We start from the raw sequence: 57,671 nt of genomic DNA, 5'->3' as shown, positions 1-57,671 counted from the left end.
ACCATTATCAATATGATTGCTGGCCAGCTGTCAATCAGTCTTGGTTTGCAGGGGCCGAATATCAGTATTGTTACTGCCTGTACTACCGGGGTGCACAATATTGGTCAGGCTGCGCGGATGATTGCCTATGGTGACGCAGATGCCATGATAGCCGGCGGCGCTGAAAAAGCCTCTACGCCGCTTGGCATGGGTGGTTTTGGTGCAGCCAGAGCACTGTCGACCCGCAATGATGCTCCGGAAAAAGCCAGCCGACCCTGGGATAAAGACCGTGATGGTTTTGTGCTCGGTGATGGTGCCGGCGTAATGGTAGTGGAAGAATACGAGCATGCCAAAGCACGTGGTGCCAAAATATATGCCGAGCTGGTTGGTTTTGGCATGAGTGGTGACGCTTATCATATGACCTCTCCACCAGAGAGTGGCACCGGTGCGGCACTGGCAATGAAAAATGCCTTGCATGATGCCGGGGTTAACCCGGATCAGGTGCAGTATATTAATGCCCACGGCACCTCAACACCGGCTGGCGATATTGCGGAAACCATGGCAATTAAATCAATATTTGGTGTTAAGCCTGCTAATTTAATGGTCAGCTCTTCCAAGTCAATGATGGGCCATTTATTAGGCGCAGCAGGCTCAGTAGAGTCGATTATAACCGTGCTGTCTTTGCAGGATCAGCTGGTTACACCCACTATTAACCTGGATAACCCCAGTGATGGCTGTGATCTGGACTACGTGCCGCACACTGCCCGCCAGGCGAAGCTGGAGTATGCATTATGTAACTCTTTTGGTTTTGGTGGTACTAACGGTTCTATCCTGTTTAAGCGGGTGTAATTCCGATTAAGCTTTAACAAAGGCTGCTGCGGCAGCCTTTGTTTTATCTGCAATTTAAGGCATACTCGGCCTTATTTCCGGGTTGTTAATCAGTCACGTGACCAATACTATCAGTACCAACGATCGCTGCTTTTTATACGGTGATGGCTTTTTCAGCACGGTCCGGGTAACTGACGGTATACCGCAGCTGTGGTCGTTACATCTGGCACGGTTGCAACATACTGCCCGCCAGCTGGCTATTGATATTGCTGACTGGCGCCTGCTGACTGACGCTGTTGCGGATACAATAGCAGCTGAACAACTGACTGATGCAGTTTTAAAAGTTCAGATTTCACGTGGTGATGGTCTTCGTGGTTACAGCCCGGCAGGAATAGCACCTGCCAGCATTTATATTAGCCATAGTAAGCTGCCGGACTACAGCCGGTGGCAGCAGCAAGGTGTTAGTTTGATGCTGGCAGAACTGCGACTTGCGGTGCAACCTGTACTCGCGGGATTAAAGCACTGTAACCGGCTGGAACAGGTGTTGTTGAAGCAGGAAGCCATTGCGAGACAGGCTGACGATCTGCTGGTCTGCGATCAGCAGGGTTTTATTACCGAAGCTATTGCCGCCAATCTGTTTATGCACCGGGCCGGCCGCTGGTATACGCCGCAGTTAAACCGCGCTGGGGTTGCCGGTGTCATGCGTAGCCAGCTGTTAGCGCGTCAACCCGATATTGAACAGGTTAACTGGCAGTTGTCTGAGCTGGCAAAGGTTGATGCAATGGTACTGAGCAATGCCCTAATGGGGCTGGTGCCGGTGCAGTCTTATAATAATCAGCCACTTGATCTGGCGCTGGCGAAATCCTGGTGTAACGAGCTTTTATGATTAAAAAACTATTCGTTTTTCTGGTGCTAACCGCTATTGCTGCTGTGCTTTTACTTAGTTACGGCTTCAAACAACTGGAGCAACGGCCGGTGCAACTGACTGCGCCATATTTCACTGTGCCTGCCGGCAGCAGTGCCCGGGGCCTTTGTCAGCAGTGGCTGGCAGAGGGCCAGCTTAACGCTGTCGACTGTCAGTTACTGCGGTTGTACTTAAAATGGCAGCCTCAGTTAGCTAAAGTCAGACAGGGGACTTATCAGACACCGCAGGCGGCGACACTGGTGTCATTGCTGCGCTTGTTTGCCAGTGGTGAGGTAGCACAGTTCAGTCTGACTTTTATTGATGGTGAAACGGTGCAACAGGCGTTAGCGAGGTTGCAGCAGGCAGAGTACTTGCAACAGGATATCAGCAACACCAGCCAGATCCTGGAGCTGTTAAGCTGGCCAGCAGGGTGGGGCGCCAAACCGCAGCACCCGGAAGGCCTGTTATTTGCTGATACTTATTTTTATACCGCTAACAGTGCGGCCAGTGAACTGGTAAAGCGTGCACAGCAGGCGTTGCTGCGCCAGCTAGACCTGGCCTGGCAACAACGCCAGGGTGAATTGCCAATTCAAAATCGCTATCAGCTGTTGATAATGTCCTCTTTAATTGAAAAAGAAAGTGGTTTACTGGCTGAGAAACCATTGGTCAGTTCGGTTTTTGTCAATCGCTTAAACAGCAATATGCGGCTGCAAACCGATCCAACCGTTATTTATGGCTTAACAGATTACAGTGGCCGGATAACCTATGCCGATTTACGCAATCCGCATCCGTACAATACTTACCGGCATCATGGCTTACCACCAGGTCCTATTTCCCTGGTAGGAACCAGCGCATTGCAGGCAGCCGCTCAGCCCGATGTCAGCGACTATTTTTATTTTGTCAGCCGTGGTGATGGCGCCCATGTTTTTTCAGAAACGCTGGAGCAACATAATGCCGCGGTAAGGAAGTATATTTTGGGAAAGAATAATGACTAAGCCCGGCAAGTTTATTGTAGTTGAAGGGCTGGAAGGTGCCGGCAAAAGCAGTGCAATCGCTACCATTACTAACTGGTTGCAGCAACATCAGCTTAAGGTAGTGTCCACCCGTGAGCCCGGCGGCACGCCCCTGGCTGAAAAGCTGCGCACCCTGGTAAAACAAATTGATCACAACGAGCTGCTGGCGCCGGAAACGGAGTTACTACTGATGTATGCAGCGAGGGTGCAGTTACTGACCAATATTATCCGGCCCGCGCTTAGTCGCGGTGACTGGGTGCTGGCTGACCGGCACGATATGTCGTCCCGCGCCTATCAGGGGGGTGGTCGCCAGTTAGACGAGCAGCTTATCAATAACCTGCGCAGTGCAGTGCTGGGTAATACCCGACCGGATCTGACCCTTTACTTGGACATCGACCCGGCAGTGGGGCTAAGCCGGGCGGCCGCCCGCGGCGAGTTGGACCGGATTGAGCAGGAGCAGCTGGCATTTTTTATCAGAACCCGGCAAAAATACCTGCAAATAGCAGCGACCGAACCCGACATTGTCAGTATTGATGCCAGCCAACCCTTAGCTGCGGTGCAGCAGGCTATTGTCCGTGCCCTGGATAACCATTTTTCAGGGCTGGCAAATGGCTGAGTTATATCCGTGGTTACGCCCTCAGTTTATGCAGATGCAGGCGCTGATTAGTAAAGAAAAACTGGCGCACGCCCTGGTGTTAAGCGGCGCTGCAGGCCTTGGTAAGAGCACAATGGCTGTGGCACTGGCCGCGGCGTTATTATGCAAAAACCGCCAGCCAGCGGGGGCTTGTGGCGAATGCAAAAGTTGTTTATTGCGAAAAGCGGGTAACCACGCTGATTTACTGGTGTTGCACAGCGACAGCCAACATATTGGGGTGGATGCTATCCGTCAGCTGAATCATTTTACCCATGGTGCAGCACAGCAACACGGCTACCGGGTAGCTATTATCCCGGCTGCTGACAGTATGACGGAAGCCGCAGCCAATGCCTTGTTGAAAACCCTGGAAGAGCCACCGGCAGGTTGTTTTATTGTGTTGGTGACCAGTAACTACCCGCAGCTGGCAGCGACTATTCGCAGCCGTTGTCAGCAATGGCCACTAACTGCCGGCAATTCAGCTGAACTAAGCCAATGGCTTAGCCAGCAAACTAATAAACCGCCACCGGCATTTTTACTCGAGTATTGCCAGGGCGCACCGTTAAAAGCGCTTAGCCTGCTGGCCGATGGTGCAGCTGACAGCCTCAGCGCCAGCCTTAGATTGCTGGACGAGTATTTTAGCGGCAAACTGGCGCTGTCCAGTGTAGTAAAACAACTGGATGGTAAAGCTGAACTCAGTGGTATGCTGGGCTACTATTTACGGCAGCGGCTGGCGCAGCCGTTGGAGTTTTTAAGACAGCAGGCTGTTTTAGCGGTATATCAGCGTTGGTGTCGTGACGCGACCCGGATAATAGGGCAAAATAGTGCGTTGGCGTTAACCAGCTTATTAACTGAAATAAAATCCTTGTTGCAACATCAGGAGGCAAAATGGAAGAGCTGACCCTGGGCTTTAGCGATAATAAAGAGTTGTATCGCTGCTACATGCCCTTTTTTAAAAATGGTGGTTTGTTTATCCGCTCCGCCCGGCAATACAAGATGGGCCAGTCGCTGGCATTAAGTGTCACCCTGCCAGATGCGCTGGAGCCGATGGTAGTAACTGGCAAAGTCGCCTGGGTAGCGCCACATGGTTCACAAAGTGCCAACCCGGCGGGTATTGGCGTAGCTTTTATTGATGATAAAGCGAATTTATCCGGCAAAATTGAGAAATTGATTGGCGGGATGCAAAACAGCACCGATCCTACCTATACTATGTAATTGTTTTATTCAGAGGTTGTTTTGTTTGTAGATTCTCATTGTCACCTGGACAGATTAGAGCTGGATAAACTTGGTCTGAGCCTTGCTCAGGTAATCGATGCTGCCCTTGAGCGCAAAGTGGAGCATATGCTGTGTGTGTCGGTCAGCCTGGCTGAATTTGCCGATATGGCCGCAACCGTGGCTGACTATCCGCAGGTGTCTGTTTCTTGTGGTGAACATCCTTTGCATCAGACCGGCACTGTGGACCCAGAACAGTTACTGAATTTATGTCAGCAACCGCAAGTTGTGGCAGTTGGCGAGACCGGCCTCGATTACTTTTATGCACCAGAGTCTAAGCTGGCCCAGCAACAGGCGTTTGTCAGTCACATTGACGTTGCGCGCCAGCTTAAAAAGCCCCTTATTGTTCATACCCGTGACGCCAGAAGTGACACCATTGCCTTATTGAAGTCGCATCAGGCTGAACAGGCGGGTGGGGTTTTACATTGTTTTACCGAAAGTTACGAGATGGCTAAAGCCGCACTGGACTTGGGCTTTTATATTTCTATTTCCGGTATTATGACTTTTCGTAATGCTGATGAGTTGCGCGCCGTAGTAAAGAAATTACCGCTGGACCGGTTACTAATTGAAACCGACTCACCCTATCTGGCCCCTGTGCCTTACCGGGGTAAAACCAATCAACCCGCTTATGTAACGGCTGTGGCTGATGCAATAAGCGAGCTACGTGGCATTAGCGTGGCCAGTCTGGCCGAGCAGACTACTGCTAACTTTTATCGGTTATTTTCACTTTGTAGAACTGTTTAAAATATTGTTTTAATTGCTAAAATATTTGCAATTGTGGCCCCTGTAATACGGATAGAAATACAGATAAAAGAAGCCCAGAACCAATCCGAATTGTTCTGGGCCTAGGGGAATGGCTCATAGGGAATGAGCCGTGCGCTATCGAAAAAGCGTTGCAAATAAGGTAAAGGCAAGTGTAGTAAAGCTAATCCATTTTTTCCTGTTGTTGCTCAGCCTGCAATTTCCCTTTCTGGTAAAGTTACCCACCGTTTCTACTCAGGTTATACCCAGCTTATCCCCCGTTTTATGCCGCAGCATGGCGTTTTTGCAGTCTTTGTCCTTATTTAGGGGCAAGCCCTGGTTATAAGTAGTTTAGATTAAACGTAAATTTTTAATAAACAAAAAGTCTAAAAAATAATCTGCCTCAGCGTAATTTATCTGAGGCAGCTGTGGCTGTCATTTTGAGCCAATCGTTAGTTTATATACGACTTTAGGCGCACATTGTCGACAATCTGGCGCTTTTTGGCTTGACATTGCACTTAATGAAGCTTAAAAAGGGCGTATTGATTATTTATGTCGACAATTTATGCATCAAGTTCATCCTGCTTTGCGCCAACCTATTACTGCTGCTGATCGGGTATTGCAGGAAATTCAGCGGGCAATAGTTGAAGGCGATATTGCTGCCGGCAGCAAAATAAGTGAACCCGAACTGGCGCGTCGTTTCGATTTAAGCCGGGCACCACTGCGTGAAGCCTTAGCCAGGCTGGAGCGCTGTCACTTAATTGAACGGATCCCTAACGCGGGTGCCAGAGTAGTAACCTTGTCGACGGCCGGGTTACTGGCACTGTATCAACTACGGGAAAACCTGGAGGGGTTGGCCTGTAAACTGGCAGCTGAGCATATGACTGACGCTGAAATTACCGAAGTACGCCAGTTGCTGGACCAGCACTTATCGTCGCAACGGGTGCGTGAGGGCGAAAGTTACTACCAGGAAGCCGGCGATCTGGATTTTCATTACAGGGTGATCCTGGGAAGCAAAAACAGTTATTTAATCAATATTTTATGTGACGAGCTGTATTTTCTGGTGCGAATGTACCGGGTACAGTTAGGGATGAACGGGCCACGGGTGTCCCGTGCGTTTGATGAGCATAAAGCTATTATTAATGCCATCGCTAACCGTGACGGTGAGCTGGCTGACTTATTGATGCGCCGCCATATAGCAGCATCACGGCGCAATATCGAATTACAACTTCAACAAATGGGAACCTGAAATGGCTAACACACATTCTGCTGGCGCCAAATTCCGCGCCGCTATAACTGCAAACAAACCGTTACAAATTGTCGGTACCATTAATGCGTATACCGCAATGATGGCCGAGCGTTGTGGCCATCAGGCTATTTACCTGTCTGGCGCCGGTGTTGCCAATGCGTCTTTTGGTTTGCCTGATCTTGGCATGACATCGTTAAATGATGTTTGTGAAGATATTCGCCGTATTACTGCCGCGACCAGCGTGCCGTTGTTAGTTGATGCTGATACCGGTTGGGGCGGGGCTTTTAATATTGCCCGCACCGTGAAAGAAATGAGCCGGGCCGGCGCGGCAGGTTTTCATATTGAAGATCAGGTGGCGCAAAAGCGTTGTGGCCACCGGCCGAATAAAGAAATTGTCAGCTTAGATGAAATGGTCGACCGGGTAAAAGCCAGTGTTGATGCCCGTGAAGACGAGAGCTTTTTTATTATGGCCCGCACCGATGCACTGGCTCAGCAGGGCGTTGATGCTGCGCTGGAAAGAGCATTGGCCTGTGAAGCTGCCGGTGCCGATGCTATTTTCGCCGAAGCAGTACATACCCTGGAGCAATATCAGGCCTTCACTAACGCATTGAAAATACCGGTACTGGCAAATATTACTGAGTTTGGCCAAACGCCACTGTTTAATAAAACGGAGCTGGCCAGCGTTGGCGTCGCGATGGTGTTGTACCCGCTTAGTGCATTCAGGGCCATGAACAAAGCGGCGCTGAATGTGTATCAGTCTATTCTGGCCAATGGCGATCAGAAAGCAGTGGTAGACAGCATGCAAACCCGTGCTGAACTATACGACTTTTTAAACTACCACAGCTTTGAGCAAAAACTGGACGCGCTGTTTACTGATGGCAAAAACAAGTAAGCCACCGCAGTGATATAAACAGACGCAATTTCAGACAAATTATTCAAGAATTGGAGCAAGACAATGGCAAATGCAAAACAATTATCAGGCGCAGGCTTGCGCGGCCAGGTTGCCGGCAAAACGGCATTATCTACAGTGGGTAAAACCGGTTCGGGCTTAACTTACCGGGGGTATGACGTAAAAGATTTAGCCGCAAGCTGTGAATTTGATGAAGTAGCATTTCTGATATTAAAGGGCGAACTGCCGAATAAAAGCGAGCTGGCGCAGTATAAAACCAAACTGAAAAGCATGCGTGCGCTACCGCAGGCGTTAAAAGATGTGCTGGAGCGGATCCCGGCCTCAGCGCACCCGATGGACGTAATGCGAACCGGCTGCTCTATGCTGGGGAATCTGGAAACTGAACAACGGTTTGCTGAGCAGCAGGATATTACTGACCGGATGCTGGCGCTGTTCCCGGGCATGATAAATTACTGGTACAACTACAGCCACCATAATAAACAGATTGAGGTGGAAACGGATGCAAATTCCACCGCTGAACAGTTTTTATGGACCCTGCATGGTGTTAAGCCAACTGCATTGCACACTCAGGTGATGGAAGCGTCACTGATTTTATATGCTGAGCATGAGTTTAACGCTTCTACCTTTACGGCCCGGGTTTGTGCCTCTACCCTTAGCGATATGCACTCGTGCATTACCGGAGCTATTGGTTCACTGCGTGGCCCGCTGCATGGCGGGGCCAACGAAGCGGCAATGGAACTGATTGAAAATATGAAAGACCCGGAAGACGCAGAGCAGAAGCTGTTGGGGATGCTGGAGCGTAAAGAAAAAATCATGGGCTTTGGCCATGCAGTTTATGCTGAGTCAGACCCACGTAATGCGGTTATTAAAGCCTGGTCGGAAAAACTGGCGAAAGCCAATGGCGACACGCGTTTATATGATGTGTCTGAGCGCTGCGAGGCGGTAATGTGGCGTGAGAAGAAGCTATTTTGTAACGCTGATTTTTTCCATGCATCGGCCTACAACTACATGGGTATTCCAACCAAGTTGTTTACGCCGATTTTTGTCTGCAGCCGGTTAACTGGCTGGGCAGCCCATGTGATGGAACAGCGTGCTGATAACCGGATCATCCGGCCAAGTGCTGACTATGTTGGTGTAGAGCCACGTGCGGTCAAACCGATTGGCGAGCGGTAAATAACTAGCAAAGCTGTAAAACGGAACTGAGGTTGGAACCCGTTAGCGCAGCCACAGAGTGTCTGAGCCCTGCCGTAGGCATAAGGGCGAGTTGCTGTGGCGAGCATGGCGGGATTCCAACCGATAGGTTGCATATTAACCCGAATTTTTAGAGAGCGTTTAGCCAGCAAATAAACCGGTAAGTTTGTGAACGAACCGGTTTGCCCACGCCGACACGCCGTGAACCCATCCATGGGGGCTCGTTTACGCCCGTCCAGGGCTTCAACGGTCGGCTTAGGGCAAACCGATTCTTCCACCGTGTAATATCGGGCTTTACTCTCTTCTGCCAGACAGGTAACTACAATGAACAGCGAATATCGTAAAAAACTGCCCGGCACCAACCTGGAGTATTTTGATACTCAGGCCGCCGTCGATGCTATTGAACCCGGCGCTTACGCCAAACTGCCTTATACCTCACGGGTATTTGCAGAAAACCTGGTGCGCCGCTGTGACAAGGCAACCCTGACAGACTCGTTGAAACAATTTATCTACCGCCAGCGCGATCTCGATTTTCCGTGGTACCCGGCGCGGGTGGTTTGCCATGATATTTTAGGCCAGACCGCGTTGGTCGACTTAGCTGGCTTGCGTGATGCGATAGCTGAGCAAGGCGGCGACCCGGCTAAAGTAAACCCGGTAGTGCCAACCCAGTTAATTGTGGATCATTCACTGGCGGTAGAACATGCCGGTTTTGAGGCTGATGCCTTTGATAAAAACCGCGCTATTGAAGATCGGCGCAATGACGACCGCTTCCACTTTATAAACTGGACCAAAAAGGCCTTTAAAAATGTCGATGTTATCCCACCGGGTAACGGCATTATGCACCAGATTAATTTAGAGCGGATGTCTCCGGTAATTCATTCTCTGGATGGGGTAGCGTTTCCCGACACCTTAGTGGGTACCGACAGTCACACACCACACGTTGACGCCCTGGGCGTTATCGCTATTGGTGTCGGCGGCTTAGAGGCCGAAAGCGTGATGCTTGGTCGTGCCAGCTGGATGCGCCTGCCCGATATTATCGGGGTAGAGCTTACCGGCAAAGCCCAGCCCGGCATTATGGCCACCGATATCGTGCTGGCGCTGACCGAGTTTTTGCGCAAGCAAAAAGTGGTATCCAGCTATCTGGAGTTTTACGGCGAAGGCGCCAGCAGCCTGAGTTTAGGTGACCGGGCAACCATATCTAATATGACGCCGGAATACGGCGCTACCGCAGCAATGTTTTATATCGATCAGCAAACGCTGGACTATTTAACCCTGACGGGCCGTGAGGCGAAACAGGTGCAACTGGTCGAAACCTATGCCAAAACGGCCGGTTTATGGGCTGATAGTTTAAAAACAGCTGAATACGAGCGGGTACTGAAGTTTGATCTATCCAGTGTGGGTCGTACCATGGCCGGGCCATCGAACCCGCATGCCCGCCTGGCAACCAGTGAGTTAGCAGCCCGTGGCATTGCCGGTAAGTATGAGCTTGAAGAGGGCAAAATGCCGGATGGCGCGGTTATTATTGCTGCCATTACCAGTTGTACCAATACCTCTAACCCGCGCAATGTAATTGCCGCCGCCTTACTGGCCCGTAACGCCAATGCCAAAGGCTTAACCCGTAAGCCGTGGGTGAAAACCTCACTGGCACCGGGCTCCAAGGCGGTGCAGTTGTATCTGGAAGAAGGCAATTTATTGTCTGAGCTGGAACAGCTGGGCTTTGGTATTGTCGGCTTTGCCTGTACCACCTGCAACGGCATGAGCGGTGCGCTGGACCCGGTTATTCAAAAGGAAGTGGTAGAGCGTGATTTATACGCCACAGCGGTGTTATCAGGTAACCGTAACTTTGATGGTCGTATTCACCCTTACGCCAAGCAGGCTTTTCTGGCCTCGCCAGCTTTAGTAGTGGCTTATGCTATTGCCGGTACTATCCGCTTTGATATCGAAAAAGATATTTTAGGTTATGACGATAAAGGCAATGCCATTACCTTAAAAGATATCTGGCCGGATGATGCTGAAATTGATGCTGTGGTGGCAAAAAGTGTTAAACCGGATCAGTTCCGCCGGGTGTACGAGCCGATGTTTGCAGTTGATGTTGATTACGGTGACAAGGTAACGCCATTGTATGACTGGCGGCCACAAAGTACTTATATTCGCCGCCCGCCTTACTGGGCAACAGAGGGCGAGGGCGCCATTGCCGGTGAGCGCAGCTTAACCGGTATGCGGCCACTGGCGGTGCTGGGCGACAACATTACTACTGACCATTTATCGCCGTCGAACGCCATTATGCTAGACAGTGCTGCCGGTGAATACCTGCATAAAATGGGCTTGCCGGAAGAAGATTTTAACTCGTACGCGACCCACCGTGGCGATCATTTAACGGCGCAGCGGGCAACCTTTGCTAACCCTAAGCTGATTAACGAAATGGCAGTAGTAGATGGCAAGGTGAAGCAGGGCTCATTGACCCGGCTGGAACCGGAAGGCAAGGTGGTGCGGATGTGGGAAGCGATTGAAACCTACATGCAGCGCAAGCAGCCGCTTATTATTATTGCCGGTGCCGACTATGGCCAGGGCTCGTCACGTGACTGGGCAGCCAAAGGCGTGCGGTTAGCCGGGGTTGAGGCGATTGCCGCAGAGGGCTTTGAGCGTATTCACCGGACCAATTTAATTGGTATGGGCGTGTTGCCGCTGGAGTTTAAACCAGGCACTACCCGTGAAACGCTTAAGTTGGATGGCACTGAAACCTATGATGTTAAAGGCGAACGCAAGCCAAGGGCCGAGCTGACACTGGTTATTCACCGTACTAATGGCGAAAGCCTGCAGGTGCCGGTAACCTGCCGCCTGGATACGGGCGAAGAGTTGTCGATATATGAAGCAGGCGGTGTACTGCAGCGCTTCGCGCAGGACTTTTTGCAGGGCGCGGTTTAACTGTAACAGATAGCCATAGTCCTTTTGGGGCTTCGGTTGCAACTCCCCGAAAGCTCGCCACAGCAACTCTCTCGCTGCTGGCGCGCTCGTTCAGACACTCTGTGTCGACTTTTCCGGGATTCCAACCTTCGCTTTCACGTTCAGCTAATATCGACCAAAAAGAGCGGCAATCTCACAGGAATTTAACTCCTCATTTAATGAGGGAGAGTCGATGCCCTGTTTTGTCGCCGTAGAGTGTCTGAGTGAACGCGCAAGCGTTCAGGAGTTGCTGCGGCGAGCAAAATAGGGTTGTCGGCTCGTACTCAACGCGATGTATTTGCCGTTATGAGTAAAAAGAGATTTTCGGCTCGGACTTAACAGATGAACGAATAGAACAGACAGGTATTTATGACCACACCACAAATTAGAATCCCTGCCACCTATATGCGGGGCGGAACCTCAAAAGGGGTATTTTTTAAACTGGACGACTTACCCGAAGCGGCCCGGATGCCGGGCGCAGCGCGTGACAGTTTATTGTTGCGGGTTATTGGCAGCCCTGACCCTTATGGTAAGCATACCGATGGTATGGGTGGTGCCACCTCCAGCACCAGCAAAGCGGTAATTTTAAGTAAAAGCAGCAAAGCCGACCATGATGTTGACTATATATTTGGTCAGGTGGCCATAGACAAGCCGTTTATCGACTGGAGTGGTAACTGCGGTAACTTAAGTGCTGCGGTAGGTTCATTTGCTATCAGCAATGGCCTGGTTGCTAAAGAACGGGTGCCTGAAAACGGCGTTTGCACCGTACGAATTTGGCAAGGCAATATTAATAAAACCATTATTGCCCATGTGCCTATGACAAACGGCGAAGTACAGGAAACCGGTGACTTTGAGCTGGACGGTGTAACCTTTCCGGCAGCTGAAGTACAAATAGAGTTTTTAAACCCGGCCGCCGATGCAGGCGAGGGTGGGGGCGCGATGTTCCCTACCGGCAATGTGGTTGACGAGCTGGATGTGCCGGGTATCGGCCGCCTCAAAGTAACCCTGATTAACGCTGGTATTCCGACCATTTTCGTTAATGCTGCCGATATTGGCTACAGCGGCACTGAGTTACAAGACGCAATAAATGGCGACAACAATGCCTTACAACGTTTTGAAACCATCCGCGCCCACGGTGCGCTGAAAATGGGGTTAATCAATGATATTGAGCAGGCCGCTGTGCGCCAGCATACACCAAAGGTCGCCTTTGTCGCGCCGCCTCAGGCCTATGTCTCATCCAGCGGCAAACAGGTAGCCGCTACTGATATTGACCTGTTGGTACGGGCATTGTCTATGGGTAAGTTACACCACGCCATGATGGGCACCGCTGCAGTGGCTATTGGCACTGCAGCGGCGATACCCGGCACCCTGGTAAACCTGGCAGCGGGTGGCACAGCACGCGAAGCCGTGCGCTTCGGCCACCCATCAGGCACCTTAAAAGTAGGTGCGGCAGCTGAGAAAGTAGACGGTGAATGGACAGTAACCAAAGCCATTATGAGCCGCAGCGCCCGGGTGTTAATGGAAGGCTGGGTTCGCGTGCCGGGTGATTGCTTCTAGCCAGAAACTACCAGTTAAACCGGGCACTGCGTCGCCCTTTTTTATAGCAGTTGTGATAGCGGGCTTCTGACGCCACTTGCGCCATGTTTCAGCACATGAGTGTATATCTGAGTCGTCCTGACGTCGGTGTGGCCAAGCTTGTACAGTGCGGATATCAGCGCCGGATCCAGAAGATGAGTGGCACAAATTCATCAGGAATGGATTTGAACAGCCGCAGGCTGGTCCGAAGGATAAAATGCATGGAAGCATTTTATAAAGCTGTGCCGTAAGGTATGGCAGGTGACATTTTTCTTAATTTTGGCCTGTCGAGCCGCCAATTTAATGGCTCGCCTTACAGTAGTTTCATCTATATGGTGACGCCGCAGCAGTTTAGATTCCGGGTCAACACTTAACTGGCTGGATGGAAATAAATACTGCCATCCGATTTCTCTGGGAGCTGCCGGGTATTTTCGGGCGAGAGCATTCGGAAGCCATACGCCGGCATAGTGTGGGTTATAGAAGTCAGCCTGAAAATACTGCTCAATTTGATGAATTTGGATATGTAAAACAGGAACCAACTCTGCTGCCAGCGTAACCCGGCGGTTTTTTATTACCTTTACCCTGCCACACCATTACTGACAAGTAGTCAAAATCAATATCTTGCACCCGAAGGCGTACTGCTTCCATCAGGCGTAAACCACTGCCGTACAATAGTTGGGCTATCAATTTGTATTTGGGATCTATCACTAACAGGAGTTGTTGTATTTCGGCTTGGGTTAATACCACTGGCAACTTTTGTGCTATGCGGGCTTTATTAAAATTTAGCTGCAAAGACAGTGGTCGCTGAACAATATGTTTATACAGAAAACTCAATGCATTTAGTGCCGTTGCTTGCGTTTTTACTGCAACACTGCGTTGGTTTGATAGAAAAGACAAAAACTGTTCAACTTCCTGATCGCCAAGTGCATTAGGATGCTGTTTGTTGTTGTGCAATATATAAAACCTGATCCAATACAGGTAGGTATCAATAGTCCGCTTGGCATAGCGGCGGGTTCTCATAAAATCGGCGATATATTCCAGAAACGGGGATGCAATAGCGTCACCTTGGTAGTGTTTATTTATACAGTAGTCTGGTCTGAGTTAAATATCCACCAACTTGCGGGCACAACGCCTGCTTTTAGTTAATTTTATTAACAGTGGTAAACAAAAAGTTGTTGATAACCAGTGTTTTTCGGGTTAGTTTTGGGGAATTAATTTTTTTGGTGAAGGCGACTTGCTGGCGCGACTTGCGGGCATTGTGCCTTCTATTAAATTGTTAGATTCCCACAAAAACTAAAGGAAGACTCAACAATGACAATTGAGAAAGAAACCTATAGAAGCGGCCCGTTCAAGGATTTTATTGCGCAAGGCACTCGAGTTGGGAACGTTCTTTATATGGCGGGACAAGTTGGGATCAATGATAGTGGAATTGTCCCAGCTGATATTGCTGAACAAACCGCAATTGCCTACTCAAATATGAAGAATGTGTTATCACAGTTCGGGGCAGATATGAGCAATATCGTTGATGAAACTTTCTTTGTCACCAACATGGATGAGTTAATGGGAAACGTTGAAACAGTTTATGGCGAAAGGGAATCTGCATATGGAGGAATGCCCGAAGTTTGCCAAACTGTAGTCCAGGTAGTTGCACTTGTCCAACCCGAACTAAAAATTGAAATTAAATGCATTGCTCATCTGTAGAGCGGGCATCTAACAAGACGCTTAACACGTGTAGCACTGCGTAACACACTGGGACAGTCACGCAGCGGTGCTTCGCGATTATGCCGCTACGTCACTGCCCGTTAGCTTAGCGTTAGCCGGTTTGGATTACTGAGACGTTATGGATTCATTTTTGGACTTGCTTTTATATAGACATCGCCGGTTTAAAGGAGAAACGTATTTCAGAAATCGATTCCCTTTAATGCTTGTAATCAGCGCCATTTTTTCAGCTTTTATTGCTGATACTTTTATTCTGTTTTTAGTTTCAGTAGGTTTTTTTATGTTTATAGATATGCTCCTCGCTTTTTGGGCGTGGCTTTACTATAAAACTGACGTATAGCATTTGCGGACAAGGATATGACTAACAAACGCAGTCACAATAGGCCACTACGTGGCCTGGACCTCAAACGCTGCGCGGGTTTCGGTCTGTGCTGCGGGCGTTAAATGCCAAGACCAACTATGAAGCATGAGCTCTGGATAGAAAGTGAGGATGAGCAAACATTTTGCCTTGCTGGCCGCCACGGCGATGATGCGCGCCGTCTACTAGAGCCCGGGGCTAAGCTCGTATGGACGTGTGAAGCCTCGTCACATTTTGAGGCAATGGCCAAGTACTACGAGTATATGGGCTGGGGGCCTTACACAACTGACTACCCAGAAGAAGACAAGAAAACTTACTTCGAGCTTGGCGGAGAGTAAGTGCATTTAACAAACGCAGGCAAGGGGCGCTCCTACTGCATGTCGTTTTATATTCTAAGGCATTAAAAAGTAAGGAGTTGCTTCACGAATGAAAAAAAAGAAAAATCTACATTGGCCGAGCATATTTTTGTTCCTTGTCGGGATTATCACAATTATTACTTTTGTGTTCGAACAAAGAATTTCATTGTTTCTCCAGGCTTTAGGCTTTGTATGTTTGGGGTATTCTAGTATCCGGCTTGTGCCGAGAGACTTATTTACTCAAAAGTTGTCGTTTTCAACGCTAATTAAAGGGAATAATGAGGCTCGTCAATTAGATATCTTCATTCAAATTTTTGGTTTTTTGCTACTTTTAACTGGTTTAGTGTTTAGCTTTGCGTTCGGAATATAACAAACGCCAGTACAACGCGCCTTCAGCGCTCGCAACAAGTTGCTCGCGTGTGCTGTGGGCGTTATGCGCCAAGTATCGGATTAACATCCATACTCTTATGCAGAATACGGATGATTTTAATTTGTTGACTGCCGATCTGTTGATAAAAGATGACGTGGCTACCTTGAGGGAATTTACGATATCCGATTCTGATTTCATCGCATGTTTTACCGGTGTAGGGGTTTTCTGCTAAAAACCAAAATGAATCATCAAATTGTTTTAAATAGATATTTCGTTGCTCTTTTCCCCAGCGACGCTGGCTAAATAATGCGATATCTCGCAAATCGGTTTTAGCAGCAACGGTGAGATTAAATGGCTTCATCGAGAGTTTTTACTATCAAGTTCATTGATAAAGCTATCGAGGTCATATTCTGCGTCACCGCTTTGTTCACCTTCGACAAGTAGTTGACGAAGTGAGTTAAGTTTGGTTTCTTGGTTTTCGAGTAAGCGTAGCGCTGAGCGAATGACTTCACTCGCTGAGCCGTAACGCCCACTTTGGATCTGGCTTGCAATAAAGCCCTCAAAGTGTTCTCCAATAGTTATGCTTGTGTTCTTGGCCATGTGTAGTTCTTCGGATACCAAAAGATACCTAATTATGGTATTAAGTGGAATTGTGAGCAAGGCACATAACAAACAAATTTTATCGCCAGCAAAAGGCGCTGGCTGCGACGTCAACCCGCTGCGCGGCTTTCCGCGCTAAATTTGGGCGTCATGTGTACGCGATCTACAGGCATTAGAGGAAAACTTGATGACTGATTATTTTGGTTCTTGTCTGTGTGGCAATGCAAAATTTAAAGTGCAAGGAAAGTTCGACGGCTTTTACCTGTGTCATTGTCAGCATTGCCAAAAGGATACCGGGTCTGCTCATGCGGCCAATTTATTTTCGAAGTCAGCTAAGTTGACCTGGTTGACAGGCTCAGATTCTGTGACTAGCTTTACGCTTCCAGGCACTCGCCATAAGAGAAGTTTTTGTAAGTTCTGCGGTTCAGCATTGCCAAGCATTCATGAGGTAGGTTTGCTCGCCATTCCCGCCGGGTGTTTGGATACGCAAGTCTCTATGTCACCAACAGCTCACATCTTTACATCTAGCAAAGCTGTTTGGGATAGAGGTTTATGTGATGTGCCAGAATTCGAGGGGCTGCCAGAGTGAGCAGCTATCACAAACAAGCAGTGGCAGTGCACGCCTGTCGGCGCCGGACTCGCTGCGCAGGGGCGTTGGGCGATAAGCATAAAGGAATGAGTAATGGACCTTGGACTTCGTGGAAAGTGTGCCGTCGTGACTGGCGGCAGCAAGGGAATCGGTCGGGCGATCGCGCTTGCCCTGGCCGAGGAGGGGGCGAACGTTGCCGTCTGTGCTCGTGGCGACGAGGCGTTGCGTGATACCGAAAGGCTGCTTCGCGAACAAGGCGGCGAAGTTTTGGCGGCCGTTTGCGATGTTTCCGATCCGGCGGCTCTTGACGGCTTTCTCGAGTCGGCCCGAAAAGCGTTCGGTCGTCTCGATATCCTGGTCAACAATCCATCTGCACTTGCCAGTAGCTTCGCCGATGACGAGGCCGGCTGGCGAAGTGGCTTTGACGTCGACGTCATGGCCGCCGTTAGGGCCAGCTGGAAGGTGGTTCCCTGGTTCGCCGAAAGTGGTGGTGGATGCATCCTACACATTTCATCCGTCTCAGGATTGGAAGCTGGCTCTCCACCTGCTTACGCCGCTGCAAAGGCTGCCCTAATAAGCCACTCGAAGACTTTGGCGGTTTCCCTCGCTCCTCAGAAGATCCGCGTCAATGTGATTGCACCAGGCTCTATCGAGTTTGCAGGCGGCCTGTGGGAGGCGACCAGGCAGAGTGACCCAGAATTCTACTCGATGATGCTTGGAAATATTCCATGGGGTAGGATGGGCACCCCTGAAGAGGTGGCCAATGCAGCCGTCTTTCTGGTCTCCGAACCAGCGAGCTGGATCACAGGCGTGTGCCTCGGTGTCGATGGTGGACAGCGCAAAGCGAACATCTAGGGGATATCCACCTTCTGCCTAAGAATAAAAGCTAACGAGTTACTGAATTTCATTCCGAACACAAACCGAACACAAACAACGTGGACAGACATAAATTCAGCAATGTACTGTAAAAATGCCGATGCCATAAGCAACACCTCTTACGCAAATGGCGGTGTATATACGCACAGCAGTTAGTAAATTAATTGTTAGCAAGTAAACCGCAAGCGTGCACCATGCTTTCCCCAGGCTGTACCAGATAACTCGCCAGAAATGTATTGATTTACTGAAATTTATTGGGTAACTTCATTTCATTTACAAAAGATAGAATGTAATTTACACATCATGACAGTGTGGACGTTACAAACTACAAAGCTATTAACCATCACAAGGAGAAATTTCAGTGCTTAAAACGGTATCTACACATTTACTTGCCCTGGTGGTTGGAGCCGCGGTGGTCTATTCGCTGACAGCAATAGCTCAACCGGGTGAAAAGAAAAGCGCATCATCAGACATGTCTATTGGCGTGTATCAAATAGCTGAAGAGCTTATGGAGCCTGCCCTGATAACTAAAGATGCCGAGTTCATTACGGCTATCGATTCCAAAGATGGAAAGCGTGTTGCTTTGTCTTTAAAGAAAGCACAGCCCAACGTAGCAACTTCCGTCGATTATTTAGATTTAACCGTTAATGGAGAATCTATAAAAATAGATTCAAATGGTACTGCAGTTGTGGGTGATATTATGGTGGTCCTGGTAGATCATGCCAGCTACGGCAAGAACTCCGCGCCTGCAGCCAGATAATGGTTAGTATGGCCGTTGGCTGCGGTATGGTTCCTTCAAAACAAGGATGGTCTGTGTGACAAGATTTGCTGTTATTGTAATTGCCATTTTATTAAGCAGCTGTACCAGCGTGCCATTGGGAACAATGCTTGAATTACGTTCATTTGGTAAAGATGACTTTATTAAAATACAGCCCCAGGACCTTAGGGCAAAGATACAAGTTGATGAGCCTGTCCGAGCTGATATTGACAGCGCGGAATTGACTCTTGAACTAACCACTGAAAAAGGCCTGAGAGAATTTAAGTTTCCCTTGCTTCTGGTTGACGAACTTAATATTGAGCCAATGACGGGTTTATTTTCAAAGTCAGCAGGAAAAACTGAGTACATTCTTAAGCTGTCAAATGAAGCAGTGAAAAACTTTATTGCAACACAGCAAATAATTCGGGATGAACAATCCGGGCGTTTGAGTTTTTCAGTAGCAACCGGTTTTGAGAAGTTCCCAAGCGAAATCACCGAAATAGGTTTGTCAGTGTTTTTAAAACTATTCGAAGAAAAAGACTTTATTACCTTATTTGATAATGCAAAGGTAGAGATAAAACATGAAGGCTAAGCAGCGCAGCCACAAACGGCCATTATGTAGACGTCACCTCAACCGCCTCGCGTTTTGTCTGCCCCAGCTGGCGGCATTAGAATACAATTAGGTTCCAAGTGAAGTATTACTTTTCAGTCATATTGATCATTGCTGCTCAGACATGCTTTTCAGAAAGCCTGTATCGTGTTGAAAAAATAGCGCAATGCACGAGAAACAACTCTCATGCATATGCAATAAATAATAGCGGCGTTATCACCGGTAGTTGCGGTAACAAAATATTTATTGCTAAAGGTGCGGATTACGACATATTTCCATCTTTACTATCATCACCCTTATATGGAACCCTTCAGCCGACTGCAATAAATGATAACGGTGTTATTATCGGCTTCCATAGATACGGGGCTAAAACAAAGGCTTTTAAATATATTGACGGTGAGTTTCAAGAGCTTTACATAGATAGTAGTGCTTACGGAGCGCTAGACATCAATAACAACAATGAAATTGTCGGCTGGCTGGATAAAGGCGGAAATCATGATTCGTTTATTTCAAATGGTCAGTCAACTGTTTTGAAATTAAGTGATATAAGTTCGCATATCTCTGCGATTAATGACAGTTCGGTATCAACCGGGGAGGTGTGGCTGAGGAATCATGATAGACAAGGAAATTACCGTCGCGCGTACATATTAAAATCAGAAGAACTTACATTAATTCCAACCCTCGGCGGCGTCAATTCATGGGGGGAAGATATTAATAATAATGGAGTGATTGTAGGATCCTCTGAAACTGAAGATGGTGCTGTTCAAGCTTTCTACTATAACGATGAGGAAGGAACGAAACCTATAAACATACATGACGCTAAAGTTAGTCATGCCACTGCGATAAATGATAACAATGAGATTGTGGGGTGGTACAAAACATTTCAAAGAGAGAGTTATATATTTCTGTATAAAAACGGTGAGGTTAATAGTCTCAACAGGCATTTTCAAGAGGGTATTAAGCCATACCTTCCTCATGACATTAATAATGAGGGGGTTATTGTAGGCGTTGCTTTAGAGGGAAGGATGCATGTTCCTTTCGTCATATATCCAAACTTTTAATAAGGCGCGGAACCCGACGGCTAAGCCCACGATAACTTGACGCTATACACATACAAGGAGGTACTACATGAAATGCCCACATTGCTTAGAATCAGTGAGCATATTCTCAAAAGAGATGAACAAATTTGGTAAATCAAAAGTTTGCCCAAAATGCAGCAATTCTATTCAGCTGTATGTAAGCCCCAAATGGGCCGCTATATTAATAATTCCGGCTGTAGTCAGCGCTCTTTTGCTCGAGCCCATTTTCATCGATGCTGGTCTAAGCGGTTCTTTATCTACAGGTCTGATGTGTGGCGTAATGGTATTATTGTCCATGCGGCTTAAAGTGCCAAAGGTTAAAGAAAGTGCATAGCAACGCATTCAAAAATCTCTCACGAAAACGTGGACGGAAGTAGCTATCGTTCGCCATTTAGGGGTAAGAACAGATGCGTTATGCGGGAGACGGTTAATGAGTCCGGTTAACAGAGTAGGGTACCTTTCATCGATTGGCCTTTTCGTGGTGGGTGTTGCGTACGTGGTTGTCATAGCATTCGGCATTTCCCAGGCTGGTTTCGACCAACCAATTGTGGATCCGACCCTCTCCGTCATGGAGGCACTTACATTGCTGTCGGCTCCCCTCGTAGTTGCCGTGATGGCTGCAATTTACGAAACAGCGACCCGGGATCGGAGGGTATTTGGTGTCATGGCCCTGGTTTTCGCTGGCGTCATGGCGGGTCTTACCAGCGCCGTTCACTTCTTAGCACTCACCGCCGGACGCCAAACCGATTTTACCGTTCTGGAATGGCCCTCAACGCTTTATGCCGTTGAACTTCTCGCATGGGATATTTTCTTGGGGCTATCCCTTCTCTGCGCAGCCCTTGTTTTCGTCGGTTCAGGAGTCCGGGCTTTTGCGCGAATATCTCTCTTTGCAGCAGGCATCTTATCAGTGCTTGGCGCCATCGGCCCCATCGTCGGCGACATGGCGCTGCAGCGGATAGGCATACTCGGCTACGGCGTCGGGCTTCCCATTGCGGCGTTGGTGCTATCACAATTCTTCCGCCAGAACGACGGCTCATGGGGTGGGAGCTAAATTCGAATCGCCGATCCTAACTAGTGCAGGCATGGCGCCTGTTATATTGCACTTTCGGCTTCATTTCACGAGCGCGCATGTTACAGGCAGTATGCCTTCTGTTGAGCTATGAACATAAAAATAGAAATTGGTAGCGCTGCGGATATTGTAGCCATAAGTAAACAGATCCCTCAGTTTGAGTAATCAACTGCGCTTGAGCGATTGCAAAGTAAGCTGTATAAACACCGCGGCCTGTGGCTGCCCATTACCACTGATTAAGGACGTCTGGGGTTATGTTTTTAAGGGATACATACTTGGTAAGAAAGCTGCCTGATAAGTGCGGCAATACCGCTGTACAGTCAACATGTTGCTCGCGTTTATGCCGGGCGTTGCGTTAAGGAATTTTATGAATGCTTTTTATCGGTTTTTCATTATTATTGCACTGCTTGTAGCTGCAATATTTTCATACAGTTTGGGCAGCCAAACCGGAATGTTTATCTTTGTTATTCTTGGTTTCGTGTTAGAGGGGGCTTTTTGGTTTGGGTTATTTCCATTTAAAAGAAGTAAGTAGAAAGGGGAATATTGTTGTTTTTAAACGAGGCGCGCCATCGAGTAAACAGGAAACGTAATGACCGGACCGGCTAAACACGGAGCTTTAGTGTACTCAAATAATATTAAGGCTCTCGCTCACTTTTACACTGAGCTTTTTTCGATGACAGTTACCCGGGAAACGTCAGAGCTTATCAGTCTTGTAAAAGACGGCTTTAACATCATTATTCATATTCCACCGGTAACGATACCGCAGTCAGATTTCAATACGATAAAGTTGTTTATGGCAGTTGATGATCTTGAAACTGCCAAATTGAAAGCTGTAGAGTTAGGCGGTCGGTTTTTTGATGGTGTATGGTCAAACCCATTATTTACGGTATGTAATATTGCAGACTCGGATGGTAATCATATTCAGCTACGCGAGTTTGCGTAATAACACAGTCAGTCAACTCCACCTTAGCTAGCCGCTTGATAAAGTCGCCGGCAAGGTATTTATCTGGCCGGGTCTTACCGGATAGTGTGGTGAGTGGCCTGAGTAAGCGGACGCGGGCGGAACTGAAGCTTGAAGGGATAAACTAATGAACTTGCCTCTGATGGCTGGCGTGGCATTTTTGCTGTTTGGCATTTATCTGCTGAAGCATGCCATTAGCCGTTACAAAAAAGCAAAAATGAGCCGGCACTGGCCTGTTGTTGACGGGCGTCTGACCGAAGTTAAACTGTGGGGGCCACGGCTGGTTGATGGTAAAACAACCGACGCTGAAAAACTTAATGTTGCTTATAGTTATGTGGTTGATGGCACAGCGCACAGTGGCAGGCGCGCAAGCTTCTATACTATGGTTTATCCTGAAACACTCGACTTCGCCAGGCGACATGCTGTTGGCAGTGATATTGCCGTTTACTATAACCCGCGAAACCCTGCTGATGCGGTGATTATTACCGGCCTGAAAAAGGATAAACCTTACAGCGATGTAATTCTGGGCGTACTGGCAGTCGTTATTGGTGCGGTAATAGCCGTGTTGGCATGGTTCAATGTTATCGGCTAGGGTTTGCGGCAACGACGCAGGAATTATGAATAACAGACACTTAGTGGTATTTATTCAACATATTAAAAGTGGTGCCGCGCCCTGTCAGGGATTGGTGTTATCGTTTGTTTGCCCGCAACCGCTACAAACTGTTTGGCAAAGCCAATGAATGCAGAGTGCCGACTGAGGCCGAAAAAGACCGGTTTTTATGAATATTGAGCAAGCCACCACGGCAGATCTGGCTGAGGTAATTAGCTGGTTAAGCAACGCTGATGAGTGCAGGACCTGGGCCGGCCCCCGGGTAAGCTACCCATTGAACCAAGTGCAGCTGGCTGCTGAAATTATGTTTTGCCCGGATAATTCATACTGCTATAAAACGAAGGGCAGCCTGGCAGGTTTTGGCCAGCTCATTAATATTAATGATGCCTGTTATCACCTGGCCAGAATTATTATAAACCCAGAGTGGCGGGGGCAGGGCGTTGCCGGGGAGTTATGCCGTCAGCTGATTAACCTGGCCTGGCAACGCGGTGCCCGGCAGCTAAGCCTGAACGTTTACCGGGATAATGCTCAGGCGCTGTCGCTTTATCAGGGGCTGGGGTTTTGCGAACAGCCTGAAAAATCAGATGCTAATATGGTTTATATGCTACTGGCTAATGAGGAGATGATAATGGAACAGACGGGCAAAATTAATTATCTGGAGATGCCGGCACGCGATCTGGGGCAAACCAAAGTATTTTTTAGTACCGTGTTTGGCTGGGAGTTTATCGATTATGGCCCGGACTATATGGCAATAGCTAACGCTGGCTTAGATGGCGGCTTTTTTAAATCGGAAAAGGTCGCTACTACCAGCAACGGCAGTGTGCTGGTGGTGTTGTACAGTAACGAGCTTGAGACCACGCTTAATAACGTGAAAGCAGCCGGTGGAAAGATTATTCAGGACATTTTTCAGTTCCCCGGGGGCCGCCGCTTTCACTTTACTGACCCTAATGGCAATGAATATGCCGTGTGGTCAGAGCCCGTAGCTTAAGTGTTGCTGTGCTTAAATATGCGTTTTATAACTTAATAAAAGGCGTTGCCCAGCATCCAGCAGCCGGCGGCAATCATAAAGAGGTTTTCGGTTAATGAGACAAACCCTAAAGGAACCTCGCTGTTGCCGCCGACACAGGCACATTTCAATTCCCGTTTATCGATATAAACGGCTTTAAATACGGAAATGCCGCCAACCACCCCGATAAACAGGGCCACCGGCGCCACCCAAAAGGCAGATAAACCGGCGAGCATGCCAATACCGGCGTAGGCTTCGGCAAACGGATAGATATAGGCATAGCGCACCCACCGTTGGGCCAATAAGTCGTAACCTAAGAATTGGTTGCTGAATGCTTCGACATCCTGCAGTTTCTGCAGTGCCAGCAGCGCCATACTGCAGGCCACAAACTTTTCAACACTCGCTATCGATAGCAGGGCAATGCCTGTTGTCCAGTTTATCGCCAGTGCCATAAGCAGTGCGATGGCAAATATCGCGATCACCGGCCGGTAAGCCGCGGCAAATTTATCAGCGGGTTTTGTTTTATCAAAAAAGTCCAGCAGTTGGTCGTAACCACCAATCCGTTTATCGTCAATAAAGGTTTGTGGTGTGGTTTCTACTTTATGTTGTTGCTTAAATTCTTCAATTTGTTCTCTGTTACGCAGATGGTTGTCATTGACCTGATAGCCCTGACGCTGCAGCAGGGCTTTAGATTTCAGACCAAAGGGACAAGTATGCTCGTCGGTTAGCATCCGATAAAGTGTGGCTGTTTTTGACATAAGCGCTCCTTTTCCGGTTAAGTGTTAACCTTAGTTGCTTACTGTGCCAATGCAAGTAGCTGCGGTAGAGGCTGACAACGGTTGCGTCTGCCGTCCATGGCGGGATAAACTTAACTATGACTATTCCAATTACCACAATAACATCCGAACAGGTGCCGGCAACGGTAAGCTGCTCTAACTGTCAGGCGTGTTGTTGCCGCTTAGAAGTGATGATAATTTCTGACACCGGAGTGCCTGATCATCATATCGCAGTCGATCATTGGGGCGGTGAGACCATGTTACGGCTGGCTGATGGCTGGTGCTCTGCATTAGATCGCGACACGTATCGCTGCACGATTTATGAACAGCGGCCCTGGGTCTGCCGGGAATTTGCAATGGCGTCAGACGATTGTCTGACTGAACGAGCGGAGCATGGGCTGGATTGCTAGTTGGTGATTATCACTATTGTCGCCGGCTTTTTTTGGTTGCAAGATTGCAAAACGGTCATTTTCTGTTTAGATTGGGTAGCATAATTAGCAACAGATGGCAGGGAATAACAATGAAAAAATGGTTAGGCGCCGCAGTGGCTGCGTTGATAGTAACTGCACCTGTGCAGGCAGACACTCAGGATTATAAACTGATAACCGTAGCAGGTTATTTAAATTTCTATCTGTTGAATATTAATGCCTGTCAGGATTTTCACCCGCAGGTGCGCCAGGCTGCTTATGACGCTGAGCAAAAACTGTATCCCTGGTTAGAGAAACTGCACGCTAAACTGGGCGATGGTACACAAGTTTCTGAAATTGTTTTAAAACGCCGGGCAATGCTGAATACCCAAATAGGCGAGGGGGACTTTACCCTGGACCACTGCCAGGCCATTGTTAAAATTTTAAATGAAGATGGTTTAGATAAAACCTTGCTGGCAAATCTGGACTAATGCCGGTATAAGCGGCTACTATCGCCGTCTAAATAAAACCAGACCCAGACACTGCCGGCTTTTTGCCGGCAGTGTTGTTTCATCAGGATAATTCAGGAGCTGCGTTTGCCCCCGGCGTTGTTACGACTTAATCAGGCCGCATTAGTGATTGATGGCCAACCGATAGTAGCGCCAGTTAGCTTCAGCGCTAATAAAGGTGATTTTATTGGCATTATCGGCCCTAACGGCGCAGGTAAAAGTAGCTTGTTAAAACTGATTAATGGTACCCAGCCATTAAGCTCTGGCGATATTCTGTTGCAGCAGCGGCCCCTTAGTAAATTAACTGCCCGCCAGCGGGCCTGCAAAATAGCCAGTGTCAGCCAGGTTAGCCCACCGGTGTTTGCGCTGACGGTCTATCAGGTGGCGGCCATGGGCTTATTGCCGCATAAAGGCTGGTTTGATGGCAATACCAGCGAAGATGAACAACAGATAAAGCTGGCATTAAGCCAACTTGGCTTGCAGCACAAAGCACAGGCGTTGGTAGAAACCCTGTCGGGTGGCGAGTTGCAACGGTTATATCTGGCCCGGGCGCTGGTGCAGCAAGCCGAGCTATTGCTATTGGATGAACCTACTAACCATCTGGATGTGCTGTATCAGCATCAGATCCTGCAACTTAGCCGTGGTCTGGGTAAGACCGTGCTGGCCTGCCTGCACGACCTTAATTTAGCCTCGCGTTACTGCGATAAGATTGCGCTGCTACATCAGGGCCAACTACTGGCTTTTGGTAGCCCTGAGCAAGTGCTGACGGCAGAGCAGCTAGGTTCGGTGTTTCAGCTGCCCTGTGAAGTTAACCTGCATCCGGTTCATGGCAAGTTGCAGATTACTTTTTTTGCCGGAGGGAGCATGCTATGAAGCAGCAACTTACTCTGGGGTTGCTGGTACTGGCGTTGATGCTAAGCGGCCTGCTAAGCCTGACCATCGGCAGTGCCAGTTTAACGCTGGCTGATGTCTGGCAGGCCTTGCTGGGCAGCCAGCAAAATCCGCTGGCCAGTACTATTGTCTGGCAGGTGCGGCTGCCGCGCTTACTGTGCGCGATGTTGGTTGGTGCCGGCTTAGCGATTGCCGGTGCGGTACTGCAAAATGCCAGCCGCAACCCGTTGGCTGATCCCTATTTATTTGGCTTAATGGCGGGCGCTGGCCTCGGTGCCAGTATCGCCAGCATTTTATTGCCTCCCCATATGTTAAGCCTGGCTGTTGCCGCGTTTCTGGGGGCATTATTTGCGGTAGCGTTGGTATTTCTGGTGTGTATGGGCCGGCAATGGCGAAAAATTGAAATGACATTACTGGCCGGGGTGGCCGTGTCCTTTATGCTGAGTGCTATCAGCAGTTTTATTCTGTATTTTGCTGAACCTTTTGCTGCCAATAAAGTGATTTTCTGGCTGATGGGCAGTTTAAGTCGCACTGACTGGGGCAGCGTTGGTTTAATTGCGCCGGCGGTCAGCGTATTGTTACTGGTCGCACTGATGTTACGCCGCCAGCTTGATGCCTTGTTACTCAGCGATGAAAGCGCCCAGACGCTGGGGGTTAACCCAACCCGGTTGCGTTTTATATTGTTATTATTTACCGCACTGGTCACGGCCTGTATTGTGGCGCAGTGCGGCGGTATTGCCTTTGTCGGGCTAATGATCCCGCATCTTGTGCGCTATTTTGTCGGCGTTACCGCTGTACCCTTGTTGCTAGGTTGTACAGTTTTTGGCGCCTTATTTCTGGTCTGGATAGATAATCTGGCCCGTAGTGCCTTGCTGAACCAGGAGATCCCGCTGGGGATTATTACCTCGGTACTTGGCAGTGTGTTTTTTCTGGTAATTATGCGCCAACGCAGGAGTGCAGCTTAGCAATGACTGATAACAACGGAACAAATACCAAAGGGGTAAGTAACAACGCTGAAAATGAGCAAATCCGCCAGCAGCGGCATAAGCAGCGGCAACAAAAGTTACAACAACAAGTACAACAAGGTATTGCTAAAGCCACGGTTGAAAAAGGCCTGTTACTGGTCATTACCGGCAATGGTAAAGGTAAATCCACCTCAGGGTTTGGCACTGTTGCCCGAGCCGTTGGCCATGGTCTGAAGGCGGGCGTGGTGCAGTTTATTAAAGGCAGCTGGGAGTGTGGTGAGCGTAATTTATTAGAGCAGCATCAGGTGGAGTTTGCCGTTATGGCAACCGGTTTTACCTGGGATACCCAGGATAAAGCCGCGGATATCGCCGCAGCAGAACAGGTGTGGGCACGGGCCGAACAAATGCTGGCCGACCCGGCTATTGACCTGGTGTTGCTGGATGAACTGACCTATATGGTCAGTTATCACTACATTGAACTGGAGCAGATTGTCCGGGCACTGCAAAACCGGCCATCTGCCCAGCATGTGGTCATTACCGGCCGTTCCTGTCACCGTACGTTGATTGAAATGGCCGATACCGTCAGTGAAGTACAGGTTGTTAAACATGCCTTTGACGCCGGCATTAAAGCGCAGCGGGGCCTTGACTGGTGATTAAACCGTTATCTTTAACTTTGGTTCTTTTCGTTATGCTGGCGGCTCCGCCGGTCACAGCAGTGGCTGCTGAACCAGCAGAGGTTAAGCAACCAGATCCCGTTGCTGCCAAACGCATTATTGCGTTAGCACCGCATATTACCGAACTGCTGTATGCGATTGGTGCCGGTGAGCAGTTGGTTGCGGTCAGTGCTTACAGTGATTACCCGCCAGCTGCCGTTGAATTGCCGCAGGTAGCCAATTATGCCGGTATCAACCTTGAGGCCATTCTGGCCCTACAACCCGATCTGGTTATCGCCTGGAAAACCGGTAATGTTGCTGCCGATATCAGCCGCTTGCAGCAGTTTGGTATCAATGTCGCGTTCTCTGATCCGTTGTTAATCAGCGATATTGCAGCAGAGCTGCGTTATCTGGGGCAACTGACCGGTCATCAGCAGCAGGCCGGCGCGCTGGCAGAAAACTTTGAACAACAATTAGCGGCTATTCAGACAGAGTATAAAATGAAAGCCAGGTTGCCGGTCTTTTTCAGTATGGGCACCGAGCCGCTGACGTCAGTAGCAAACCAGGCCTGGCCAGCGCAGGCGATCCGGTTATGTGCAGCTGATAATATTATGGATGATACGCTGGGCGATTACCCGCAACCAGGCATAGAGCAGGTGTTGCAGGCGCAGCCGCAGGTAATAATTCAGGCTACGGTCGGCGCCATGCCGGCAGATACCAGTTTCTGGCAGGCGTTTCAGGTGATACCGGCGGTAGAGCGCAACCAGTTTATTACGGTTGACGCTGATTTACTGTACCGCACCAGCCCCCGCACATTGCAGGGGATTAGACAGTTGTGCCAGGGGCTGGATCGCTTTCGTTAACTGTTAATGCTGCTCATCAGAGTATTAGCCCGGCGCATTAACCGTTCAGCATTGCGTACCTGATTAGTTTTTAACAGTTCACCGGATAAGGTCAGATACTTGTCGGCCAGTTGCCGTTTTAAACCAACCAGCAAACTAAAATCAGCCGGTAGTTGACTGCTGTAATGCTCATATTGTTTGTAGATGGTGTCAGTCTCCCGCGCTGAGCGGCTGATGGTTAACTCTTCGCTCAGCTGCTCAAAGGTTTGCTGATAAAACACTGCAGCTTCCTGATGAGGGAAGGGCAGCGGAGTCTCTGTTTCTTTCGCACTGTGGTATGCCGCCATTGCTGCGACAGCTGTTTGCAGCTGTTCACCGTGCAGCAGTAACTCCCGGGTTTGTTCGCTGCCGGCGAAAACATGCTTGCCGGCTTTTATCAAAGCATGCAGAGCCTGGGCATTATGCTCACGGCTGGCATCGGCAAACGCGCTCTGGTACGCGCCGATTTCAGCCTCATCCGGTACTATGCTGTAGTTTTGATCTATCCGTTTAATATCTTCAACAATGTCATAAATATCGGTTTGTGCCGGATCAGACAGATACTGCTGGTTAACTAACAAGGTGTTCAGTTGATTTCGCAGTACATCCAGCGCGGTTTGTTTGCTACGGTTCATGCTGCTGGCAATATCTGCCAGATATAGAGAGTCGGGATACAAGCTGCGAGCCTGGATGAGTAATTGTTCAATTTGCGGGTAATCCGGGTAATTGTAACGTCGGTCACTAATTACTTTATCTATTTGTTGCTCAAAATAGGCCAGCAGCTTATCAGACTGCAAGCGCAGTAAGCCTGAACGTATTATGGGTTCGGCTGTTTCCAGGGTAGAAAATGCCTCGAGAAACTCGGCTGGTTCACTGTCTGCCAATGACAAGTAGTTATTGTGCTGTTGCTGTTGCTGCTGTTGTTGCTGTTGTAGCGTCAGCAGTTGTTGTTGCTGCTGACTGTGTATATGCCATAAACCACCCGCTGCCAGTACTGCGACACAGACTGCGGCTGCCACTGGCAAGTAGCGATGGTTCAGGGCATTTAGTAGCTGCTCAATACTGGTGTTGCGGCTGGTGCTGTCAAAGCGTAGCGCTTTTTTTAATGCCAGCCACTGCAGCGGGTTCAAATGTGCCGGTTTATTGGCCTGCTTTTGCTGCTGGGCTGCTTTGTCGGCTGGGATCCGCTCAAACGGATGTTTGCTGGTGAGTAGTTCATAGCAGATACAAGCAAAGGAAAAGGTATCATCAGCGACGGACGGTGTTTTACCGGCCAGTAAATCAATACTGGCGTACGCTGGTGTGTAACCACTTAACGCTGCTGCGGGATTGTGTTGCTCTGCAGCATAGATATCATGATTAAGTTGCAGGGTATGAGCCACACCAAAATCCAGTACTTTTAACTGACCACTGCGGTTCACCATAATATTTGCCGGTTTTAAATCAGCGTGGACGATGCCTTTGCTGTGAGCGTGTGCCAGGGCAGCGCCTAACTGGTCCAGTAATTTAATAGCAGCACTTAGCGGCAGGCCTTTCGGTTTGTAGCGTTTGATCACCTGATCCAGGCTCTCGCCATCCAGAAATTCCATTACAATAAAGTAGCGGTCCTGTTCACAGTCAACATCGAATACTCTGACGATATTGGGATGAGACAGTTGCTGGGTTCTGTGGGCCTCCTGCAACAACAATTGTAATGCTTCTGGCTGGCTGACGAACTGAGGTTGCAGGACTTTAATCGCTACCTGACTTTCAGCAACGCCAGCGTCAGCTAAAAAGGTATCCCGCGCCCGATAGACATCACTCATGCCACCAGAACCTATTTTTGATTCCAGTAGATAGCGTTGCTTTATGGTTTTGCCCGTTAAATCGCTTGCGGTTGTCGTTGTTGCGGTTGTCTGATTGGACCGGGCAAAACGGGTTTTTTCATTGTCATCAGTAAGGGGAGTTTTGGTGCTCTCAATACGAGTGACGTTTCTAATACCGGCCGCGGTATTATCAGCTGGTGTGGTTTTATCGGCGGTATCAGACATCTCGATGGTTACCTTTTTGTTTACTTCTGGCTGTAATGTGTTGCTTAACGTCCGGCTATTTTAGCTTTAGATGAAAAAACATCAAGCATAATTGCAAATATGTAAACAAGATATATATTGACTTGATTCTTTTTAGGCACTAATCTTTGCCGCTGCAACTTTTGGTAAATTAAATGTAGTTAAGTAATGCAATGCTGGCAGGGAGTGTTAAGTGAGTCAGACGGATATGTTGCTGGAACTGACGGTGTTAAGTTATCACCGCTTATCACCGCGTCAGGTTGCGGTAAAACGCTTTGACGGCAAAGGCGGGACCCTTGGCAGGGCAGAGCATGCTGACTGGCATTTACCGGATCCGGAACGGGTCGTATCCAGTATTCATGGCCAGATTAGTTATAACGCTGACAGCTTCTGGATCACGGATAACTCAACCAATGGTTTGTTTGTTAACCGCTCGGTAACCCCGCTTGGCAATGGCAAAAAGCACCTGCTGGTTGATGGCGATTTACTGTGTCTTGGCGATTATGAAATTAAAGTCGCTATTATCTCTGCTTCAGACCAGAGCGCTATCGACCCGTTGGCAAGTTCTGACGCTGGCATGTCCGGTCAGGGGCTGGCTGTCAGTGACTTAGCCATGGTTGATTATGGTAATAAAAACGGAGCAGGCCCGGCGGCGGGGAGCGTTGCGACTGGCGGGACAGCGGTTGCGGACAGTCTGGTTTGTCAGGATAACGACGTGCTGGCTCATAACGACATGATGAATGAAAGTTTTGCGCCGCCACAAAGTCTGATCCCCGATGACTGGCAACCGCAATGGCAGCAGCAAACCTTACCTGATGAACCACTTAATCTGGCAACACCAGAGATAAAGCCTGATAGCGTTAGCAGCACGCTGACGCCTTGCTCTCAAGGCCAGCAAACCAATGCCGAGCAGTGTTTACAAGCATTTCTCAGCGCGTTGAAAGTACCTGCTCCCGCAGAACAGCAATTGCGAAATCCGGCATGGTGGGGCCAGTTAGGCGAAGCATTGCAAGCCTCGTTACATGGCGTTATTGATGTGATGCGCTCGCGTTCAGAGATGAAAAATACTCTGCGGGTAAACCAGACTACCTTTCAGCAGCGGGAAAACAATCCGCTGAAGTTTTCTGCCAGCGTCAGTGAAGCGTTTCACAATTTATTTAACCACAACGCCAGCAGCTTTATGGGGCCGCGCCAGGCCATTACCGCAGCTTTTGCCGATATCAGTCAACATGAGGCCGCTATTGTCGCAGGAGCTGCTGGCGCCATGCAGGGTTTATTGACCCAGCTGACCCCTGAACTGATTGAGCAGCGGGATTTTGGTAGCAGTTTTATTGATAAGGTGAACCCGGCCCAACGTTACAGCCGCTACTGGAGTTTATATCAGGTGTTACATCAGGAATTACTCTCTGAGGTAACGCGCACTGCAAAGGGCGGGGTAAATGATGACTTTATCCATGCCTATGAAAACTATTTAGCTAACCCGGCTAAAAATAACAGAAAATGACAGATCAATGGAGTTGTCACTTATGAAACGGATCTACCTGCTGGTATTCGTCATGTTAACTGTAACCTTGTTAGCTGGCTGTCAGGCTGTCTATTCAACTTTTCCACCTTCAACCACCCTGCATTTCAGAGTGGCTGAGGATATTAACCCTGATGCTGACGAGCGGCCGTCACCGGTGATTATCAGAGTGTACGAGCTGGCATCAAAAACGGTATTTGAAAACCAGGATTTTTTTGCATTGTATGATGACCCTGAGCAGACTCTGCGCACCGATTTACTGAAAATTGATGAACTGGTATTCGAGCCAGGCCAGCGTACCGAATACAAAATGGCGCTATTACCGACCACCAAGGCAGTCGCGGTGATTGCTGCTTATCGTGATATTGAAGGCGCGCGCTGGCGTGCTGTTGTTGACGTAAAGCCAACCGGTTATGACGACTTTTACGTCTATGTAGATAAGCTGGCAGTGTATATCCGTGAACACGATTTGGAGCGGCCAGTCCGCTAACAGCGGCAGTTTGCTCGGAGTAATAAGCTAATGAGTGAATTCAGTAAAGTTGCCTGGTCAGAGGGCATGTTTTTACGGCCGCAACACTTTCAGCAACAAGAGCGTCATTTGCAGTACAGTCAGCAAAGCAGGGTGTCGCAGCTGGCGTCATTTTGCTGGGGCGTCTATGACTACCAACTGGACAGTCATTGTTTAAAGTTCAGTCAGTTTGGTTTAACCAGCCTGCGCGGTATTTTACCTGACGGTACCTTGCTTGAGTTACCAGAGGTTGAACCCTTACCTGCGCCCCTTAGCATTGCCAAGGGCTGTCGCGACCAGCAGGTATTTTTGTGTCTGGCCGTGGATAAGGTCAATGGTCTTAATATTGCAGAGCAGCAAAGCAACCAGATAACCCGTTTTCAGTTTGCAGATCACAACCTTACTGATACCAGTTTAGCTGAAGCTACGGTTGAGACGCTGCAATTAGCCAGGCTGCGGTTGATATTAAAGCTGGAGAGTGATGACCGAAGTGGCTTTGTTGGTTTTGCCATCGCCAGAGTAAAAGAAGTGACGGATCAGGGCGAAGTTAAACTGGATGATAAGTTCATTCCGCCTGTGCTTAATGTGCAACGAAATCCAACCTTAAAAGCACTGATTAACGAGTCTTTAGGTATGCTCAATCAGCGGGCGCAGGCATTAAGCGGCCGGATAAGCAAAGGCCAGGGAACCAGCAGCTCTATTGCCGACTTTCTGATGTTGCAGGTGCTTAATCGTTATGAGCCGCTGTTAAAACACTGGCAACAAGTTGATGGCAGTAATCCACTGAGCTTTTATCAATTGATGGTAAGCATGCTGGGAGAGCTGGCAACCTTTACCAGCAAGGAGAAAAGGCCGCCTGAATTCCCGGCTTATATTCATGACGACCTGACCATGGTTTTTGGTAACCTGGCGGTCATTATGAACCAGACACTGAGTGTGGTGTTGGAGCAAACTGCCCAGGCACTGCCACTGGAGCAAGCAAAGTTTGGCATTCTGGTATCACCACTGACCGATAAAACCCTGTTGGAATACGCCCAGTTTGTATTGGCGGTCAGTGCTGATTTGCCCGCGGAAGATATTCGCAAACATTTACCTGCCAGACTGAAAATCGGCCCGGTTGAGCATATCCGTGAATTGGTGAACAACCAGTTACCCGGCATAGCGGTGACCGGTTTGCCGGTCGCGCCAAGGCAAGTGCCATATCACGCCGGTTACCACTATTTCCAGCTGGATAAAAGCAGCATTTACTGGCAGCGGCTGGCGAACAGCGGCGCCCTTGCTTTACATTTATCGGGTAACTATCCCGGATTAAAGCTGGAACTCTGGGCGATTAAAGCCTGATTAACAGGGATAGAAGGCAATGTCTGATCAAACCATTATGAAACCCCGGCCAGGTGGTCGCAGCAGCCGGCCTGAGGTCAGCCCCGCCATACCTGTGCAACCTGCCGCCCCGGGCAGCGCCAGTGTAGACCATGATAAAACCCGGATTGCCACCGGTAATCGCAGTATTGCTGCGGGGCAGGGGCCGCAAACGTTATCTGTCAGTGATAACGTGTTAGTAGACGAAGCTGCGGTGTTGTTTTCGCTGGTGGCGCCAATTCGCAGTACTGCCAGTCACACTGATGTAAATGGCTTGAAAAAACAGTGCGTTAATCTGATTACCCAGTATGAACAACGCTTGCGTAGCAAAGGCATAGCAGCTGAGGTTATTGAGCAGGCCCGCTATACCTTGTGCTGTTTTATTGATGAAATTGTACTGAATACCAGCTGGGGGGGGAACAGTGACTGGGCGACTGAGAGTCTGTTGTCTACCTTTCACAATGAAACCTTTGGTGGTGAATACTTTTTTACCCTGCTGGAAAACGCGATTAACCACAGTGGCCATAACCTGATGCTGCTGGAGTTGCAGTACTTATGTTTGTCTTTTGGTTTTGTTGGCAAAATGCGGGTTGAAGATCGCGGTTTCGAAAAGCTGGAGCTTATTAAAGACCGGGCTTATAAGTCCATTCGTAGCCAACGAGGTGAACCTGCGCGGGAATTGTCTCCAAAATGGCAAAGTGATGTGGTGCAGTCGGGGGCACTGGAGACCAAACTGCCGCTATGGGTGTTGTGTTCAGTGGTAGCAGCATTGCTGCTTGGCGTTTATATGTATCTTAATTACCAGGTTAATAATTACTCTGATCAGGTACACCGCGACTTGAACGCACTGGTGAGCTGGCAACCCGACACGGTATCAGGTCAGAGTGGCCAAATTCATCAGCAAGCGGTCCGCTTACAGCAACTGTTGCAAACCGAAATTCGCCGCGACATGTTGCAGGTTATTGAGCTGCCAGACCGGGTACGGATCCGGGTTGGTTTACATCATTTATTCACACCGGGTGGTGTAGCAATAAATGAAAGCTTTCAGCCGGTTATCAGCAAAATTGCCCGCGCGCTGGAAGGAACTGATGGCCGTATTCTGATTACCGGCTTCACTGATGACTTGCCAATTTTTACCAGCAAATACCCGTCGAACTGGCACTTGTCGCTGGCCAGAGCCAATGCCATGGCTGATACGCTGGCAAGCGGTGGTCAGCTGCATGGTCGGTTGTGGCCGGAAGGACGAGGTGAGGCCGATCCGATAGCGCCAAACGATTCCGCTGAGAACCGGGCCCTGAACCGGCGTGTTGAAATAGACTTGTTAGAGCAATAACGTGGTGCAAGGATTAGATTTATGAAAATTAAAGGATTTTTTCAATCATTACGTCGTGTTCTGACCGCCGGTTGGGTTATTACCTTGCTGGGACTAACTGCGCTGGCACTGTTGATCTGGTTTGGTGGCCCGTTAGTGGCTATTGCCGGCGTGGAACCGCTTGCCAGCAGTACTGCCAGGTTGGTGACCTTACTAGTGATTGCATTAATTTGGGGGGCCAGCCATTACATTCGTGGTATGCGGGAAGACCGCTCAAACAAACAGGCAGTAGATACCTTACTCAATGGCGATGAACATCAGCAGCAGGATGCCATGGCCAAACGGGATATTGAAATACTGCGCAGCCGGATGCAAAAAGCGCTGGATATTTTAAAGCATGCCCGTTTTAGCAAAGCGCGCGACATATACCAGCTGCCCTGGTATATGCTGATTGGTCCGCCGGGCTCCGGCAAAACCACCGCCTTGCAACAGTCCGGGCTGGAGTTTCCATTAAAAGAACAGATGGGTGTCGACGCCATAGAAGGCATTGGTGGTACCCGGCAGTGTGACTGGTGGTTTACTGATCAGGCGGTATTAATCGATACTGCAGGGCGATATACCACACAGGACAGCCACGCCCAGCAGGATGCCACCGCCTGGCAGGGCTTTCTGGGGTTGTTACGAAAGCACCGGCCACGCCGGCCAATAAACGGGGTGATTGTATTTGTCAGCCTGGCTGACTTACTGAATCAAACCCGGACTGAGCGTAACTTACACGCCAGAGCGATAAAGCAACGGGTGCAGGAGTTACAGAACCAGCTTGGCATGAGTTTTCCGGTTTATGTGATGTTCACCAAAGCCGATTTAATTGCCGGTTTCTCCGAGTTCTTTGATGATTTAGCACCAGAGGACCGGGAACAGGTGTGGGGAACCACCTTTGCGCTGACAGCAGAAAATGAAGAAAAAGGTGTCGTTGCCCAGTTTAATAAAGAGTTTCACGCGATTATTAACCGGCTGCATCAACGATTATATAGCCGGCTGCAAACTGAACGCGAGCAACAGAGCCGGGCAGCAATCTATGAATTCCCCCGCCAGCTGAGGTTAATTCAAAGCGCGGCAGATGATTTCTTAAAAGAAATCTTTGCGCCAAATCCGTTCGAGAAAGCGACTATGTTGCGCGGGGTCTATATTGCCAGCGCCACCCAGCAAGGCCAGCCGATAGATCGGGTAGTGGCCCAGCTTGGTGGCAATTTTGGCCTGGCTGAACCGCCGCTGCGCCGTCATACCGGAGAAGGTAAAAGTTTCTTCCTGAAACGATTTTTTGAGCAAATTGTTATACCTGAGCGTGAACTGGCATCGGTTAATCTGCAGCATAAAACTAAACATCGCTGGATCAGGCACGGTACCCTGGCCGCTGCGGCAGTAGCGTCGGTCTGGTTACTCAGTGCCTGGACGTCCAGTTACAACTGGAACCGGCAGCTGGTAGATGAGGTTGCAGTTTCGTTGCAGCACTACCAGAGCCTTGAGCAAGAACAAGCTCAGCAATCAATGCTGCAGCTGAACGAACAACTCAATGTGTTGCGGGATATGCCAGCAGGCTATGCCGGATTACTACCTGCTGATGGCCCGAAAAACCTCGGACTTTATCAGGGTGATAAGCTGGGGCAATCTGCTAAAACTGCTTATCAGCGTGCACTGTATGCCGATTTTGTGCCGTTTATACTGCAAAGTTTAATTACGGAAATGCAGCAGCATGCCGAGCATCGTGATTACTTATATGAAACGTTAAAAACGTACCTGATGATTTTCCAGCCGGCGCAGTTTGAATCAGAGCAGGTGCAGGCATGGTTTGCTCAGTACACCGAACGTATGTTACCAGCCGAGATTAATCAGCCGCTTAGAATGTCACTGCAAAGCCACCTGGATGCCCTGTTGCAGGCCGGTATTCAGGGCGCCAGTTATGATGAAAAGGTGGTGGCTGCTACCCGCGACTTATTGATGACAGTGCCGCTGGCCGAACGTGCTTATCAGCGGATCCGCACTGAACTGATGGAGAGTCATATACCTGATTTTCGGTTGTCTGATGTACTGGCGACTGACAGTGTCACCTTATTCAGCAGACGCAGCGGTAAACCATTGCGTCAGGGGATCCCGGGTTTATATACCTATCAGGGTTTTCATGGCGTGTTTAATATTGAAAAGCGTCGGATCATTCGCCAGTTAATGGCTGACAGCTGGGTGTATGGTGATGACATGGAAGGCAACAGCGAGCAAAGCACCCCTGATTTGTCTGCTCAGGTAACCATGCGCTATATGCGGGACTATGTCTACTTATGGCAAGAGTTGTTAAATGACATCGAACTGCAGCCTATTACAAATGTAGAGCAGGGCCTGGCCCAGACCAAGATCCTGGCAGGGCCTGAGCAACCGATTCAGAATATTATTAAAGCCGCACAACAGAACCTGAGGTTAACCCAGTTACCCGAGTCTGCTGAACTGGATATGGCAGCCGATGTTGCCGGCAAAGTGGCAAAAACCCAGTTTTCCAGCCAAACCACCAGGTTAAACCGGGTGCTGCCGGATGAGATGCCAGATGTCAGCCGCAGCTTACCCGGCAAGGAAGTGGAGGCCGCATTTTCGGCGCTGCTGGCAATTGAACCGACCCAACTGGAGCAGATTGGCCAGACCACACGGCGCTACTATGAGTATCTGGAGCGGTTATATGTGCCGGGTGGCAGGGCACGGCAAGCTTATGCCAACCAGCTGAACTCACAGGAAGGTAATGAACTGAATGTCGCGCTGCGCCGGTTACGCAGTGAAGTGCCGGCACCGTTCAGTACCTGGCTGGGTAATATTTCCAGCGACACCGCGCAGCTATTTGCCAGTGGCAGCCGCCAGCATATAAATGAAGCCTGGCAAGGTAAAGTATTAGCTGAATACCGCGGTGCGATTGCCGGGCGCTATCCGTTAGACCGGCGGGCCAACGAGGATATTAAACTACGGGATTTTGAGCGGTTCTTTGGTTATGGCGGCACACTGGACGCCTTTTTCAAAGACTACTTAAGCCCCTTTGTGAATACCAGCCGCACCAACTGGACCTTTAAAAAAGATATTGGCCTGGATGCCGGTGTGCTGAAAACCTTCCAGCGAGCCCAGCGTATTCGCAGCACCTTCTTTGAAGAGGGCAGTCAGAAGTTAAAAGTAGGCTTTAGCTTAAAACCACTATTCCTGGACCGGCACATTACCCATCTGATGCTCGATATAGACGGTCAGGAACTGTCATACCGGCATGGCCCAACCCGTTCCAGCCAGTTCTACTGGCCGGGAGATCGCAATAAGCTGCAAACCCGATTGGTGTTTACCCCGGCAAATGCAGGTTTGTCTGCCAATGCCAGCTATGAAGGGGAGTGGTCCTGGTTTCGCTTACTGGACGAACTGACCCGGGAGCGGCCACAAACCCGCACCGACAAAGTGCTGCATCTGGCGGTACAGGGCAATAAAGCACGGCTGGAATTAGTACCCGATACGGTAAACACCCCGTTCTGGAGCAACGAGCTGGAGGCCTTTTCATGTCCGGCCAGTCTGTAGTAAAAAGCGCGGCGGTGCAGCTTGGGATCTGTGGCAAGGTTGCCAGCCAGGGGGACTTTCTGGCCCAGAGCCTGGAGGTGGCATTTGTTGATAGCTGGAATGAATGGTTGCAAGCCGTGCTGGCGGTTAGCCGTGAGCAACTGGGTGCAGCCTGGCTGGAAACCTATTTAACCAGCCCGATATGGCATTTTGCGTTATCACCCGGGGTGTGCAGCGATCAGGCGATGGCAGGTACCCTGATGCCTTCCGTTGACCAGGTTGGCCGTCATTATCCCTTTACCCTGGCCGCTGAACTGGCAGTGACACCGGTGCAGGCATGGCAGGAAAGTGACTGGTGTGACAGCCTGGAGCAGCAGGCTCTGGCCACATTAGATGAAGGCTTTAATTTGCAGCACTGGTTGTCAGAACTGGACACGCTGCCAATAGCCTGGCCTGAGGCAAAACGGCTTGCGGTCAGCCAGAGTAACAACGAAGCGATTCGTCAGGCCTGGACCATAAGTGCAAATCAGCAATTGGATAGCCTGGCGCTGTTACACCAAAGTTATCTGCAACAATTTCCCCGGTATTGCCTCTGGTGGACCTCAGGGTCTGAGCACATCGCGCCCTGCTTGCTGGTGACATCTGGGTTACCGCAGGTAAGCCAGTATGCAGCTATGCTCGATGGCGACTGGTCCCGCTGGAACTGGCAGCAAAAACATATTCAATATTAATCCGGACGGTTTCAGTTCTATGCAAATTGCATTTCATGCGCAAAGCCATAAAGGCCTGGTAAGAAAACTTAACGAAGACGCCTGCCTGGCGCTACCCGAGGCCGGAGTTTGGGCAGTGGCTGATGGCATGGGGGGGCATGCTGCTGGTGATGTCGCCAGCCAGATGGTTATGGATATGTTAAAAACTCTGGTGGACAGTGCCGGCAAGGCACTAAGTCCGGCCATGTTAAGTCAGGCGCTGCAAAATGCCAATAAGGCGCTGGTGCAATACAGTCAGCAGCAGTTACTTGGTTCGATGGCGGGCTCGACGGTGGTAGTCCTGTTTATTCAGCAGGACCGCTACCATTTATTGTGGGCTGGTGACAGTCGCTGCTATTTACTTCGTAATAATACACTCCAGCAGCTAAGTCATGATCACAGCCAGGTAAATGAAATGGTCGCTCAGGGCTTACTGGCAGCAAGTGAGGCAGAAAGCCACGAACTGGCTAACGTTATTACCCGGGCGGTGGGGGTGGATACCGAGCTGGAGGTCGCTGTCTGCGCAGATGAATGTCTACCAGGTGATTTGTTTTTGCTGTGCACTGATGGTTTAACAAAAGAGCTGCCAGATCATGAAATTCATCAGTATTTACAACATGATGATATTGCTGATGCCAGCAAAGCTTTGTTGCATTCTACGTTGGTAGCGGGCGCAAAAGACAATGTCACCAGTATCCTGGTTAAGTTGCAAAGTATAAGTAATGTTAATTTAAATGATAAAACCATACCGTTAAACTTGAAAAATGTATAAATATAGTTTGCATTGTTGTTATTTGGTGAACTATAAAGTAACATATTTTGCTGTTAGTAGATTTAATGGTTAATTGTGATGGATCGCAGTGAATTAATAGATTTCGAGTTGTTAACTAAACCCGTGGCGGCGCAAGCAGTGGCGGGTATCGATCCACGTAGCGATATTTCACCTACCTCGCAGTATTACAGCTTAAAAGACGTACGAAGTCAGGCTCGTGCCAACGAGCGGGCTATGCTATTTGAAGATGATGATTTTCAATCACTGGTGCTGGACTGGCGCCCGCTGGCTCAGGCCCTGCCAGCTATTCTGACAAACCAAAGTAAAGATCTTGAGTATGCCGCCTGGCTGATTGAAGCCTGGTGCCGGACTGAAGGCTTCGCTGGTTTGGCAGCCGGATTCAAAGCGACCCGGTTGTTGATTGAGCATTTCTGGCCGGATCTCTACCCCTTGCCAGATGATGAAGGCATGGAAGCACGGATTGCACCGCTAATTGGCCTGAACGGCTATGAAGGCGACGGCGCGCTTATTACCCCAATCCTCAGTATTCCGCTGACCGAAGTGACCTCCGTGGGTTGTTTTGCCTGCTGGCAATATGTCAGGGCAGCGGAGTTATCCAGAAAAGATGAGACAAAGCAGAAGCAACGGGCTGATGCCGGTATTGCCAGTCTGGAACAAATTCAACAAGCGGTGCAGGAAACACCGGCAGGATTTTATCAGCAGCTTTGCAGTGATATTCAGTCAGCGATTGCTGAATTTAAATTACTGTCTGATGCCATGGACGCGGCGATGGCCGGTGAGCCCCAGCCAACAACCGCTATTAGCAAAGCCATGCAAAAATGCCTTGATGCTGTGACGTATCTGGCGGCAGACAAGCTGAAAGTAGCGGACGACAGCCCGGCAGAAGCCAGTGCTGAAGGTACTACTGCCAATCTTAATCCCGCTAGTGTCGATGAGCAGTTGCAGTCCAGACAGCAGGTTATTCGCTCATTGCAGCATGCTGTCGAGTTTTTTCGTAAGACCGAACCTCATTCGCCAATGTCGTATGCGCTTGAGCAGGTGATCCGCTGGAGTGATCTCACTTTACCGGAGCTGTTGCAGGAGTTGATTGACGATAGTAATACCCGAAACAGTTATTTTCGTCTGGCGGGGATACCGCAGACTAAGTAGTGCAACCGGCCAGCGTTGCCTGCGCGGCCACGACAGACAAATATTAGGAGAGAGTAAATGGAAAGTATTCACAGCAAGTTGTCACGGGTGCGCAAACCCAGAGTCCACATTACTTATGATGTAGAGACTGAAGGTAACGCCGTCAAAAAAGAACTGCCTTTTGTCGTTGGCGTGATGGGAGATTTTGCCGGCCACAATACTCAGGCGTTAAAGCCACTTAAAGATCGTCGGTTTGTCCAGATTGACCGGGATAATTTTGACGAAGTGTTAAAGCGGATGAACCCGAAGCTTAATTTTAAAGTGGAAAACAAGCTGGCCGGTGATGGCAGTGAGTTTGCGGTGGATCTGGAATTTAAATCGATGCAGGACTTTGAACCCGCGGCTATTGTCCGTCAGGTTGAGCCGCTGGAAAAGCTTATGGCTACCCGCAATAAACTGCGCGATTTAATGACTAAAATCGACCGCTCTGAAGATCTGGAAAATATTCTGGAACGGGTACTTAACAGTGATGCTGACCTGCAACAGCTGGCGCAGGAACTGAATTTAGAGGATAAATAAAATGAGTACGGAAGCCTTAGCACAAAGCCATGACAGCAGCAGCACCGAGTTAGCATCGCTCCTGGATCAGGCAATTGGCGCCACCAAGCAAACAGATGCTTCACGCGCTGAAGAGTTAATTCGCACCCTGACTGAAGAAGCCATGAGCGGCACGGTTAGCTGGAATAAAAACCTGACCGTTACCTTTAACGAGGCCATTAACCGGCTGGATACCCTGATTTCTGATCAACTGGCAGCCATTATGCACGCTGAAGACTTTCAGAAGTTAGAAGGTAGCTGGCGTGGTCTGAATCATCTGGTCACCAACTCTGAGACCGGTAGCTCATTAAAGATCCGCATGATCAGTATGAGCAAAAAAGAGCTGTACAAAGATTTAAGTAAAGCGGTGGAGTTCGACCAGAGCCAGACCTTTAAGAAAGTCTATGAAACAGAATTCGGCACCCCGGGTGGCGAGCCCTATGGCGCGATAATCGGTGATTATGAGTTTACTAATCATCCGGAAGACATTGAAACGCTGACCTATATGTCAAATGTCTCTGCTGCCGGTTTTTGCCCGTTCTTATCGAGTGCTTCACCAGCACTGTTTGGTTTTGATGAATGGACAGAGCTTTCCAAGCCACGCGATTTAGAGAAGATTTTTGAGTCACTGGAATATACCAAATGGCGCTCGTTCCGGGACAGTGATGATTCCCGCTTTGTTACCCTGAGCATGCCACGGGTGTTGGCACGACTGCCCTATGGTAGCTCTACCGCACCGGTAGAAGAATTCGGCTATGAAGAGTTCGAATTAGATGCGCAAAAAGCCGTGGCGAAAAACACCAACCACAACCACTATTGCTGGATGAATGCCGCTTATGTGCTGGGCAGCCGGTTGACTAACGCCTTTGCCCAATACGGCTTTTGTACTGCTATTCGTGGTGCAGAAGGCGGTGGTAAGGTTGAAGGCTTACCGTCACATATCTTTATGAGTGATGATGGTGACCCGGACTTAAAATGCCCGACTGAAATTGGCATTACCGATCGGCGTGAAGCAGAGCTTGGCAAAATGGGCTTTTTACCGCTGTGTCATTATAAAAATACCGATTACGCAGTGTTTTTTGGCGCGCAAACAGCGCAGAAGCCGAAAAAATATGAGAGCCCGGAAGCCACTGCCAATGCGGCCATTTCTGCCCGCTTGCCTTATTTAATGGCAACGTCACGTTTTGCTCACTACTTAAAAGTTCTGGCCCGCGACAAGATCGGCAGCTTTATGGAAGCAGAAGATGTCGAAGTGTGGTTAAACCGCTGGATCCTGACTTACGTCAACGCCTCTGAAGGCAGTGGTCAGGAAGTACGGGCCCGTTATCCGCTGGCGGATGCCAAGGTCCAGGTTCGTGAGATCCCGGGACGGCCTGGTTCTTACAATGCGGTGGCCTGGTTACGGCCGTGGCTGCAACTGGAAGAGCTGTCTACGTCGTTACGTTTAGTCGCTAAAATTCCGGAAATGGGCAGCTAAGCCAGCATCAGCTGCGAGTGCGCAGTTGGTTATCAGAAGTAAGGACGGACAAGTCATGGTTGACGCAGTTAATTTTGTTGCCGATACGGTCTTTGATATTGCAGAAGACAACAGGCCTTGTCCGTCTTATGCCAGCTTTGAGCGCAAAGGGCTACTCAGCCGGTTTTTACGTGAGGCAGATCCGTTAAAAGCGGTGCTGTTCTGGCTGCAACATATAGAAAGCCGTCCCTGTGTCGGGGTAGCGTTTGTAACGCCAATTCTGGGGCGGGCTATCGCGGAAATTGACAGCCTGATTAACCAGCAGCTCAATACTATTTTGCATCATCCTATGCTGCAGGAGCTCGAAGCCAGCTGGCGCGGTTTACTGTATTTAACCGAGCAGGCAGAGCGCTTCGACCGTGAGCAGAAAGTAAAAGTGAAATTAATTTCTCTGTCCTGGCCGGAGCTTAGTAAGGATATTAACCGGGCTATTGATTTTGACCAGAGTGATTTTTTCAAACTGATTTACGACAACGAATTTGATATGGCCGGCGGTGAGCCTTTTGGCGTATTGATTGGCGATTATCAAATCAGTCATAAGATCCGCCGCGGCCAGAGCATTAACGACCTTGATACCTTAAAAGAGGTTGCCCGCACCGCCGCAGCGGCATTTGCACCTTTTATAACCGCGGCTCATCCATCGCTGTTTGGTGTCGATCATTTTTCAGAGCTTGGCCAGGTGGCGGATATCGCCAGCCAGTTTAAACAGCCGGAATATGTAAAGTGGCGGGCGCTGCGCAATATGGAAGATGCTCGTTTTTTAGGTTTGGTACTACCTCAGGTGCTGATGCGGCCGCCCTACAAAGATGATGGCAGTCGCAGTGAAGGCTTTGTATTTAAAGAGCAGTTTAACCGGCCGCAACGTGATTATTTATGGGGTAATGCGGCCTGGGCGTTTGCCGGAGTATTGGTGCGGGCGTACAGCGAATCGGGCTGGTTCGGCCAAATCCGTGGCATGAAAGCCGGCCATTATAATTTTGGTCTGGTGACTCATTTGCCCGTCAGCCAGTATGAAACTGAAAAATATCAGCCATTTAATAAACCGTCAGTAAATTTACTGGTGGGTCATCGCTTTGAAGCCGCGCTATCAGATGCCGGTTTTGTGCCGCTGTCGGCAGTGCCTTACAGCGATTTTTATGCGTTTTACAACAATGCTTCTGTGCAGGAAGCGAAAGCCTACGATAAAACCTTATCCACTGTTAACGCCCGCTTGTCTGCCATGTTGCAGTACATCTTATGTGTGGCCCGTTTTGCTCATTACATCAAAGTGATTGGTCGCGATAAGGTCGGCGGATATGTCTCAGCTGAGGAGTGTGAGCAGGAATTACAACGCTGGCTGCACAACTATACCACGGCTTCCGAGGATGCGTCTTATGAAGTCAGAGCGCGCCGGCCACTGCGGGAAGCGCGGATAAAAGTGAAAGAGAAGCGGGGGCAGCCGGGCCGCTATTATTCGGTGATCCAGTTGCAGCCGCACTTTCAGCTGGATCAGATGGTGACATCAGTAAAATTAGTCGCGGAGTTGTCTCCGAAACAAAAGGCGTCTGCCTGAGGGATCTTTTATGAAAAAACTTAATTCGTTAATCAGTAGTGGCCAGTTGCAGCAGGCAATGGAGCATGCCCTGACTGTATTACGGGATGACCCGCTAAATGCCCAGATGCGTGCAGTTTATGTTGAGCTGTTGTGCATCGCCGGTGAGTTGGATAAAGCCGATGCGCAGCTGGACATGATTGTACGCCAGCATCCGGATTTTTTATTAGGTGCTGTTAATGTAAGGCAGTTAATCCGGGCCGAAACTGCCCGGCGGGATTTTTATCAGGGCGGCATGACTGCGACCTTGTTTGGTGAGCCGGCACCAATGTTCAGCGCCTTGTTAAAGTTACGCTTGGCGATGCATGAGCAGGATATCGGCGCAGCGGCACTGGCTGCTGAGGAAATGGAGCAGTTACGGCCAGAAGTGGCTGTCGAACAGCGCGGCCAGCGGTATACCGATATTCGTGATCTTGACGATAGCCTGGGCGGTTATCTGGAATTATTTGGCACTGACGGTAAATACTATCAGGCGGGGTTTGAACAAATTGCCAGTTTAAAGCTTCATCCACCGAAAAGCCTGTTAGACATCATCTGGCGCCGGGTTGATATCAGTATTATTGATGGCCCGCAGGGCGAGGCTTTTTTACCGCTGATCTACGTTGCCAACATCACTGATAACGATACTGATCCGGCTATCCGGCTTGGCCGGGTAACCGATTGGCATGAGCACGATGCCAGGCTGATAACCGGCAGTGGCCAGAAGATGGTATTGCTTGGTGAGCAGGCAGTGGCGCTGGGCGATCTGCTTGAGCTTGACATACTAAGCGAAGTCAGCCTGGCTGCGACGCCGGCGATGGCTGAGTAACCGCAATGAAAGTGCATCAGAAGCAGGCGTTACAGATGTCGCTGCTTGACCGGCTGATTGACGATGCACCTGGTCAGAAAGATCCGGGCCGGCAACGCCGTGCCTTCGACTTAAAAGCCTTGCGGCAAAGCGTGCGGCGCGATTTGGAAAACCTGCTCAACACCCGGGTGCAGTGGCATGTCTGGCCCGAAAACTATGCTGAATTGCCACAAAGTCTGCTGAATTACGGCCTGCCAGATTTCTCAGTGATGGTGGTTGATTCAATTGAAGGTCGTCAGCAGCTATGCCGGGCGGTAGAGCAGTGTATCCGGCGCTTTGAGCCTCGCTTTGTTGAAGTGGAAGTGTCGTTACCTGACGAGCAGCAAAGTATTGAACGGGTATTGCGGTTGCGGATCCAGGCACTGTTATACGCCGATCCTGAGCCGGAACATATTATGTTTGATTCTGAAGTAGAGCCCGTTCACCTGGGGCTGACCATCAGGGATTATCAGTAATGAATGATGAGTTGTTGAAGTATTACAATCGTGAGCTGACGTTTATCCGCCGGATGGGGGCAGAGTATGCCGAGAAATACCCAAAAATTGCAGGCAGACTCAGAATCAGCGAAGAGACGGTAGAAGACCCGCATGTGTCGCGGTTAATCGAGGCATTTGCGCTGTTAAGTGCTCAGATCCGGCAAAAGCTGGATGACAGCTTCCCCGAATTAACCGATGCCTTGCTTGGCCAGATGTATCCGGATTATCAGGCACCAATTCCATCGGTATCGGTACTGAAACTGGTCAGTCAGAATTTGTCGACCTCTGGTATTACCGTTAAACGCGGTACTGAATTTGAAACCCGAGCAGAAGGGTTAAAGCCCTGTACCTTCCAAAGTTGTTACGACACCAATATCTGGCCATTAGAAGTGGTGCAGGCAGAGTTTAAAAATGCGCCGTTTCATGCGCCTAAACCACCTGCCAGTCAGACAGCGAAGGCGCTGCTGAAACTAAGTTTAGCTTGTGAGTTTGATAACACCTCGCTGCAGGAATTAGCCATCGGTAAGTTACGGTTTTATCTGAATGGCCAGCGCCACCATGTGTACAAACTGTTTGAGCTTATTCTGCGCCATGTGATCAGTATCGGCGTGGCGCCAGCAGGGCAACCAGAGCAGATGCGCTTTTTACAGCCGCGGCATATTCAGGCTGTTGGCTTTGCTGATGATGAGCAGGTAGTGCCATATAGCCAGCGTAGTTTTAGCGGCTACCGCTTATTAATAGAACAATTTTTATGTCCGGAGAAGTTTCTGTTTTTTGGCTTAACTGATTTGGACCCGGACTGGCCCGGTATCGCCGATAAAGTAGATTTCTATTTCTATCTGGCCGAGGGGGCAGACGAGCTGGAACGCCATGTCACGGCTGACAGTGTGCTGCTGGGATGCACCCCGGTGATTAATTTGTTTAAGCAAAAGCTGGAGCCGGTAAAGTTAGAATCTGCCCAGTACGAATACCGGCTGGCACCACGTTATCTGGATGCGGATGTCTGTGAAGTAGTGCAGGTAAAGCAGGTGCAGGCATTTGACCCGCAGGGTAATGAAGTAACGCTTAACCCTTATTATAGTCAGGGCCACCCTGACTATCTGCAGCAGCAACAGTTGTTCTGGCATACCCGGCGTGAATTTGTTGATTGGGCAGGGGGGTATGCTGAAGCCGGCACAGAAGTGTATTTATCCATTATTGATCGCCACTTTAAAGGGGTGAGTAATAATGATGAGCAGCAAAACTGGGTAATCCAGGTTAATGCATTGTGCAGTAACCGTAATCAGCCCGCTTACTTACCCTTTGGTGGTGGCGAGCCGGAGTTTGCCATCAGCAAACATGCTGATGTGATTAAATCGGTGCGCTGTCTGATCGCACCCACTATGAGTATCCGGCCGGCATTAGCGGAGAGCAGCCGCTGGCAGCTGGTAAATCATCTTACCCTGAATCATTTCAGCGGCGAGCAGGCGTTAAACGTGTTGCAGGAGACCCTGAAGCTGTACGATTTTCGCTGTACCCCAGAGTCCAAAGCGTTGATTGATGGTATTACCGGTTTAACCCTGAGCAGTGGCTCGGCCAGGGTTAACCAACAGGGGCGGATTGCGGTATGCAGCGGTACCGAGATTTTGCTGGAATTCAGCCAGTCTGCCTATGCTGGCAGTAATGTTTACTTTTTCGCCAATATCCTCGATGCATTTTTTGCCCAGTACGCCAGTATCAACAGCTATACCCGGTTGACGGTAAAACTGAAAGAACACGAACAGATTTATCATCGCTGGCCGGCCAGAGTGGGCAGCAGGGTGCTGTTGTGAGTATGAATGTATGAGTCTGAAAGTATGAGTGTGAACTTATGAGTTTAGCTACATTAGTGGCAAGCCCGGCAGACTTTGATTTTTACCAGGCTGTGTATCAGGTAGAGCGCCAGCTTAGCGCTGAGCAGAAGCAATGGCATGGCGTTGGCCGTGATGCCTTCCCTGCAGCAGAGTTAGTACGGTTTAAAGCAGAGCAACATCTGGGCTTTGCCGGGCAACCCATAAATAAAGCCAACTCCCGCACCACCAGTGAAGACAAACTGGCGTTAGAACTGTACGTCAGTTTTCTGGGTTTAACCGGGCCCAGTGGTGTGCTGCCGCAGCATTACACCGAAATGGTGCTGCAGCGGCTGAAACAGCGCGACGGTGCGATGCGTGACTTTTACGATATGTTCAATCACCGGCTTATCTCGCTGTATTACCGGGCCTGGGAAAAATACCGCTTTGCCTGTCAGTATGAAATTGCCGATGGCTTAAACGATCCGTTTAGTAAGTTGTTACAACAGCTAACCGGCTGTCAGGATAACCTTGGCTTGTACTATGCGGGTGCCTTCAGTCAGCGTAATCGCCCGGCTCAGATGCTGCAGCAAATGTTAACCGACTTGCTTGGTGCTAATACCCGGGTGATCCCGTTGTCAGGCCGTTGGTTAGCACTTGAAGCTACTGAACAAAGCCGGCTTAGTGGCCGCACCTTACCAGAGGGCCAGAACGGCGCGCTGGGTCAAACCACCATGCTGGGACAGCGGGTGTGGGATGTCAGCTCTGCGCTGGTGATTGAGATAGATGCACCGGCAGCAAAATTGCCCGGTTTATTACCAGGCGGTAACCGTTATCAGCTAATTCAGCAGATTGTCAGCCGTTATCTCGATCCTCATTTGCAGGTTCGGCTGGTAATTAAGGGTAAACAGCAGGATTTTGCCTGTACCCGCCTGGCCAGTCGGCAAACTGCGCTTGGCCGCGGTAGCCGGTTAAGTTTCCGCGCTGCAATATCGCAGCATCCCGCCCAGGTTGGTTTTCAACTGGGCCGGCTTTAATTAATGCACAGGAAGCATGTATGTCGACAAGTTCTCTGAAAAGTCTGGTAGAAAAACTCAATAATGACTGTAAGCAGGCACTGGAGGCCGCAACAGCACGTTGTCAGTCTCGTAGCCACTATACGGTGGAGATTGAGCACTGGCTGGATGCCTTAGTGCAGCAGGGCAGTGCCGATTTTAATTTGCTGTTTCGCAGCTTTGCCATCGATATTGACAAGCTTCAGCAGCAACTACAGCAGGCGTTAGAGCAGCTGAAAACCGGCAATAACTCGCTGCCAGGTATTTCGGTACAACTGATTAGCTGGTTAAAAGCAACCTGGCTTAATACCACTATTGAATTCGGTGACCGGCAAATTCGCAGCGCTTACTTGTTATACACCTTGTTACAGGATGAAAGCCTGGCAGGTCTGGTGCTGCGTCGTATTCCGGAGCTGGATAAAGTTAACCCGGCAGAATTATTACGGGTATGGCCCAGTCTGGCTGCGCAGTCAGCAGAGCAGGGTGATGCGCCGGTTCAGACAGCGACAAAACAGGGTGGCAAAACACCGGCGCTGGATCAGTTTACTATCGATTTAACTGCTCAGGCGCGTGCCGGTAAAATTGACCCTATTGTCGGCCGGGATTTTGAAATCCGCCAGATGATCGACATCTTAACCCGGCGCCGTCAGAACAATCCCATTTTAACCGGTGAGGCCGGCGTCGGTAAAACAGCGGTGGTTGAGGGCCTGGCGCTGCGCATCGCTGCGGCCGATGTACCGGAAAAACTGAAGTCGGTATCGTTACGGGTGCTTGATTTAGCTTTACTGCAAGCCGGGGCAGGTATGAAAGGCGAATTCGAAAATCGACTAAAAAATGTCATCAGCGAAGTAAAGCAAAGTCCAACCCCGATTATTCTGTTTATTGACGAAGCCCATACCATGATTGGCAGTGGTGGCCAGGCCGGACAGAACGATGCCGCTAATTTGCTCAAACCAGCATTGGCCCGCGGTGAGCTAAGAACCATCGCCGCGACAACCTGGGCAGAATATAAAAAATATTTTGAAAAAGACGCCGCATTAACCCGGCGTTTTCAGGTGGTAAAAGTTGAAGAGCCCAGCCCGGCGAAAGCGGTGCTGATGATGCGTGGTTTACTTGAGGTGATGGAACGCCATCATGGCGTCAGTATTACCGATAAAGCGCTGCAGGCCGCGGCTTATTTATCGGACCGCTATATAAACGGCCGGCAGCTACCAGACAAAGCCGTTGGCTTGCTTGATACCGCCTGTGCCCGGGTTGCAATGAGCCAGGATGCCGTACCCGGCCCGGTTGAAGATCAGCAGCGCAGGGTAGACCAGTTGCAAAGTGAGATTAATGTGCTGCAGCGGGAACAAACGTTGGGGGTGCTGCATACCAGCCAGCTGGAGGAATTGCAGCAGCAGTTGCATGAAGCGCAGACCAGGCTCAGTGAACTGCAACAGCAGTGGCAAACTCAGCGCGAGTGGGTTTCTCAGGCCAGGGAGCTGGCAATAGCATTGCAACAGGCTGCCCGGGATTTGGCGCAAAACAATAACGAACAATCAACTGAACAGCGTGATGCTCAACAACAGCAAATTGAACAACTAACAGCACTACGTGCGTCCTTAGCGGAACTGGCAACGCCGATGGTGCACTGGCAGGTTACTGAGCAATTAATCGCTGAGGTTGTCGCGGACTGGACCGGAATACCACTTGGCAAAATGCAGGCCGATGAAATTAATAATGTGCTGGCGCTGGAGCAACACCTGGCCAGCAGAGTGGTGGGGCAGCAACATGCATTAGAGCTGATAGCCCGCACGGTTCAGACCTCACGGGCGCAACTGGCCGATGAAAATAAACCGAACGGCATTTTCCTGCTAACCGGCCCCAGTGGGGTGGGTAAAACAGAAACAGCGCTGGCAATAGCTGAGCAGGTATATGGCAGTGAAGATAACCTGACCGTTATTAATATGTCAGAGTTTAAAGAAGAGCATAAAGTATCATTACTACTGGGTTCACCGCCGGGCTATGTCGGTTATGGCGAAGGCGGCATTCTGACTGAAGCCGTTCGTCGCAAGCCATACAGTGTTGTGCTATTGGATGAAATGGAAAAAGCTCACCCCGGGGTGCAGGATATTTTCTATCAGGTATTCGATAAAGGGACCATCAAGGATGGCGAAGGCCGGGATATCGACTTTAAAAATACCATCATCATTATGACCTCTAATGTCGGTACCGACACCACCATGCGTTTGTTTGAGGATCCGGAAACGGCGCCGTCAATTACCGGTCTTGGCAAAGCGCTGAAAGACGATTTACTGCAAATTTTCAAACCCGCCTTTTTAGGCCGACTTAATGTCATTCCTTATTTACCGCTGGATGATGACAAATTAGCCATGATCACCCGTTTGCAGCTGCAACGGATTGAAAAACGGCTGCAGCAACATTACAACGCAAGTTTCAGTTATGACCAGACCGTGATTGACGCTATTGTCAGCCGTTGTCAGGACGCCGGTTCTGGTGCCCGTACTATTCACAATATTCTGCAAAACAGCTTGTTGCCTGAATTGTCAGTGTTGATCCTGCAACGCAGTGCAGAGCAACAGCAGATAGCTCAGGTTAGCTTGAGTTTTAATGACGAAAAATTCGATTATCTTATCGACTGAATATTACATTAATTAAACAATTAAGGTTGCAAGTCATTTTGTTTATGGCTTGCAATCTTTTAAGTTAAAAATAGATCTAAATAGTTAATTAAAAGTTGATCATAGATGCTTTGAATGTATAATTTGTACAGTTTGAAAAAGTGCTTTACCGACATAGCCCGCTTTAATGTTTAAACAATGTTAATTTTGTTTGTAGTAATCATGGTGGTTGGAGGGAGTGTTTTTTTAGCGTTTGGCCGGGGTGAGGTTTGCCCGGGTTTATATCTGTCCTGAGTGGACACTATTTTAAATATGCAAAAGGAGCATAGCATGCAAGCAAATACCTACCTGCAGTATGGCGCGATCAAAGGCGAATCAACCGCTGATGAATTTAAAGACATGATCACCGTACTATCGATGGATTGGGGTTCTCACCGCGAGTTAACTTCATACACCGGTACTGCGATGGACCGTGAAGCCAGTTCTACCCGGTTAAACGATATTGTTATTACTAAACTGCAAGATAAATCTTCACCGGATTTATTCAAAGAAGCCACTATCGGTAAAGGCCAGAAGGCTGTGTTCCACATTACCAAGCAAGGCGACAAAATTGAAGAAATCATGAAAATTGAACTGACTGATGCAATGATCAGCAGCTATCAGATGTCAGTTTCTGGTGACCGTCCTGTTGAAACTATCGTTATCAGCTACACCGAGCTGATGATGACTGTTACTCCGACAGACGATAAAAACAACGTTACCGCTCCATTGGTATACGGTTACAGCGGCGTTAAAGGCGCCAAGCTGTAAGGTAAACACACAGCTGGTACCTCGTGGTACCAGCTGTATTACGTATTATTTCAGATACCCCGGAATTTTTACCAATCCATTCTTGATTGAGGCATACGGATGCAAAAAGCTACCCAGGATGAGAACAGCATCAGAATTGACACGCCGCTGGGTAAAGATGCGCTTTACCTGACCCGTTTTGTGTTAGATGAAGGAATATCCCGGTTATTTTCGCTGGCGGCCACTGTGTATACCAATGGTCAGGAAATAGCAGCTAAAGATTTGATTGGTAAAGAAGTTTGTATAACACTCGAACTAGGCAATAACACCCAACGCTACATTCATGGCGTGGTGGCAGAGCTTAATGCCCTGGGCTTGCGGGTTAATAAAGAAACCGGCGCCAACAATTTTCGCGACTATCATCTTACTATCGTTCCGGCAGCCTGGTACATGCAGCATAAGGTGAATAGTCGCATTTTTAAAGCCCAGAACGTTCTGAAAATAGTAGAAACGCTGGCCTCAGAACATGGCATTAAACTGGATGCCAGCGCAAAAATAAGCGGTAGCTACCCTGATTACGAATACAAAGTGCAGTATGAAGAGGCAGATTTCAGCTTTATCAGCCGGCTGCTTGAGCAGGAAGGCATTTTTTACTTTTTTGAACACAGCAAAGGCCAGCATAAGCTGATCCTGGCCGATAAAGCCGCGGCGTACGAACCTTGCCTGGAAAAGAATGTTAAGTTTCATACCGGCACCCTGGCAGAAGCTCATATCAGCCAGTGGCAAAAAGCCTTGCGGATGGTGCCGGGCAAGTTTGTCCAGCGCGGTTACAACCTGGAAAAGCCCAAGTCACTACCCACAGGTACCTATGGCAAAGGTAGTCTGGTCAGCAAACATGCCGATTATGAAATATTTAATTATGCCGCAGAAGCAGAAACCCACAGTCGTTCCAAAGCCATCGCAACCATTCGACTGGAGGCATTACAGCGCGATATGGCGATGCAGCAAGGTGCCAGTAGCTGTCGCAGTTTTACTGCTGGCCGCACTTTTACTATCAGTGAACACGAAGATAAAGCAGAAGTTGGTAAGCAATATGTTATTACCGACCTGCGTTTAGACGCCGCCATTATTAATCAGGCTGGTGCCAATCAGAGTGCAGAAAAAGTAATTACGAACAGCTTTCGTTGTGTGCCAAAAGACGTGGCTTACCGGCCGTTATTGCAAACAGCGAAACCGCTGGTGAAAGGGGTGCAAACGGCTACCGTAACCTGTAAGGGGGGCGAGGAGATATCAGTTGATGAACTTGGCCGGGTTACCGTGAAGTTTCATTGGGATCGTAGCGATGTGACTGATCATGAGAGTTCCTGTCCGATCCGGGTTAGTCAGAACTGGGCTGGTAAAAAGTGGGGCATGTTCTTTTATCCGCGGCGCGATCAGGAAGTATTAGTCGAATTTTTAAATGGTGATCCGGACCAGCCTGTGATCATTGGTGCGGTTTACAACTCTGATCACATGCCACCTTATGATTTACCGGTTGATAAAACCCAGAGTGGGGTGAAAAGCCGTTCCAGTGAGGGAGGTGGTGCTGATAATTTTAATGAAATTCGCTTTGAAGATAAAAAGGGCGATGAGTTGCTTTATCTGCATGCCGAAAAGGACTTCAAACTGCGGGTGGAAAATGATCAGCAAATCAACATTGATAACGATAGTACCCGGCTGATTAAAGGCAATGACACCGACACGGTCAATAAAGATCGCAACACTAAAGTAGATGGCGCAGAAACGCATAAAATAGGTAAGTCTCTGACCATTGAAGCAGGAGATGCCATTACCATTAAAACCGGTGCCGCTTCTATTGCCATGAAAAGTGACGGCTCGATAGCGATTAAGGGCGTCAACATTACTATTAATGGTGCCAAGGTTAGTATTAATTAGCGTCCGCCCTGAGCCAGATTTTACGAAAATCTCAGTGCAACAAAGGTGAAATATGAGCAAACCCGCTGCGATAATTGGTTGTATGCATGTCTGTCCTAAAGTGACTGGTCAGGTGCCGCACGTCGGCGGGCCAGTGTTGCAGGGCTCACCTAATGTCAGTATTGCGGGTATGCCGGCGGCGAGAAAGGGCGATAAGTTACTCTGTGTCGGGCCGCCAGACAGCATCAGTGGTGGCTCTGCTACCGTATTTATCAACGGTAAGAACGCTGCGCGGCTGGGTGATGATACTGCCCATGGTGGCAAGATTGTGGTGGGTGTGCCAACAGTGTTGATTGGTGGCTAAGGCATGATGCAAACCTTCGCTGATCTGGCAGAGCGCACTCATTTGTTGTGGCTACAGCGATTAAGTCTGGCCAGCAGTGACTATATTACTCTTAGCCAGTTACAGCAGCATGATTACCGGCTGTTGCAGAGTGTCCGCTTATGTCAGCGTTATCTTGGCAACAGTGATCCAGAGTTACCGGATTGGCTGAGGACATTGCTGGATAATAGTGCGGCAGAGCTGGATACGTTGCTGACACTGGCAGTGCCGTTGTCTGCTCAGGCGTTACTGGCCGCAATGTGGCTGGCTTTGCAGCAGCAACCAACGACACATTATGTCCAGCAATACCGCAGGGCTGAACAAAGCCAGTTGCTGTGTCTGCTGGCAAATAAAGCAGTTGCTGCCAAGTTGTATCAGACTATGCAGGCACTTGATTTAAGAAGCGCGGTGCAGTTAGCCGGTAATTATGGCCTGCTGGATCAGCGTGCAGTGTTGCAGCAGTTGGCTGATGATCAGCATCAGAACGCCGCAATACAGGCTGAACTGCATTACAGCTTATATTTGCTGGGGCAAAAATCGGATGAGTCGCAATTAGTCCAGCAATTGCAAAAAGCGGATTGCCTGACGCCGCGGCAGCTACAATTGTTGTTGTTGGCTGCCCCGGCTGAGCGAAAAGTACAGATAGTTAACGCGCTGTGTCTGACTGATATTACCCTGGCCATTAACGCTATGGGGTTTAGTGGCCAGAGCAAGTTTATGCCACTGTTGCTGGAGCTCAGTAAACAGCCCGCCCATCAGGGCGCGGCGCAAAGTGCCCTGATCACGATGCTGGGCAGTCTCACTGCCGATATCGCGCAGCGAGAGCCGCAGGCGGCAGGTATGCCGATGCCCGTCAGTGAACAGCACCTTGTTGCCGGGACGGCAGTGACAGAGCTCAATTTAACTGAGACATGGGCTAATGGTAATCAGTACCAGCGTTTTGCGGCTGCCGCGATGTTGGTGTTAAAGCAACCGGGACTGGCACTGGCAGAGCCTAATAACTGGCAGGGTGGTATATGGCCAGTTGCTTAACGGTGACAGACTATGCTGCGGTACTTGGCAAAACTGCTGATACTGAGTGGGCATTGCAGCTGGATGTGATGCCGGTAGAGCCGGTTCTGGCAAGCCAGGCAGGCCAGCTGCGACAGGTAAACCGCCTGGCTAACCCCGATTTGGAGGACCCGGACTTATCGTTTGCCGGGCGCCTGGTGGCTATGTTAAAGAAGTTGCGGTCGCAATTAAGTTTGTTGCCTGATGCGGCGCCAGTGTTATTAGTGCTGCCGGAGCAAGTTGCAGGGGAGCAGGCATTAGCGGGCGTGGTACAGACATTGCGTCAGGCATTTCCAGAGCTGCTAGGCCATAGTGCCTGCCAGTTATTTCCATATGGGCGCAGTGCCGCGCTGATGGCGATAAATGCGGCCAGACAACTGCTAACCGCCGGTGAGTCAGTGGTCTGGATTATTGGTCTGGATAGCCCGGTGTCAGCAATGTCAGTAAAGGAGCCAACGATAGCAGAGCTTGCTGAATGTCAGATCAGTGATAACGTTGTATGGTCAGAAGGCGCTGTGGCGCTTGCGTTGCAACACAGTAAAACTGGCCTGTGCTGTCACTATCTGGCTGCAGATGCGACCGTAAGTAGTGCGACACAAGAGTTAGCCATAGCGCAGTTATTTGATGCGGTAGCGGCTAACACTGATAGCGCCCTGACACGGATTTATCTGCCGGACAACGGCAGCAGTGAGTTGACTGCTTGCTGGCAATCTTCTTATCAGCGTCTGGCACCACGTATTGAGCAAACAACACAGTTGAGT

Annotated in this window: 56 protein-coding genes (2 of these 56 running past the window's edge); 51 read left to right on the top strand and 5 right to left on the bottom strand. The window is 49.4% G+C overall.

Translation table 11 applies throughout. The annotated features are described in order from the left end of the window. The 12 genes from fabF to prpF form a co-directional block, all read left to right on the top strand. Positions 1–828 carry the 3' portion of a beta-ketoacyl-ACP synthase II gene (gene fabF / locus CRO03_RS01610; RefSeq protein WP_097109821.1) on the top strand. 411 nt of this gene lie to the left of the window's left edge, so only the last 828 of its 1,239 coding nucleotides appear in the window; its start codon lies beyond the left edge, outside the window; its stop codon occupies positions 826–828. A 97-nt stretch (positions 829–925) separates the two neighbouring features. Beyond that, the gene (gene pabC, locus CRO03_RS01605) at positions 926–1,693 is read left to right on the top strand and encodes an aminodeoxychorismate lyase (RefSeq protein WP_097110354.1); all 768 of its coding nucleotides are present in this window, start codon (positions 926–928) and stop codon (positions 1,691–1,693) included. Beyond that, a complete protein-coding gene (gene mltG, locus CRO03_RS01600; RefSeq protein ID WP_097109820.1) occupies positions 1,690–2,706 on the top strand; it encodes an endolytic transglycosylase MltG in 1,017 nt (338 codons plus the stop codon). The genes pabC and mltG overlap by 4 nt, the downstream gene beginning before the upstream one ends. Continuing rightward, the gene (gene tmk / locus CRO03_RS01595) at positions 2,699–3,340 is read left to right on the top strand and encodes a dTMP kinase (protein WP_097109819.1); all 642 of its coding nucleotides are present in this window, start codon (positions 2,699–2,701) and stop codon (positions 3,338–3,340) included. Before mltG ends, tmk begins: the two co-directional genes overlap by 8 nt. Next, positions 3,333–4,256 (top strand): DNA polymerase III subunit delta', encoded by a 924-nt coding sequence (gene holB, locus CRO03_RS01590; RefSeq protein WP_097109818.1) that lies wholly within the window; start codon positions 3,333–3,335, stop codon positions 4,254–4,256. Before tmk ends, holB begins: the two co-directional genes overlap by 8 nt. Continuing rightward, positions 4,244–4,570, top strand: a complete 327-nt coding sequence (locus CRO03_RS01585) for a PilZ domain-containing protein (RefSeq protein WP_019675628.1) — start codon at positions 4,244–4,246, stop codon at positions 4,568–4,570. The genes holB and CRO03_RS01585 overlap by 13 nt, the downstream gene beginning before the upstream one ends. 21 nt (positions 4,571–4,591) lie before the next feature. Beyond that, complete coding sequence (locus CRO03_RS01580) at positions 4,592–5,371, top strand: TatD family hydrolase (RefSeq protein WP_097110353.1); 780 nt, start codon at positions 4,592–4,594, stop codon at positions 5,369–5,371. 562 nt (positions 5,372–5,933) lie between these two features. After that, complete coding sequence (locus tag CRO03_RS01575) at positions 5,934–6,617, top strand: GntR family transcriptional regulator (protein ID WP_097109817.1); 684 nt, start codon at positions 5,934–5,936, stop codon at positions 6,615–6,617. Between the two features lies 1 nt (position 6,618). After that, positions 6,619–7,509: a methylisocitrate lyase gene (gene prpB, locus CRO03_RS01570; protein ID WP_097109816.1), complete on the top strand. Its 891-nt coding sequence runs from the start codon at positions 6,619–6,621 to the stop codon at positions 7,507–7,509. A 63-nt stretch (positions 7,510–7,572) separates the two neighbouring features. Further along, positions 7,573–8,700, top strand: a complete 1,128-nt coding sequence (gene prpC / locus CRO03_RS01565) for a bifunctional 2-methylcitrate synthase/citrate synthase (protein WP_097109815.1) — start codon at positions 7,573–7,575, stop codon at positions 8,698–8,700. A gap of 342 nt (positions 8,701–9,042) precedes the next feature. Beyond that, on the top strand, positions 9,043–11,643 hold the full coding sequence (acnD, locus tag CRO03_RS01560; RefSeq protein ID WP_097109814.1) for a Fe/S-dependent 2-methylisocitrate dehydratase AcnD: 2,601 nt from the start codon (positions 9,043–9,045) through the stop codon (positions 11,641–11,643). 387 nt (positions 11,644–12,030) lie between these two features. Continuing rightward, positions 12,031–13,218 (top strand): 2-methylaconitate cis-trans isomerase PrpF, encoded by a 1,188-nt coding sequence (gene prpF / locus CRO03_RS01555; protein WP_097109813.1) that lies wholly within the window; start codon positions 12,031–12,033, stop codon positions 13,216–13,218. Between the two features lie 519 nt (positions 13,219–13,737). Here prpF and CRO03_RS18580 read toward each other — a convergent pair. Then, positions 13,738–14,256, bottom strand: coding sequence for a phage integrase N-terminal SAM-like domain-containing protein (locus CRO03_RS18580; RefSeq protein ID WP_281256360.1), 519 nt, complete (start codon positions 14,254–14,256; stop codon positions 13,738–13,740). Positions 14,257–14,547: 291 nt separating this feature from the next. On the opposite strand from CRO03_RS18580, the gene CRO03_RS01545 reads away from it, so the two are divergent. Together CRO03_RS01545 and CRO03_RS01540 are read left to right on the top strand one after the other, a co-directional pair. Beyond that, complete coding sequence (locus tag CRO03_RS01545) at positions 14,548–14,937, top strand: RidA family protein (RefSeq protein WP_097109812.1); 390 nt, start codon at positions 14,548–14,550, stop codon at positions 14,935–14,937. 477 nt (positions 14,938–15,414) lie between these two features. Beyond that, on the top strand, positions 15,415–15,651 hold the full coding sequence (locus tag CRO03_RS01540) for a hypothetical protein (protein WP_097109811.1): 237 nt from the start codon (positions 15,415–15,417) through the stop codon (positions 15,649–15,651). Between the two features lie 449 nt (positions 15,652–16,100). On the opposite strand, the gene CRO03_RS01530 is transcribed toward CRO03_RS01540, so the two are convergent. Next, the gene (locus CRO03_RS01530) at positions 16,101–16,400 is read right to left on the bottom strand and encodes a type II toxin-antitoxin system RelE/ParE family toxin (RefSeq protein ID WP_097109809.1); all 300 of its coding nucleotides are present in this window, start codon (positions 16,398–16,400) and stop codon (positions 16,101–16,103) included. After that, a complete protein-coding gene (locus tag CRO03_RS01525) occupies positions 16,397–16,639 on the bottom strand; it encodes a type II toxin-antitoxin system ParD family antitoxin (RefSeq protein ID WP_097110351.1) in 243 nt (80 codons plus the stop codon). The genes CRO03_RS01530 and CRO03_RS01525 overlap by 4 nt, the downstream gene beginning before the upstream one ends. A gap of 187 nt (positions 16,640–16,826) precedes the next feature. On the opposite strand from CRO03_RS01525, the gene CRO03_RS01520 reads away from it, so the two are divergent. From CRO03_RS01520 to CRO03_RS01470, 10 genes are all read left to right on the top strand, one after another. Beyond that, positions 16,827–17,228 (top strand): GFA family protein, encoded by a 402-nt coding sequence (locus CRO03_RS01520; RefSeq protein ID WP_097109808.1) that lies wholly within the window; start codon positions 16,827–16,829, stop codon positions 17,226–17,228. 93 nt (positions 17,229–17,321) lie between these two features. Next, positions 17,322–18,083, top strand: a complete 762-nt coding sequence (locus tag CRO03_RS01515) for an SDR family NAD(P)-dependent oxidoreductase (RefSeq protein WP_097109807.1) — start codon at positions 17,322–17,324, stop codon at positions 18,081–18,083. A gap of 382 nt (positions 18,084–18,465) precedes the next feature. Beyond that, positions 18,466–18,864 carry a hypothetical protein gene (locus tag CRO03_RS01510; RefSeq protein ID WP_097109806.1) on the top strand — a complete coding sequence of 133 codons (399 nt, stop codon included), beginning with the start codon at positions 18,466–18,468 and terminating at the stop codon, positions 18,862–18,864. Between the two features lie 55 nt (positions 18,865–18,919). Beyond that, positions 18,920–19,453 carry a hypothetical protein gene (locus CRO03_RS01505; RefSeq protein ID WP_097109805.1) on the top strand — a complete coding sequence of 178 codons (534 nt, stop codon included), beginning with the start codon at positions 18,920–18,922 and terminating at the stop codon, positions 19,451–19,453. A gap of 98 nt (positions 19,454–19,551) precedes the next feature. Continuing rightward, complete coding sequence (locus CRO03_RS01500; protein ID WP_170948908.1) at positions 19,552–20,532, top strand: DUF3466 family protein; 981 nt, start codon at positions 19,552–19,554, stop codon at positions 20,530–20,532. Positions 20,533–20,980: 448 nt separating this feature from the next. Next, positions 20,981–21,601 (top strand): hypothetical protein, encoded by a 621-nt coding sequence (locus tag CRO03_RS01490; RefSeq protein ID WP_097109802.1) that lies wholly within the window; start codon positions 20,981–20,983, stop codon positions 21,599–21,601. A 637-nt stretch (positions 21,602–22,238) separates the two neighbouring features. Continuing rightward, entirely contained in the window at positions 22,239–22,562 is a 324-nt protein-coding gene (locus CRO03_RS01485) for a VOC family protein (RefSeq protein WP_141397716.1), read from the top strand. 145 nt (positions 22,563–22,707) lie between these two features. Continuing rightward, positions 22,708–23,172, top strand: coding sequence for a DUF3592 domain-containing protein (locus CRO03_RS01480; protein ID WP_097109800.1), 465 nt, complete (start codon positions 22,708–22,710; stop codon positions 23,170–23,172). A gap of 68 nt (positions 23,173–23,240) precedes the next feature. Continuing rightward, on the top strand, positions 23,241–23,363 hold the full coding sequence (locus CRO03_RS01475; RefSeq protein ID WP_342745174.1) for a thiol-disulfide oxidoreductase DCC family protein: 123 nt from the start codon (positions 23,241–23,243) through the stop codon (positions 23,361–23,363). Continuing rightward, entirely contained in the window at positions 23,360–24,178 is an 819-nt protein-coding gene (locus CRO03_RS01470; protein ID WP_097109799.1) for a GNAT family N-acetyltransferase, read from the top strand. Before CRO03_RS01475 ends, CRO03_RS01470 begins: the two co-directional genes overlap by 4 nt. A gap of 32 nt (positions 24,179–24,210) precedes the next feature. Here CRO03_RS01470 and CRO03_RS01465 read toward each other — a convergent pair whose 3' ends face one another. Further along, entirely contained in the window at positions 24,211–24,954 is a 744-nt protein-coding gene (locus CRO03_RS01465) for a MauE/DoxX family redox-associated membrane protein (RefSeq protein ID WP_097109798.1), read from the bottom strand. A 116-nt stretch (positions 24,955–25,070) separates the two neighbouring features. Here CRO03_RS01465 and CRO03_RS01460 point away from each other — a divergent pair, with 116 nt between their 5' ends. The 6 genes from CRO03_RS01460 to CRO03_RS01435 all read left to right on the top strand — a co-directional run bounded on the left by CRO03_RS01460 (position 25,071) and on the right by CRO03_RS01435 (position 29,260). Then, a complete protein-coding gene (locus CRO03_RS01460; protein WP_097109797.1) occupies positions 25,071–25,382 on the top strand; it encodes a YkgJ family cysteine cluster protein in 312 nt (103 codons plus the stop codon). A gap of 110 nt (positions 25,383–25,492) precedes the next feature. Continuing rightward, positions 25,493–25,870 carry a hypothetical protein gene (locus tag CRO03_RS01455; protein ID WP_097109796.1) on the top strand — a complete coding sequence of 126 codons (378 nt, stop codon included), beginning with the start codon at positions 25,493–25,495 and terminating at the stop codon, positions 25,868–25,870. Positions 25,871–25,975: 105 nt separating this feature from the next. Next, a complete protein-coding gene (locus CRO03_RS01450) occupies positions 25,976–26,761 on the top strand; it encodes an ABC transporter ATP-binding protein (protein ID WP_097109795.1) in 786 nt (261 codons plus the stop codon). After that, positions 26,758–27,744, top strand: a complete 987-nt coding sequence (locus CRO03_RS01445; RefSeq protein WP_097109794.1) for a FecCD family ABC transporter permease — start codon at positions 26,758–26,760, stop codon at positions 27,742–27,744. The genes CRO03_RS01450 and CRO03_RS01445 overlap by 4 nt, the downstream gene beginning before the upstream one ends. Before the next feature lie 2 nt (positions 27,745–27,746). After that, complete coding sequence (gene cobO / locus CRO03_RS01440) at positions 27,747–28,397, top strand: cob(I)yrinic acid a,c-diamide adenosyltransferase (protein ID WP_097109793.1); 651 nt, start codon at positions 27,747–27,749, stop codon at positions 28,395–28,397. A 62-nt stretch (positions 28,398–28,459) separates the two neighbouring features. Further along, entirely contained in the window at positions 28,460–29,260 is an 801-nt protein-coding gene (locus CRO03_RS01435) for a cobalamin-binding protein (protein WP_245861381.1), read from the top strand. On the opposite strand, the gene CRO03_RS01430 is transcribed toward CRO03_RS01435, so the two are convergent. Continuing rightward, positions 29,257–31,308 (bottom strand): serine/threonine-protein kinase, encoded by a 2,052-nt coding sequence (locus CRO03_RS01430; RefSeq protein WP_097109791.1) that lies wholly within the window; start codon positions 31,306–31,308, stop codon positions 29,257–29,259. The genes CRO03_RS01435 and CRO03_RS01430 overlap by 4 nt on opposite strands. A gap of 211 nt (positions 31,309–31,519) precedes the next feature. Between CRO03_RS01430 and tagH the strand changes: the two genes are divergently transcribed. The 21 genes from tagH to CRO03_RS01325 all read left to right on the top strand — a co-directional run. Next, complete coding sequence (gene tagH, locus CRO03_RS01425; RefSeq protein WP_141397715.1) at positions 31,520–32,830, top strand: type VI secretion system-associated FHA domain protein TagH; 1,311 nt, start codon at positions 31,520–31,522, stop codon at positions 32,828–32,830. A gap of 22 nt (positions 32,831–32,852) precedes the next feature. Then, positions 32,853–33,338, top strand: coding sequence for a type VI secretion system lipoprotein TssJ (tssJ, locus tag CRO03_RS01420; protein ID WP_097109789.1), 486 nt, complete (start codon positions 32,853–32,855; stop codon positions 33,336–33,338). Positions 33,339–33,368: 30 nt separating this feature from the next. Next, positions 33,369–34,697 carry a type VI secretion system baseplate subunit TssK gene (tssK, locus tag CRO03_RS01415; RefSeq protein ID WP_097109788.1) on the top strand — a complete coding sequence of 443 codons (1,329 nt, stop codon included), beginning with the start codon at positions 33,369–33,371 and terminating at the stop codon, positions 34,695–34,697. Positions 34,698–34,716: 19 nt separating this feature from the next. Next, positions 34,717–36,048, top strand: coding sequence for a type VI secretion system protein TssL, long form (gene tssL, locus CRO03_RS01410; protein WP_097109787.1), 1,332 nt, complete (start codon positions 34,717–34,719; stop codon positions 36,046–36,048). A 21-nt stretch (positions 36,049–36,069) separates the two neighbouring features. Then, complete coding sequence (tssM, locus tag CRO03_RS01405; RefSeq protein WP_097109786.1) at positions 36,070–39,615, top strand: type VI secretion system membrane subunit TssM; 3,546 nt, start codon at positions 36,070–36,072, stop codon at positions 39,613–39,615. Further along, the gene (tagF, locus tag CRO03_RS01400; protein WP_097109785.1) at positions 39,597–40,325 is read left to right on the top strand and encodes a type VI secretion system-associated protein TagF; all 729 of its coding nucleotides are present in this window, start codon (positions 39,597–39,599) and stop codon (positions 40,323–40,325) included. Before tssM ends, tagF begins: the two co-directional genes overlap by 19 nt. 19 nt (positions 40,326–40,344) lie before the next feature. Beyond that, complete coding sequence (locus CRO03_RS01395) at positions 40,345–41,115, top strand: PP2C family protein-serine/threonine phosphatase (RefSeq protein ID WP_097110350.1); 771 nt, start codon at positions 40,345–40,347, stop codon at positions 41,113–41,115. 78 nt (positions 41,116–41,193) lie between these two features. Next, positions 41,194–42,285, top strand: coding sequence for a type VI secretion system protein TssA (gene tssA / locus CRO03_RS01390; protein WP_097109784.1), 1,092 nt, complete (start codon positions 41,194–41,196; stop codon positions 42,283–42,285). 57 nt (positions 42,286–42,342) lie between these two features. Next, the gene (tssB, locus tag CRO03_RS01385) at positions 42,343–42,843 is read left to right on the top strand and encodes a type VI secretion system contractile sheath small subunit (protein ID WP_097109783.1); all 501 of its coding nucleotides are present in this window, start codon (positions 42,343–42,345) and stop codon (positions 42,841–42,843) included. A 1-nt stretch (position 42,844) separates the two neighbouring features. After that, positions 42,845–44,338, top strand: coding sequence for a type VI secretion system contractile sheath large subunit (gene tssC, locus CRO03_RS01380; protein ID WP_097109782.1), 1,494 nt, complete (start codon positions 42,845–42,847; stop codon positions 44,336–44,338). Between the two features lie 55 nt (positions 44,339–44,393). After that, complete coding sequence (tssC, locus tag CRO03_RS01375; protein ID WP_097109781.1) at positions 44,394–45,929, top strand: type VI secretion system contractile sheath large subunit; 1,536 nt, start codon at positions 44,394–44,396, stop codon at positions 45,927–45,929. A gap of 10 nt (positions 45,930–45,939) precedes the next feature. Further along, positions 45,940–46,776, top strand: coding sequence for a type VI secretion system accessory protein TagJ (locus CRO03_RS01370; protein WP_097109780.1), 837 nt, complete (start codon positions 45,940–45,942; stop codon positions 46,774–46,776). 5 nt (positions 46,777–46,781) lie between these two features. After that, a complete protein-coding gene (gene tssE, locus CRO03_RS01365) occupies positions 46,782–47,270 on the top strand; it encodes a type VI secretion system baseplate subunit TssE (RefSeq protein WP_097109779.1) in 489 nt (162 codons plus the stop codon). Next, on the top strand, positions 47,270–49,102 hold the full coding sequence (gene tssF, locus CRO03_RS01360) for a type VI secretion system baseplate subunit TssF (protein ID WP_097109778.1): 1,833 nt from the start codon (positions 47,270–47,272) through the stop codon (positions 49,100–49,102). The genes tssE and tssF overlap by 1 nt, the downstream gene beginning before the upstream one ends. Positions 49,103–49,140: 38 nt before the next feature. Continuing rightward, the gene (gene tssG, locus CRO03_RS01355; protein WP_097109777.1) at positions 49,141–50,136 is read left to right on the top strand and encodes a type VI secretion system baseplate subunit TssG; all 996 of its coding nucleotides are present in this window, start codon (positions 49,141–49,143) and stop codon (positions 50,134–50,136) included. A 20-nt stretch (positions 50,137–50,156) separates the two neighbouring features. Then, entirely contained in the window at positions 50,157–52,796 is a 2,640-nt protein-coding gene (gene tssH / locus CRO03_RS01350; RefSeq protein WP_097109776.1) for a type VI secretion system ATPase TssH, read from the top strand. Positions 52,797–53,105: 309 nt separating this feature from the next. Continuing rightward, positions 53,106–53,585, top strand: a complete 480-nt coding sequence (locus tag CRO03_RS01345; protein WP_097109775.1) for an Hcp family type VI secretion system effector — start codon at positions 53,106–53,108, stop codon at positions 53,583–53,585. A gap of 99 nt (positions 53,586–53,684) precedes the next feature. Further along, entirely contained in the window at positions 53,685–55,499 is a 1,815-nt protein-coding gene (tssI, locus tag CRO03_RS01340) for a type VI secretion system tip protein TssI/VgrG (RefSeq protein ID WP_097109774.1), read from the top strand. Positions 55,500–55,551: 52 nt separating this feature from the next. Then, complete coding sequence (locus tag CRO03_RS01335; protein ID WP_097109773.1) at positions 55,552–55,842, top strand: PAAR domain-containing protein; 291 nt, start codon at positions 55,552–55,554, stop codon at positions 55,840–55,842. A 3-nt stretch (positions 55,843–55,845) separates the two neighbouring features. Next, positions 55,846–56,892: a hypothetical protein gene (locus CRO03_RS01330; protein WP_141397714.1), complete on the top strand. Its 1,047-nt coding sequence runs from the start codon at positions 55,846–55,848 to the stop codon at positions 56,890–56,892. Further along, positions 56,877–57,671, top strand: partial view of a hypothetical protein gene (locus CRO03_RS01325; protein ID WP_097109771.1) — the 5' portion only. Its footprint extends 186 nt past the window's final position; 795 of the gene's 981 nt are visible here — the first part of the coding sequence; the start codon lies at positions 56,877–56,879; its stop codon lies off the right edge, out of view. Before CRO03_RS01330 ends, CRO03_RS01325 begins: the two co-directional genes overlap by 16 nt.

Source organism: Arsukibacterium tuosuense (assembly GCF_900215315.1).
GTDB lineage: Bacteria > Pseudomonadota > Gammaproteobacteria > Enterobacterales > Alteromonadaceae > Alishewanella > Alishewanella tuosuense.
This window is presented reverse-complemented; position numbering and strand designations above follow the sequence as displayed.

Excerpts from the sequence above, each read along its gene's own strand:
- tssF (WP_097109778.1), top strand. The coding sequence starts at position 47,270 with ATGAATGATGAGTTGTTGAAGTATTACAATCGTGAGCTGACGTTTATC.
- CRO03_RS01460 (WP_097109797.1), top strand. The coding sequence starts at position 25,071 with ATGACTATTCCAATTACCACAATAACATCCGAACAGGTGCCGGCAACG.
- CRO03_RS01490 (WP_097109802.1), top strand. The coding sequence starts at position 20,981 with ATGAGTCCGGTTAACAGAGTAGGGTACCTTTCATCGATTGGCCTTTTC.
- CRO03_RS01370 (WP_097109780.1), top strand. The coding sequence starts at position 45,940 with ATGAAAAAACTTAATTCGTTAATCAGTAGTGGCCAGTTGCAGCAGGCA.
- mltG (WP_097109820.1), top strand. The coding sequence starts at position 1,690 with ATGATTAAAAAACTATTCGTTTTTCTGGTGCTAACCGCTATTGCTGCT.
- CRO03_RS01515 (WP_097109807.1), top strand. The coding sequence starts at position 17,322 with ATGGACCTTGGACTTCGTGGAAAGTGTGCCGTCGTGACTGGCGGCAGC.
- tssA (WP_097109784.1), top strand. The coding sequence starts at position 41,194 with ATGGATCGCAGTGAATTAATAGATTTCGAGTTGTTAACTAAACCCGTG.
- CRO03_RS01445 (WP_097109794.1), top strand. The coding sequence starts at position 26,758 with ATGAAGCAGCAACTTACTCTGGGGTTGCTGGTACTGGCGTTGATGCTA.
- CRO03_RS01525 (WP_097110351.1), bottom strand. The coding sequence starts at position 16,639 with ATGGCCAAGAACACAAGCATAACTATTGGAGAACACTTTGAGGGCTTT.
- CRO03_RS01345 (WP_097109775.1), top strand. The coding sequence starts at position 53,106 with ATGCAAGCAAATACCTACCTGCAGTATGGCGCGATCAAAGGCGAATCA.
- CRO03_RS01480 (WP_097109800.1), top strand. The coding sequence starts at position 22,708 with ATGAACTTGCCTCTGATGGCTGGCGTGGCATTTTTGCTGTTTGGCATT.
- tssC (WP_097109781.1), top strand. The coding sequence starts at position 44,394 with ATGGTTGACGCAGTTAATTTTGTTGCCGATACGGTCTTTGATATTGCA.
- tmk (WP_097109819.1), top strand. The coding sequence starts at position 2,699 with ATGACTAAGCCCGGCAAGTTTATTGTAGTTGAAGGGCTGGAAGGTGCC.
- prpB (WP_097109816.1), top strand. The coding sequence starts at position 6,619 with ATGGCTAACACACATTCTGCTGGCGCCAAATTCCGCGCCGCTATAACT.
- tssM (WP_097109786.1), top strand. The coding sequence starts at position 36,070 with ATGAAAATTAAAGGATTTTTTCAATCATTACGTCGTGTTCTGACCGCC.
- prpC (WP_097109815.1), top strand. The coding sequence starts at position 7,573 with ATGGCAAATGCAAAACAATTATCAGGCGCAGGCTTGCGCGGCCAGGTT.
- tssC (WP_097109782.1), top strand. The coding sequence starts at position 42,845 with ATGAGTACGGAAGCCTTAGCACAAAGCCATGACAGCAGCAGCACCGAG.
- tssE (WP_097109779.1), top strand. The coding sequence starts at position 46,782 with ATGAAAGTGCATCAGAAGCAGGCGTTACAGATGTCGCTGCTTGACCGG.
- CRO03_RS01395 (WP_097110350.1), top strand. The coding sequence starts at position 40,345 with ATGCAAATTGCATTTCATGCGCAAAGCCATAAAGGCCTGGTAAGAAAA.
- tssJ (WP_097109789.1), top strand. The coding sequence starts at position 32,853 with ATGAAACGGATCTACCTGCTGGTATTCGTCATGTTAACTGTAACCTTG.
- CRO03_RS18580 (WP_281256360.1), bottom strand. The coding sequence starts at position 14,256 with ATGAGAACCCGCCGCTATGCCAAGCGGACTATTGATACCTACCTGTAT.
- CRO03_RS01335 (WP_097109773.1), top strand. The coding sequence starts at position 55,552 with ATGAGCAAACCCGCTGCGATAATTGGTTGTATGCATGTCTGTCCTAAA.
- CRO03_RS01540 (WP_097109811.1), top strand. The coding sequence starts at position 15,415 with ATGAAGCATGAGCTCTGGATAGAAAGTGAGGATGAGCAAACATTTTGC.
- CRO03_RS01530 (WP_097109809.1), bottom strand. The coding sequence starts at position 16,400 with ATGAAGCCATTTAATCTCACCGTTGCTGCTAAAACCGATTTGCGAGAT.
- tssI (WP_097109774.1), top strand. The coding sequence starts at position 53,685 with ATGCAAAAAGCTACCCAGGATGAGAACAGCATCAGAATTGACACGCCG.
- tssL (WP_097109787.1), top strand. The coding sequence starts at position 34,717 with ATGTCTGATCAAACCATTATGAAACCCCGGCCAGGTGGTCGCAGCAGC.
- tssH (WP_097109776.1), top strand. The coding sequence starts at position 50,157 with ATGTCGACAAGTTCTCTGAAAAGTCTGGTAGAAAAACTCAATAATGAC.
- tssG (WP_097109777.1), top strand. The coding sequence starts at position 49,141 with ATGAGTTTAGCTACATTAGTGGCAAGCCCGGCAGACTTTGATTTTTAC.
- cobO (WP_097109793.1), top strand. The coding sequence starts at position 27,747 with ATGACTGATAACAACGGAACAAATACCAAAGGGGTAAGTAACAACGCT.
- tssK (WP_097109788.1), top strand. The coding sequence starts at position 33,369 with ATGAGTGAATTCAGTAAAGTTGCCTGGTCAGAGGGCATGTTTTTACGG.
- CRO03_RS01575 (WP_097109817.1), top strand. The coding sequence starts at position 5,934 with ATGCATCAAGTTCATCCTGCTTTGCGCCAACCTATTACTGCTGCTGAT.
- tssB (WP_097109783.1), top strand. The coding sequence starts at position 42,343 with ATGGAAAGTATTCACAGCAAGTTGTCACGGGTGCGCAAACCCAGAGTC.
- acnD (WP_097109814.1), top strand. The coding sequence starts at position 9,043 with ATGAACAGCGAATATCGTAAAAAACTGCCCGGCACCAACCTGGAGTAT.
- CRO03_RS01455 (WP_097109796.1), top strand. The coding sequence starts at position 25,493 with ATGAAAAAATGGTTAGGCGCCGCAGTGGCTGCGTTGATAGTAACTGCA.
- CRO03_RS01430 (WP_097109791.1), bottom strand. The coding sequence starts at position 31,308 with ATGTCTGATACCGCCGATAAAACCACACCAGCTGATAATACCGCGGCC.
- CRO03_RS01470 (WP_097109799.1), top strand. The coding sequence starts at position 23,360 with ATGAATATTGAGCAAGCCACCACGGCAGATCTGGCTGAGGTAATTAGC.
- CRO03_RS01585 (WP_019675628.1), top strand. The coding sequence starts at position 4,244 with ATGGAAGAGCTGACCCTGGGCTTTAGCGATAATAAAGAGTTGTATCGC.
- prpF (WP_097109813.1), top strand. The coding sequence starts at position 12,031 with ATGACCACACCACAAATTAGAATCCCTGCCACCTATATGCGGGGCGGA.
- CRO03_RS01545 (WP_097109812.1), top strand. The coding sequence starts at position 14,548 with ATGACAATTGAGAAAGAAACCTATAGAAGCGGCCCGTTCAAGGATTTT.
- CRO03_RS01330 (WP_141397714.1), top strand. The coding sequence starts at position 55,846 with ATGATGCAAACCTTCGCTGATCTGGCAGAGCGCACTCATTTGTTGTGG.
- CRO03_RS01465 (WP_097109798.1), bottom strand. The coding sequence starts at position 24,954 with ATGTCAAAAACAGCCACACTTTATCGGATGCTAACCGACGAGCATACT.
- tagF (WP_097109785.1), top strand. The coding sequence starts at position 39,597 with ATGTCCGGCCAGTCTGTAGTAAAAAGCGCGGCGGTGCAGCTTGGGATC.
- holB (WP_097109818.1), top strand. The coding sequence starts at position 3,333 with ATGGCTGAGTTATATCCGTGGTTACGCCCTCAGTTTATGCAGATGCAG.
- CRO03_RS01520 (WP_097109808.1), top strand. The coding sequence starts at position 16,827 with ATGACTGATTATTTTGGTTCTTGTCTGTGTGGCAATGCAAAATTTAAA.